58 protein-coding genes, 1 other RNA gene and 1 riboswitch (2 of these 60 only partly in view) are annotated in these 55525 nt (G+C 61.0%); of the genes, 19 read left to right on the top strand and 40 right to left on the bottom strand.

Going from position 1 to position 55525, the window contains the following annotated elements; all coding sequences use genetic code 11:
- From murC to rsmI, 13 genes are all read right to left on the bottom strand, one after another.
- Positions 1-121, bottom strand: partial view of a UDP-N-acetylmuramate--L-alanine ligase gene (murC, locus tag V3W39_RS17375; protein WP_003216219.1) — the beginning only. Its footprint begins 1325 nt before the window's first position; only the first 121 of its 1446 coding nucleotides appear in the window; its start codon is at positions 119-121; its stop codon lies off the left edge, out of view.
- Entirely contained in the window at positions 114-1184 is a 1071-nt protein-coding gene (gene murG, locus V3W39_RS17370; protein WP_003216217.1) for an undecaprenyldiphospho-muramoylpentapeptide beta-N-acetylglucosaminyltransferase, read from the bottom strand. Before murG ends, murC begins: the two co-directional genes overlap by 8 nt.
- Positions 1174-2397, bottom strand: coding sequence for a putative lipid II flippase FtsW (gene ftsW, locus V3W39_RS17365; RefSeq protein WP_371131954.1), 1224 nt, complete (start codon positions 2395-2397; stop codon positions 1174-1176). Before ftsW ends, murG begins: the two co-directional genes overlap by 11 nt.
- The gene (gene murD / locus V3W39_RS17360) at positions 2394-3740 is read right to left on the bottom strand and encodes a UDP-N-acetylmuramoyl-L-alanine--D-glutamate ligase (RefSeq protein ID WP_177043479.1); all 1347 of its coding nucleotides are present in this window, start codon (positions 3738-3740) and stop codon (positions 2394-2396) included. Before murD ends, ftsW begins: the two co-directional genes overlap by 4 nt.
- Positions 3741-3746: 6 nt before the next feature.
- On the bottom strand, positions 3747-4829 hold the full coding sequence (gene mraY / locus V3W39_RS17355) for a phospho-N-acetylmuramoyl-pentapeptide-transferase (RefSeq protein WP_008434230.1): 1083 nt from the start codon (positions 4827-4829) through the stop codon (positions 3747-3749).
- Complete coding sequence (locus V3W39_RS17350) at positions 4829-6199, bottom strand: UDP-N-acetylmuramoyl-tripeptide--D-alanyl-D-alanine ligase (RefSeq protein ID WP_330213000.1); 1371 nt, start codon at positions 6197-6199, stop codon at positions 4829-4831. The genes mraY and V3W39_RS17350 overlap by 1 nt, the downstream gene beginning before the upstream one ends.
- A complete protein-coding gene (locus V3W39_RS17345; protein ID WP_177043477.1) occupies positions 6192-7655 on the bottom strand; it encodes a UDP-N-acetylmuramoyl-L-alanyl-D-glutamate--2,6-diaminopimelate ligase in 1464 nt (487 codons plus the stop codon). The genes V3W39_RS17350 and V3W39_RS17345 overlap by 8 nt, the downstream gene beginning before the upstream one ends.
- On the bottom strand, positions 7655-9397 hold the full coding sequence (locus tag V3W39_RS17340; protein WP_177043520.1) for a peptidoglycan D,D-transpeptidase FtsI family protein: 1743 nt from the start codon (positions 9395-9397) through the stop codon (positions 7655-7657). Before V3W39_RS17340 ends, V3W39_RS17345 begins: the two co-directional genes overlap by 1 nt.
- Positions 9397-9690, bottom strand: coding sequence for a cell division protein FtsL (gene ftsL, locus V3W39_RS17335; RefSeq protein ID WP_016974244.1), 294 nt, complete (start codon positions 9688-9690; stop codon positions 9397-9399). The genes V3W39_RS17340 and ftsL overlap by 1 nt, the downstream gene beginning before the upstream one ends.
- Positions 9687-10634, bottom strand: a complete 948-nt coding sequence (gene rsmH / locus V3W39_RS17330; RefSeq protein WP_010170491.1) for a 16S rRNA (cytosine(1402)-N(4))-methyltransferase RsmH — start codon at positions 10632-10634, stop codon at positions 9687-9689. The genes ftsL and rsmH overlap by 4 nt, the downstream gene beginning before the upstream one ends.
- A complete protein-coding gene (mraZ, locus tag V3W39_RS17325) occupies positions 10631-11086 on the bottom strand; it encodes a division/cell wall cluster transcriptional repressor MraZ (RefSeq protein WP_122427928.1) in 456 nt (151 codons plus the stop codon). Before mraZ ends, rsmH begins: the two co-directional genes overlap by 4 nt.
- A gap of 355 nt (positions 11087-11441) precedes the next feature.
- Positions 11442-11795: RNase P RNA component class A (rnpB, locus tag V3W39_RS17320), an RNA gene on the bottom strand.
- A gap of 95 nt (positions 11796-11890) precedes the next feature.
- Positions 11891-12796 (bottom strand): 16S rRNA (cytidine(1402)-2'-O)-methyltransferase, encoded by a 906-nt coding sequence (gene rsmI, locus V3W39_RS17315; RefSeq protein ID WP_177043476.1) that lies wholly within the window; start codon positions 12794-12796, stop codon positions 11891-11893.
- A 176-nt stretch (positions 12797-12972) separates the two neighbouring features.
- Between rsmI and V3W39_RS17310 the strand changes: the two genes are divergently transcribed.
- From V3W39_RS17310 to V3W39_RS17295, 4 genes are all read left to right on the top strand, one after another.
- Positions 12973-14784, top strand: coding sequence for a penicillin-binding protein activator (locus V3W39_RS17310; RefSeq protein ID WP_177078206.1), 1812 nt, complete (start codon positions 12973-12975; stop codon positions 14782-14784).
- A complete protein-coding gene (locus V3W39_RS17305; RefSeq protein ID WP_259195828.1) occupies positions 14784-15155 on the top strand; it encodes a YraN family protein in 372 nt (123 codons plus the stop codon). The genes V3W39_RS17310 and V3W39_RS17305 overlap by 1 nt, the downstream gene beginning before the upstream one ends.
- 92 nt (positions 15156-15247) lie before the next feature.
- The gene (locus V3W39_RS17300; protein WP_003216190.1) at positions 15248-15841 is read left to right on the top strand and encodes a phosphoheptose isomerase; all 594 of its coding nucleotides are present in this window, start codon (positions 15248-15250) and stop codon (positions 15839-15841) included.
- Positions 15838-16419 carry a BON domain-containing protein gene (locus V3W39_RS17295; RefSeq protein WP_088423809.1) on the top strand — a complete coding sequence of 194 codons (582 nt, stop codon included), beginning with the start codon at positions 15838-15840 and terminating at the stop codon, positions 16417-16419. The genes V3W39_RS17300 and V3W39_RS17295 overlap by 4 nt, the downstream gene beginning before the upstream one ends.
- 69 nt (positions 16420-16488) lie before the next feature.
- On the opposite strand, the gene V3W39_RS17290 is transcribed toward V3W39_RS17295, so the two are convergent.
- Together V3W39_RS17290 and V3W39_RS17285 are read right to left on the bottom strand one after the other, a co-directional pair.
- Complete coding sequence (locus V3W39_RS17290; RefSeq protein WP_177043473.1) at positions 16489-17259, bottom strand: OmpA family protein; 771 nt, start codon at positions 17257-17259, stop codon at positions 16489-16491.
- A 218-nt stretch (positions 17260-17477) separates the two neighbouring features.
- A complete protein-coding gene (locus tag V3W39_RS17285; protein ID WP_177043472.1) occupies positions 17478-18122 on the bottom strand; it encodes an MBL fold metallo-hydrolase in 645 nt (214 codons plus the stop codon).
- 169 nt (positions 18123-18291) lie between these two features.
- Here V3W39_RS17285 and V3W39_RS17280 point away from each other — a divergent pair, with 169 nt between their 5' ends.
- From V3W39_RS17280 to V3W39_RS17260, 5 genes are read left to right on the top strand one after another with little or no spacing between them, the layout of a single operon-like run.
- Positions 18292-18888 (top strand): paraquat-inducible protein A, encoded by a 597-nt coding sequence (locus V3W39_RS17280; RefSeq protein WP_177043471.1) that lies wholly within the window; start codon positions 18292-18294, stop codon positions 18886-18888.
- A complete protein-coding gene (locus V3W39_RS17275; RefSeq protein ID WP_177043470.1) occupies positions 18885-19529 on the top strand; it encodes a paraquat-inducible protein A in 645 nt (214 codons plus the stop codon). The genes V3W39_RS17280 and V3W39_RS17275 overlap by 4 nt, the downstream gene beginning before the upstream one ends.
- Positions 19510-21165 carry a PqiB family protein gene (locus V3W39_RS17270; protein ID WP_177078202.1) on the top strand — a complete coding sequence of 552 codons (1656 nt, stop codon included), beginning with the start codon at positions 19510-19512 and terminating at the stop codon, positions 21163-21165. Before V3W39_RS17275 ends, V3W39_RS17270 begins: the two co-directional genes overlap by 20 nt.
- 17 nt (positions 21166-21182) lie before the next feature.
- The gene (locus V3W39_RS17265; protein WP_330212999.1) at positions 21183-21737 is read left to right on the top strand and encodes a PqiC family protein; all 555 of its coding nucleotides are present in this window, start codon (positions 21183-21185) and stop codon (positions 21735-21737) included.
- Positions 21738-21760: 23 nt separating this feature from the next.
- Complete coding sequence (locus V3W39_RS17260; protein ID WP_177043467.1) at positions 21761-22105, top strand: hypothetical protein; 345 nt, start codon at positions 21761-21763, stop codon at positions 22103-22105.
- Positions 22106-22114: 9 nt separating this feature from the next.
- Here V3W39_RS17260 and V3W39_RS17255 read toward each other — a convergent pair whose 3' ends face one another.
- The 5 genes from V3W39_RS17255 to V3W39_RS17235 form a co-directional block, all read right to left on the bottom strand.
- Complete coding sequence (locus V3W39_RS17255; protein WP_330212998.1) at positions 22115-24844, bottom strand: LuxR C-terminal-related transcriptional regulator; 2730 nt, start codon at positions 24842-24844, stop codon at positions 22115-22117.
- 282 nt (positions 24845-25126) lie between these two features.
- Positions 25127-26491 carry a DUF1329 domain-containing protein gene (locus V3W39_RS17250; protein WP_330212997.1) on the bottom strand — a complete coding sequence of 455 codons (1365 nt, stop codon included), beginning with the start codon at positions 26489-26491 and terminating at the stop codon, positions 25127-25129.
- Between the two features lie 43 nt (positions 26492-26534).
- Positions 26535-28418, bottom strand: a complete 1884-nt coding sequence (locus V3W39_RS17245) for a DUF1302 domain-containing protein (protein WP_177121595.1) — start codon at positions 28416-28418, stop codon at positions 26535-26537.
- A gap of 330 nt (positions 28419-28748) precedes the next feature.
- On the bottom strand, positions 28749-30431 hold the full coding sequence (locus tag V3W39_RS17240) for a fatty acid--CoA ligase (protein WP_177114490.1): 1683 nt from the start codon (positions 30429-30431) through the stop codon (positions 28749-28751).
- Positions 30432-30562: 131 nt separating this feature from the next.
- Positions 30563-31195 carry a LysE family translocator gene (locus V3W39_RS17235; protein WP_330212996.1) on the bottom strand — a complete coding sequence of 211 codons (633 nt, stop codon included), beginning with the start codon at positions 31193-31195 and terminating at the stop codon, positions 30563-30565.
- Positions 31196-31282: 87 nt separating this feature from the next.
- Between V3W39_RS17235 and V3W39_RS17230 the strand changes: the two genes are divergently transcribed.
- The 3 genes from V3W39_RS17230 (at position 31283) to V3W39_RS17220 (ending at position 34118) form a co-directional block, all read left to right on the top strand.
- Entirely contained in the window at positions 31283-32245 is a 963-nt protein-coding gene (locus V3W39_RS17230) for a 2-hydroxyacid dehydrogenase (RefSeq protein WP_442968407.1), read from the top strand.
- A 30-nt stretch (positions 32246-32275) separates the two neighbouring features.
- Entirely contained in the window at positions 32276-33274 is a 999-nt protein-coding gene (locus tag V3W39_RS17225; protein ID WP_010170534.1) for a class I SAM-dependent methyltransferase, read from the top strand.
- Positions 33275-33324: 50 nt separating this feature from the next.
- Positions 33325-33446, top strand: a riboswitch (yybP-ykoY riboswitch).
- An 87-nt stretch (positions 33447-33533) separates the two neighbouring features.
- Entirely contained in the window at positions 33534-34118 is a 585-nt protein-coding gene (locus tag V3W39_RS17220) for a TMEM165/GDT1 family protein (RefSeq protein ID WP_003216166.1), read from the top strand.
- A gap of 160 nt (positions 34119-34278) precedes the next feature.
- On the opposite strand, the gene V3W39_RS17215 is transcribed toward V3W39_RS17220, so the two are convergent.
- Entirely contained in the window at positions 34279-35097 is an 819-nt protein-coding gene (locus V3W39_RS17215; protein WP_177043461.1) for a M48 family metallopeptidase, read from the bottom strand.
- Between the two features lie 253 nt (positions 35098-35350).
- Between V3W39_RS17215 and V3W39_RS17210 the strand changes: the two genes are divergently transcribed.
- Positions 35351-37489, top strand: a complete 2139-nt coding sequence (locus V3W39_RS17210) for a methyl-accepting chemotaxis protein (protein WP_177043460.1) — start codon at positions 35351-35353, stop codon at positions 37487-37489.
- A 130-nt stretch (positions 37490-37619) separates the two neighbouring features.
- Here V3W39_RS17210 and V3W39_RS17205 read toward each other — a convergent pair whose 3' ends face one another.
- The 3 genes from V3W39_RS17205 to V3W39_RS17195 are packed head-to-tail and all read right to left on the bottom strand — an operon-like array spanning position 37620 to position 38727.
- Positions 37620-38240, bottom strand: coding sequence for an SOS response-associated peptidase (locus V3W39_RS17205; RefSeq protein ID WP_003216163.1), 621 nt, complete (start codon positions 38238-38240; stop codon positions 37620-37622).
- 36 nt (positions 38241-38276) lie between these two features.
- Positions 38277-38537 (bottom strand): putative signal transducing protein, encoded by a 261-nt coding sequence (locus V3W39_RS17200; RefSeq protein WP_010170538.1) that lies wholly within the window; start codon positions 38535-38537, stop codon positions 38277-38279.
- 10 nt (positions 38538-38547) lie between these two features.
- Positions 38548-38727, bottom strand: a complete 180-nt coding sequence (locus V3W39_RS17195; RefSeq protein ID WP_177043459.1) for a CPXCG motif-containing cysteine-rich protein — start codon at positions 38725-38727, stop codon at positions 38548-38550.
- A 144-nt stretch (positions 38728-38871) separates the two neighbouring features.
- On the opposite strand from V3W39_RS17195, the gene V3W39_RS17190 reads away from it, so the two are divergent.
- A complete protein-coding gene (locus V3W39_RS17190; RefSeq protein ID WP_177043458.1) occupies positions 38872-40035 on the top strand; it encodes a 1-acyl-sn-glycerol-3-phosphate acyltransferase in 1164 nt (387 codons plus the stop codon).
- A gap of 107 nt (positions 40036-40142) precedes the next feature.
- On the opposite strand, the gene V3W39_RS17185 is transcribed toward V3W39_RS17190, so the two are convergent.
- On the bottom strand, positions 40143-40400 hold the full coding sequence (locus tag V3W39_RS17185; protein WP_177043457.1) for a hypothetical protein: 258 nt from the start codon (positions 40398-40400) through the stop codon (positions 40143-40145).
- 181 nt (positions 40401-40581) lie between these two features.
- Here V3W39_RS17185 and V3W39_RS17180 point away from each other — a divergent pair, with 181 nt between their 5' ends.
- Entirely contained in the window at positions 40582-40791 is a 210-nt protein-coding gene (locus tag V3W39_RS17180) for a hypothetical protein (protein ID WP_177043456.1), read from the top strand.
- 57 nt (positions 40792-40848) lie between these two features.
- On the opposite strand, the gene V3W39_RS17175 is transcribed toward V3W39_RS17180, so the two are convergent.
- Complete coding sequence (locus V3W39_RS17175; protein WP_010170546.1) at positions 40849-41433, bottom strand: YajG family lipoprotein; 585 nt, start codon at positions 41431-41433, stop codon at positions 40849-40851.
- Between the two features lie 184 nt (positions 41434-41617).
- On the opposite strand from V3W39_RS17175, the gene V3W39_RS17170 reads away from it, so the two are divergent.
- A complete protein-coding gene (locus tag V3W39_RS17170; protein ID WP_177043455.1) occupies positions 41618-41851 on the top strand; it encodes a hypothetical protein in 234 nt (77 codons plus the stop codon).
- A gap of 8 nt (positions 41852-41859) precedes the next feature.
- Here the strand turns inward: V3W39_RS17170 and V3W39_RS17165 are convergent, their stop codons facing one another.
- Positions 41860-42180, bottom strand: a complete 321-nt coding sequence (locus V3W39_RS17165) for a hypothetical protein (protein WP_141629498.1) — start codon at positions 42178-42180, stop codon at positions 41860-41862.
- Between the two features lie 397 nt (positions 42181-42577).
- On the opposite strand from V3W39_RS17165, the gene mqo reads away from it, so the two are divergent.
- Positions 42578-44113, top strand: a complete 1536-nt coding sequence (mqo, locus tag V3W39_RS17160; RefSeq protein ID WP_177043454.1) for a malate dehydrogenase (quinone) — start codon at positions 42578-42580, stop codon at positions 44111-44113.
- 105 nt (positions 44114-44218) lie between these two features.
- On the opposite strand, the gene V3W39_RS17155 is transcribed toward mqo, so the two are convergent.
- The 3 genes from V3W39_RS17155 to V3W39_RS17145 all read right to left on the bottom strand — a co-directional run bounded on the left by V3W39_RS17155 (position 44219) and on the right by V3W39_RS17145 (position 45819).
- A complete protein-coding gene (locus V3W39_RS17155; protein ID WP_177113425.1) occupies positions 44219-44506 on the bottom strand; it encodes a PA4642 family protein in 288 nt (95 codons plus the stop codon).
- 208 nt (positions 44507-44714) lie between these two features.
- Positions 44715-45200, bottom strand: coding sequence for a hypothetical protein (locus V3W39_RS17150; RefSeq protein WP_177043452.1), 486 nt, complete (start codon positions 45198-45200; stop codon positions 44715-44717).
- Positions 45201-45261: 61 nt separating this feature from the next.
- On the bottom strand, positions 45262-45819 hold the full coding sequence (locus tag V3W39_RS17145) for a hypoxanthine-guanine phosphoribosyltransferase (RefSeq protein WP_003216150.1): 558 nt from the start codon (positions 45817-45819) through the stop codon (positions 45262-45264).
- A 165-nt stretch (positions 45820-45984) separates the two neighbouring features.
- On the opposite strand from V3W39_RS17145, the gene upp reads away from it, so the two are divergent.
- Both upp and V3W39_RS17135 read left to right on the top strand, forming a co-directional pair.
- The gene (upp, locus tag V3W39_RS17140) at positions 45985-46623 is read left to right on the top strand and encodes a uracil phosphoribosyltransferase (protein ID WP_003216149.1); all 639 of its coding nucleotides are present in this window, start codon (positions 45985-45987) and stop codon (positions 46621-46623) included.
- Positions 46624-46625: 2 nt separating this feature from the next.
- The gene (locus tag V3W39_RS17135) at positions 46626-47900 is read left to right on the top strand and encodes a uracil-xanthine permease family protein (protein ID WP_177043451.1); all 1275 of its coding nucleotides are present in this window, start codon (positions 46626-46628) and stop codon (positions 47898-47900) included.
- A 138-nt stretch (positions 47901-48038) separates the two neighbouring features.
- Here the strand turns inward: V3W39_RS17135 and hisC are convergent, their stop codons facing one another.
- The 10 genes from hisC to V3W39_RS17085 all read right to left on the bottom strand — a co-directional run.
- Positions 48039-49091 (bottom strand): histidinol-phosphate transaminase, encoded by a 1053-nt coding sequence (gene hisC, locus V3W39_RS17130; protein WP_177120552.1) that lies wholly within the window; start codon positions 49089-49091, stop codon positions 48039-48041.
- A 3-nt stretch (positions 49092-49094) separates the two neighbouring features.
- On the bottom strand, positions 49095-50423 hold the full coding sequence (gene hisD, locus V3W39_RS17125) for a histidinol dehydrogenase (protein WP_177077904.1): 1329 nt from the start codon (positions 50421-50423) through the stop codon (positions 49095-49097).
- 127 nt (positions 50424-50550) lie between these two features.
- Positions 50551-51186 carry an ATP phosphoribosyltransferase gene (gene hisG, locus V3W39_RS17120; protein WP_003188599.1) on the bottom strand — a complete coding sequence of 212 codons (636 nt, stop codon included), beginning with the start codon at positions 51184-51186 and terminating at the stop codon, positions 50551-50553.
- Between the two features lie 247 nt (positions 51187-51433).
- Entirely contained in the window at positions 51434-52699 is a 1266-nt protein-coding gene (gene murA / locus V3W39_RS17115; protein WP_177043448.1) for a UDP-N-acetylglucosamine 1-carboxyvinyltransferase, read from the bottom strand.
- Between the two features lie 23 nt (positions 52700-52722).
- A complete protein-coding gene (locus V3W39_RS17110; protein WP_010170570.1) occupies positions 52723-52962 on the bottom strand; it encodes a BolA family protein in 240 nt (79 codons plus the stop codon).
- A 114-nt stretch (positions 52963-53076) separates the two neighbouring features.
- Positions 53077-53382 (bottom strand): STAS domain-containing protein, encoded by a 306-nt coding sequence (locus V3W39_RS17105; protein ID WP_177043447.1) that lies wholly within the window; start codon positions 53380-53382, stop codon positions 53077-53079.
- A complete protein-coding gene (locus tag V3W39_RS17100; RefSeq protein ID WP_010170573.1) occupies positions 53379-54032 on the bottom strand; it encodes an MlaC/ttg2D family ABC transporter substrate-binding protein in 654 nt (217 codons plus the stop codon). The genes V3W39_RS17105 and V3W39_RS17100 overlap by 4 nt, the downstream gene beginning before the upstream one ends.
- A gap of 11 nt (positions 54033-54043) precedes the next feature.
- On the bottom strand, positions 54044-54511 hold the full coding sequence (mlaD, locus tag V3W39_RS17095) for an outer membrane lipid asymmetry maintenance protein MlaD (protein ID WP_010170575.1): 468 nt from the start codon (positions 54509-54511) through the stop codon (positions 54044-54046).
- Positions 54511-55308 carry a lipid asymmetry maintenance ABC transporter permease subunit MlaE gene (gene mlaE, locus V3W39_RS17090; protein WP_177043446.1) on the bottom strand — a complete coding sequence of 266 codons (798 nt, stop codon included), beginning with the start codon at positions 55306-55308 and terminating at the stop codon, positions 54511-54513. The genes mlaD and mlaE overlap by 1 nt, the downstream gene beginning before the upstream one ends.
- A protein-coding gene (locus V3W39_RS17085; RefSeq protein WP_003216128.1) for an ATP-binding cassette domain-containing protein crosses the window boundary here: on the bottom strand, positions 55308-55525 show its end. Its footprint extends 592 nt past the window's final position; 218 of the gene's 810 nt are visible here — the last part of the coding sequence; its start codon lies off the right edge, out of view; its stop codon occupies positions 55308-55310. The genes mlaE and V3W39_RS17085 overlap by 1 nt, the downstream gene beginning before the upstream one ends.

Below are 55525 nucleotides of genomic sequence, written 5' to 3'. Positions count from 1 at the left end.
AACCCAGGTTCAGCAACACTTCGGCGATCCCGCACATGCCCACGCCGCCGATGCCGACGAAGTGGATGCGACGGATGCGGCGCATTTCCGGTTGTGGCATGGCTTTCTGATTCTCAACCATGGGCCACCTCCAGGCAGATATCGACCACGGTGCGGGTTGCATCAGGTTTGGCCAGGCGGCTTGCGGTGCTCGCCATGCTGTTCAGTCGTTCCGGTTGCATCAAAACCTCGGTCAGGCGTGCGGCCAAATCGGCGGCGCCAGTCGTTCTTTGCGGCAGCAGGAAGGCAGCGCCCTCCCCGGCCAAATATTCGGCGTTGCGGGTCTGGTGATCGTCGATCGCATGGGGCAAAGGCACCAGCAAGGACGGCAGACCGGCGGCAGCCAGTTCACTGACGGTCAACGCGCCTGCGCGACAGACCACCAGGTCGGCCCAGCCATAGGCTTGGGCCATGTCTTTGATGAAGGGCTGCACATTCGCCTCCACGCCCGCATCGCGGTAGCGCGTGGCGGTCACTTCATCGTGGTTCTTGCCCGCCTGATGGAAGATCTCGGGGCGCAGCTCCACAGGGAGTTGCGACACCGCTTCAGGCAGCAATTTGTTCAAGGGTTCGGCCCCCAGGCTTCCGCCCAGGATCAACAGGTGCGCCTTGCGACCAGCCAATGGCTGGCGGGCGATGTCCATGAACAGTTCGGTACGCACCGGGTTGCCGGTAGTGCGCAGCTTGTCTGCGGCACCAAAGGTTTTCGGGAACGCCTCGCACACCCGGGCAGCCAGCGGCACCAGCAGGCGGTTGGCGGTGCCGGCCACGGCGTTCTGCTCGTGGACGATCACCGGCACGCCAGCGAGCCTGGCCGCAACGCCACCAGGACCGGTGACGTAGCCACCAAAGCCCAGTACGCACACCGGCTTCACTTCGCGGATGACCTTGCGCGCTTGCCACACCGCCTTGAGCAACACGAACGGCGCCTTGAGCAGGGACAACTTGCCCTTGCCACGCAGGCCGGTGACGTTGATCAAATGCAGGGGCAAGCCGGCATTCGGTACCAGATCGTTTTCGATGCCACGGGGCGTGCCGAGCCAATGCACGGTGTAGCCACGGTTCTGGAATTCGCGGGCACAGGCCAGCGCCGGGAACACATGGCCACCGGTGCCGCCCGCCATGATCAGCACGTTAGCGCCCATGGGTCGGCTCCTCGGCGAAGTCGCTTTCGCTGAACTCCATCTCTTCGCTGCCCAGGTGGGTTCGACTCTCCCACTCGATGCGCAGCAACAACCCGAGACAGGCGCAGCAAATCACCAACGAACTGCCGCCGTAACTGAGGAACGGCAAAGTCAGGCCCTTGGTCGGCAGCAGGCCGACGTTCACCCCGATGTTGATCAGGAACTGGCCGATCCACAGGAACGACAAGCCGTACGCCACGTAGGCGGCGAAATATTGCTTGGCCTTTTCGGCCCACAAGCCGATGTACATGCCGCGTACACACACGAACACGAACAGCGCGACGGTGCACAGCGAACCGACCACGCCCAGTTCTTCGGCGAGTACCGAGAACACGAAGTCGGTGTGGGCTTCCGGCAGGTAGAACTGCTTCTGCACACTGTTGCCCAGGCCCACACCCAGCCACTCACCGCGACCGAAGGCGATCAACGCCTGGGTCAGCTGGTAGCCGGAACCGAACTGATCGGACCACGGGTCGGTAAAGGTAATCAGACGCGCCATCCGATAGGGTTGCGCCTGCACCAGAATCGTCACGGCGGCCACTGCCAGCACCACCATCAAGGTGAAGCGAAACAGGCCCACGCCACCAAGGAACAGCATCGCCGCCGCCGCGCCCATCATCACGACGGTGGCGCCGAAGTCCGGTTCCATCAACAACAGACCGGCCATGGGCAGCAGCACGATGAACGGCTTGAAGAAGCCCATCCAGCTTTCGCGCACTTCTTTCTGACGCCGCACCAGGTAACCGGCGAGGTAGATCACCACGAACACCTTGGCGATTTCCGACGGCTGCACGTTGAACGCACCGAAGCCGATCCAGCGCATCGAACCGTTCACCTCGCGCCCGATGCCGGGCAGGATCACCATGATCAGCAGGCCGAACGCGCCCACCAGCATCAGCCAACCCAGGCGCTGCCAGGTGGCGATCGGGATCATCATGGTGACGATGCACGCACCGAGGCCGATCACCAGGTACACCAGGTGACGGATCATCATGTAAAGGGTGTTGCCCGACTGCACCGCGGCCACTTCAGAGGAAGCCGAGGTGATCATCACGAGGCCCAGGCCCAGCAGCGCGAGGCAACCGGCAAGCATCGGGAAATCCAGGTCGATACCGCGCCCGGTAATGATCGGCGACGGGTACGGCTTGATGATGTTCCGCAAATTGATACTCATGCCAAGGCCTCCACGGCGCGGGCGAACAGCTGGCCGCGCTCTTCGTAGTTCTTGAACATGTCGAAACTGGCGCAGGCAGGCGACAGCAGCACCACATCACCCGGTTGGGCCAGGGCCCGGCATTGGGCGATGGCATCGTCCAGGGACTGCGCACGCACCTGCGGTACGGCGTCGCCCAGGGCATCGGCGATCAAGCCCGAATCACGGCCCATCAACACCACGGCGCGGCAGTTGGCAGCGACTGGGCCTTTAAGGTCCTTGAAGTCGGCACCCTTGCCGTCGCCACCGGCGATCAGCACGACCTTGCCTTTGATATCGGCACCCAACCCCTCGATGGCAGCGAGCGCCGCACCGACGTTGGTGGCCTTGGAATCGTTGTAGTAGCCGACGCCATCCAGGTCGCGAACCCACTGGCAGCGATGCTCAAGCCCGGCAAAGGTGCGCAGGGCCGACAGCATGGCGTCGAACGGCAAGCCGACCGCATGGCCAAGCGCCAATGCAGCCAGGGCGTTGGCCTGGTTATGGGCGCCACGGATTTTCAGCTCGCGCACCGGCATCAGGTTCTGGAATTCGAAGGCCAGGTATTTCTCGCCGTTCTCTTCCCGAAGACCGAAAGCCTTGAAATCAGGTTTGTTCAGGCCGAAGGTCCAGCACGGCAAACCTTCGCCGATCAATGGACGGCTCAGGGCATCCTGACGGTTGACCACCACTTGCCGCGCACCACGGAAGATCCGGTGCTTGGCCAGGTGATACGCAGGCAGGCCGCTGTAGCGGTCCATGTGGTCTTCGCTGACGTTCAGCACGGTGGCCACTTCAGCGTTGAGCTGGTCAGTGGTTTCCAGCTGGAAGCTCGACAGTTCCATCACGTACAGCTCGACGTCGTCGCTGAGCAAGTCCAGCGCCGGCGTACCGAGGTTGCCGCCCACTGCCACGCGTTTGCCGGCCGCAGTCGCCATCTCGCCCACCAGGGTGGTGACGGTGCTTTTTGCGTTGGAACCGCTGATGGCCACGATCGGCGCCTTCGCGTTACGCGCGAACAGCTCGATATCGCCGGACAACTTCACGCCACGGGCCGCCGCCGCTTGCAGGGCCGGGGTCGCGAGCGCCAGGCCGGGGCTCACGTAGAGCTCATCGGCACGGCACAGAAACTCGACATCCAGCTCGCCACAACGCACTTCCACGTGCGGGTAGTCACGGCGCAGCGTGACCAGCTCCGGTGGATTTTCCCGCGTATCAGCCACGGCAAACGACGTGCCCCGGTTCGCCAGGAAGCGAACCAGGGACATGCCGCTCTTGCCGAGGCCGACAACGATGCGGAAGTGGTCTGAAGCGATCAGGGACACTCGTTTCTACCTCAGTTTCAGGGTGGCAAGGCCGAACAGAACCAGAATCACGGTGATAATCCAGAAACGGACAATCACCCGCGGCTCAGGCCAGCCCTTGAGTTCAAAGTGGTGGTGAATCGGCGCCATGCGAAACACGCGGCGCCCGGTCAATTTGAAGGAGGCAACCTGGATCACCACCGACAGGGTTTCCATCACGAACACACCGCCCATGATGAACAGGACGATTTCCTGACGGACGATCACCGCGATGGTGCCCAGGGCCGCGCCCAGCGCCAGCGCGCCGACGTCGCCCATGAAGACCTGTGCCGGGTAGGTGTTGAACCACAGGAAACCCAGGCCGGCACCGATCAGCGCGCCGCAGAACACAATCAGTTCGCCCGCGCCCGGTACATACGGGATCAGCAGGTATTCAGCGAATTTCACGTTACCCGACAGGTAGCAGAAGATGCCGAGCGCGCCGCCCACCATCACCGTCGGCATGATCGCCAGCCCGTCGAGGCCGTCGGTCAGGTTGACCGCGTTGCTGGAGCCGACGATCACGAAGTAGGTCAGCACCACGAAGCCGACGCCCAGTGGAATGCTGGCGTCCTTGAGCATCGGGATGATCAGAGTGGTTTCCACCGCGCTTGGCGCAGTCATGAACAGGAAGATCGCCGCGCCCAGCCCGAACACCGACTGCCAGAAATACTTCCAGCGGCTCGGCAGCCCCTTGGAGTTCTTCTCGATCACCTTGCGGTAGTCATCCACCCAGCCAATGGCACCGAAGAGCAGGGTCACCAGCAGCACGGTCCACACGTAGCGGTTATGCAGGTCAGCCCACAACAGCGTACTGATGCCGATGGACGACAGGATCAACGCGCCGCCCATGGTCGGGGTGCCGGATTTGGACAGGTGCGACTGCGGGCCGTCGTTGCGCACGGACTGGCCGATCTGCAGGTTTTGCAGGGTACGGATCATCCATGGCCCGAGGAACAGCGACAACGACAGCGCGGTCAGCACACCCAGAATCCCGCGCAGGGTCAGGTACTGAAAGACCGCGAAGCCTTTGTGGAACTGTTGCAGATACTCAGCCAGCAGCAGCAGCATTAATGTTTCTCCGTACTTGAGCCACACAAGGCCACGACGACGTTTTCCATCACCGCGCTGCGCGATCCCTTGATCAAAATAGTGGTGTGTTTGTCTTGTTCAGCCGCACCCAATGCCTGGATCAGCTCGGCTTGGCTGGCGAAATGCCTGGCGCCCGGCCCGAAGCTGTCTACGGCGTGGAGCATGTTCGGTCCAACGGCGTACAGGGCGTCGACCTTGCCGAGCGCATACGCGCCGACTTCGCGATGAGACTGTTCAGCCCACTCGCCCAGTTCGGCGATGTCTCCCAGCACCAGCACCTTGCGACCGTCAAAGGCGGTCAGCAGGTCGATGGCGGCACAGATCGAGGACTGGTTGGCGTTGTAGGTGTCATCAATCACGCGTATGCCGTTGCTGGCCAGTTGCGCGACGGTGCGGCCCTTGACCGGTTGCACCGCGCCGAGGCCGGTGGCGATGCCAAACAACGACACGCCCAGCACATGGGCAGCAGCAGCGGCGGCCAGGGCGTTCGCCACGTTATGGTTGCCCAGCAGGTTCAGCTGTACGTGCTCGTCACCTTGCGGGGTGTGCAGGGTGAAGGCCGGGCAGCCACGAGCGTCGGCTTTGATATTCGAGGCATGGAAATCGGCAGCGGCGTTATGCACCGCGAAGCTCAACACCTTGCGACCGGCGGCACGTACACGCCAGGTTTCGAAGGCTTTATCGTCGAGGTTCAGCACCGCAGTGCCGGATGCGTCGAGGCCTTCAAGGATTTCGCCCTTGGCTTCGACGATCTTTTCAGGGCCGCCGAACTCGCCAACGTGGGCGGTACCGGCGTTGCTGATCACCGCGACGTGAGGTTTGGTCATGGCCACGGTGTAAGCGATTTCGCCGATGCGCGAAGCACCCAGCTCGATCACCGCCGCCGTGTGTTCCGGGGCCAGTTCCAGCAGGGTCAGCGGAGCGCCGAAATCATTGTTCAGGTTGCCACGGGTCGCCAGGACCGGGCCGCGCGTGCGCAGGATGCCGGCGAGTAATTCCTTGACGGTGGTTTTGCCGCTGGAGCCGGTGATCGCCGCCACCGGCTTGGTGAAAGCGGCGCGGTTCAGGGCACCCAGTTGGCCGAGGGCCAGGCGGGTGTCGGCCACCAGCAATTGCGGCAGCGTCGAGTCAGCGACTTCGCGCTGCACCAAGGCACCGGCAGCGCCCTTGGCGGCGACGTCATTCAGATAGTCATGACCATCAAACGTAGGGCCGGCCAAGGCGACAAACAGTTGCCCGGGCTTGATTGTCCGGCTGTCGATACTCACGCCGTCAAAGCTGCAATCAGCCGACAACACACGGGCCGACAATGCCTGGGTCAGTTCGCTGAATTTCAGAGCCTTAAGCATGGGCCACCTCCCATGCGGTCAAGGCGTGATCGGCCTCGACCAGATCGGAGAAAGCGTGACGCTCGCCGTTGATTTCCTGGTAGTCCTCGTGACCTTTGCCGGCCAGTACCACCACGTCGTCAGCGCTGGCGCTGGCGATCAATTGGGCGATGGCTGCACCGCGACCGGCAACGAAAGTGGCCTTGGTCGCCTCTTTGAAGCCGACACGAATATCATCGAAAATCTGGCTTGGGTCTTCGCTGCGCGGGTTGTCGTCAGTGACGAGCACACCATCGGCCAGGCGCTCGACGATTTCAGCCATCAGCGGGCGCTTGCCGCGATCGCGGTCACCGCCACAGCCGAACAGGCACAGCAACTTGCCCTTGGCATGGGGACGCAGGGCCAGCAGGATTTTTTCAAGGGCGTCCGGCGTGTGGGCGTAATCGACCACCACCAGCGGCTGAGTACCGCCACCAAGGCGCTGCATGCGACCGGCCGGGCCTTCCAGCTTCGGCAGCACCCGCAGGATCTCGTCCAGGGCGTAATCCAGGCCGAGCAAGGCGCCGATGGCGGCCAAGACGTTGCTCAGGTTGAAACGTCCGAGCAAGGTGCTGCGCAAATGGTGCTCGCCCTGGGGCGTGACCAAGGTGGCGCGCACGCCTTCGTCATCAAAGGTGGCTTCACGGCAATACAGGTAGGCGCTGGCGTCTTCCAGGCTGTAGCTGATCAGGCGACCGTCACCTTTGGCGGCGGCCAGTTGGCGACCGAATTCGTCGTCCAGGTTGACGACGCGGCACTTCAGGTCATTCCAGGCAAACAGCCGGGCCTTGGTGGCGGCGTACGCCTCCATGGTGCCGTGGTAATCCAGGTGATCGCGGGACAGGTTGGTCATCACCGCCACGTCGAACGCCAGGGCAGTGACGCGGCCCTGGTCCAGACCGTGGGACGAGACTTCCATGGCAACTGCCTTGGCACCGGCCTTTTTCAGGTCGGCCAGGGTCGCTTGCACGGCAATCGGGTTGGGCGTGGTGTGCAGGCCGCTTTGCAGCGCGCCATAGAAACCAGTGCCCAGGGTGCCGACGATGCCGCAATGCTGGCCCAGCAGGTCAAGCGCCTGGGCGACCAGTTGGGTCACGCTGGTCTTGCCGTTGGTACCGGTCACGCCCACCAGGTTCAGGGTGCGGCTCGGGTCGCCATAAAAGCGCCCGGCGATGTCCGACAACTGCGCCGCCAGGCCCTTGACCGGAATCAAAGGCACGTCGGTGATCGGCAACACGGTGGCGCCTTCCACTTCATAAGCCACTGCCGCAGCGCCGCGCTTTAATGCATCGGCGATATGGTCACGGCCGTCGAACTTGCCACCCGGCACTGCCAGGAACAGGTCACCGGCACGCACGTTACGGCTGTCCAGGGTCAACTCGCGAATCAGCAGGTCGCGGCCAGCGTGGGCAAAAATCTTGTTCAGGCTAAGAGACATCAGCCGCGCCCTCCATTGGCTTTTGCAGCAGCGGCCGGCGGTCCGGCATTCGCTTGTTGGGTCGCCGGCAGGTTGTCCGGGGTGATGTTCATCAGGCGCAGCGTCCCGGACATCACTTTGCTGAACACCGGCGCCGATACCAGGCCACCGAAGTAGCCGGCCTTGCTCGGCTCATCGATCACCACGACGATGGCGTAACGCGGATCGCTCATCGGGCCGAAGCCTGCGAACAGCGAGCGATAGGAGTTTTCGGCGTAGCCCTTGGTACCCACGGCGGTTTTACGCGCAGTACCGGACTTGCCTGCCACGTGATACGCCGGCACCTGGGCACGGAATACGCCGCGCGGGGCTTCGATCACTTGTTGCAGCATGCCTTGCATGGTCTTGGCGACGTTTTCCGGGATCACCTGGGTCGCAGGCGGTGCCGCGTCCAGGTGGATCAGGCTCAGCGGCACCATGCGACCGTTGTTGGCCAGTACCGAGAAGGCGTGGGCCAGCTGGATCGCGGTGACCGACAGGCCATAACCGTAGGAAAGCGTGGCCGTCTCGGCCTTTTTCCAGTCGCGGTAGTTCGGCAGGTTGCCCACACGCTCGCCCGGGAAGTCGAGGCCGGTGGGTTGCCCCAGGCCGACTTTCTGTGCGAGGTGGTAGATGGCTTCGCCGCCGATATCGAAGGCGACCTTACTCATGCCCACGTTACTGGAGTTGATCAGGATACCTGTCAAATCCAGCACCGGACCTTCGGTGCGCGACACGTCACGAATGGTGTATTTGCCCAACTGCAGGGTGCCCGGGTAAACCTCGACCTTGTCGGCCGGCTTCCAGCGCCCGGTTTCCAGGGCGGCACTCATGGAGATGGCTTTCATGGTCGAACCCGGCTCGAACACGTCGATCATGGCGCGGTTGCGCATCATCGCCGGTTGCAGGTTGCGACGGTTGTTGGGGTTGTAGGTCGGCTGGTTGACCATGGCGAGAATCTCGCCGGTCTTCACGTCCATGATCACCAGGCTGCCGGCTTTCGCGCCGTTCTCGATGATGGCGTTACGCAGCTCACGGTTGGCCAGGTATTGCAGGCGCAGGTCAATCGACAACGCCAAGGGCTTACCGGCCTTGGCGTTTTTGGTGACCTGGACATCCTTGATCAGTCTGCCGCGCCGATCCTTGATGACCTGTCGTTTGCCGGGAACCCCGGCCAGCCATTCGTCGTAGGCAAGCTCGACGCCTTCGCGACCGTGATCATCAATGTCGGTGAAGCCCACCATATGGGCAGTGGTTTCGCCGGCCGGGTAGAAACGCCGAAATTCCTCGATGCCATAGACACCGGGGACTTTAAGGTCGAGCACTTGCTGGCCTTGTTCGGGGGTGAGCCCGCGAACCAGGTAGATGAATTCTTTATTGGCCTGAGCTTCAAGGCGTTCGCTCAGGGCTTTCGGGTCCTGGCCCAGGGCGGCAGCCAGTTGCGGCCACTTGTCCTTGGCGGTCTGCATTTCCTTGGCGTTGGCCCACAGCGTGGTCACCGGGGTACTGACGGCCAGGGGCTCGCCGTTACGGTCGGTGATCAGGCCGCGGTGCGCAGGGATCGGGATATGACGCAGGCTGCGGGCGTCGCCCTGGCCGATCAGGAAGTCACGGTCTACCACTTGCAGGTCGACAATCCGCCAGGCAATCGCGCCCACCATCACTGCCAGCAACCCCATCACTACACGGAAACGCCATGGGTAGAGTGCGCCCTCAAGTTTCATCATGGCGCCACCATGCGGACTTCTGCAGCGCCCGGGATGTGCATCTTCAGTTGTTCAGTGGCCAGCACTTCGATGCGGCTGTGGGCGGTCCAGGTGCTTTGCTCGAGGATCAAACGGCCCCACTCCGCCTGCGCCTTGTCGCGCACACTCAACTCCCCGTACAGGGTATTGAGCAGTTGGCGGTTGTAGTGGGCGCTGTAGGACACCGCAATTGCGGACACCAGCACGCCAATAAACAACAGCAACATAAAGAAGCTGCCGCCCGGGAGGGGCTTGGCGAAAAGCTTGCTCACCGCAACTTCTCCGCAACGCGCATGACAGCGCTACGGGCACGTGGGTTGGCCTTGAGTTCGGCTTCGGAAGCGAACTGCGCTTTGCCATGGATTTTGATTTTCGGCACAAAGGCTTCGTAACGTACCGGCAGGTTGCGCGGCAGGTTGTCGGATTCGCCCTTGACCAGACGACGCATGAACAATTTGACGATGCGGTCTTCCAGGGAGTGGAAGCTGATCACCACCAGGCGACCACCCACTTCCAGCGCATCCAGAGCGGCTTCGAGGCCGGCTTCCAGATCGCCCAATTCGTTGTTGACGTGAATACGCAGGCCCTGGAACGCGCGGGTCGCCGGGTTCTTGCCCTTTTCCCACGCAGGGTTGGCGACTTTCAGCACTTCGGCCAGGTCGGCGGTGCGTTCGAACGGCTGGATTTCCCGGCGCTCGACCACGGCACGCGCCATGCGGCCGGCGAAGCGCTCTTCGCCGTATTCCTTGAACACACGGGTGATTTCTTCGTGGGGTGCGGTGGCGATGAACTGCGCGGCGCTGATGCCACGGCTTGGGTCCATGCGCATATCCAGCGGGCCATCGTTCATGAAACTGAAGCCGCGCTCAGGGTCGTCCAGCTGGGGCGAAGACACGCCCAGATCCAGCAGAACCCCGGCCACCTTGCCTGCCATGCCCCGCTCGGCGACTTCTGCGCCGAGCTCGGCAAAGCTGCGCTGCACAACGACAAAGCGGCCGTCTTCGGCCGCTAGCGCTTGCCCGGTGGCAATCGCTTGAGGGTCTTTGTCGAACCCGAGGAGCTTTCCGTCCGAGCCAAGCTGGCTGAGGATCAGCCGACTGTGCCCGCCTCTGCCAAAGGTGCCATCCAGATAGCAGCCATCCGCGCGTACGGCGAGAGCCTCAACGGCTTCGTCAAGCAGTACGGTGATGTGGTTAAAGCCGCTATCAATAGTCACAGGATCAAATCACGCAGTTCATCAGGCATGGCGCCCGGTTGTTGAATAGCAGCCAGGTCAGCTGCAGAAACAGCATCCCAGGCATCTTCGTCCCACAATTGGAACTTGTTCAGTTGGCCTACCAGCATTGCGCGCTTGTCCAGCTTGGCGTAGTCGCGCAGACGCGGTGGAACCAGGAAACGACCACTGCCATCGAGTTCGAGGTCGACGGCATTACCAATCAGCAAACGTTGCAGGCGGCGGTTCTCTTCACGCAGGGAAGGCAGCGCACGCAACTTGGTTTCAATCAGCTCCCACTCATCGAGCGGGTAAACACATAAACAAGGGTCAACGGCATCGATGGTGATGATTAACTGTCCGGAACTTCGCGAAATCAGCTCGTCACGATACCGGCTCGGCATGGCGAGACGGCCTTTTGCATCGAGACTGATAGCGTTAGCTCCGCGAAACACAGATGCGTTTCTCCAAATTTTAGCGTTTTACGTTCAAAAAACCCACTTTGTGCCACTTTCCGCCACTTGCGCACACTATAGGAATGCGCCCACCACACCGTCAAGGCGCGGATTCAAGGAAAAGCCTTACAGAACGGAGATTTAGGAGAGTAAAGGGAGGAGAAACGAGAGTTCGACGGCGATTTTGACTCGACAACGCCAAATAGCTCAAAGAGCTAGGGCTTAAAGTTAAAGTAATTTATTAAGAGTAAGATTTTTTCGGTATTACGAAGACGCATCTGCTAATGATTCAGCAGGGAGGGATTCTCGCGTTACTACCAGGTTCCTGCCCGAGATTCGGACAGAAGGAAAAAAGGTGGAGAGTCGATCTGTAAGCCGGGTTCTGTCTTGAACAGTCATTCGTCTACGATGGCCATCACTGGACATCTTTAGCAACCTACCCGGTCCCAGCGCGGGCCACGCCTTGGGACCCTATTTGGTCTTGCTCCAAGTGGGGTTTACCTAGCCACGAACTGTTGCCAGTCGTGCGGTGCGCTCTTACCGCACCTTTTCACCCTTACCGGTACCGAAGTACTTAGGCGGTTATTTTCTGTGGCACTTTCCGTAGGCTCACGCCTCCCAGGCATTACCTGGCACTTCGCCCTATGGAGCCCGGACTTTCCTCCCCCCTCTAATTTTCATAGAAGGCAGCGACTGTCCAATCGACTCTCCGCCGCGCAGGTTAACGGCACGGCGGCCTTAGAACAAGTATTAAAAGACACTAATGCCATCATGTTCAGACGGAGTGCAGGCTGAAAGCCGGAACTATTCGCTCTTTTGTTTATCCAGCGCGACTTGATACAACACGTTCTTGCGCACACCGGTAATTTCCGCAGCCAGGGCCGCCGCACGCTTCAATGGCATCTCCTTAAGCAGCAGATCCAGAATGCGCATCGCCTCACTGCCCACGGCGTCTTCACTTTCCGGCGCCGACCAGCCCGCCACCAGCACCACGCATTCGCCACGTTGCTGATTGCTGTCGCCTTCGACGAACGCACGCAGCTCTTCCAGCGGCAGGCCCTTGAGGGTCTCGAAGGTCTTGGTTATTTCCCGCGCCAGCAGCGCCAGGCGATCGCCACCGAACACCAGCTCCATGTCTTGCAGGCACTCAAGGATGCGGTGCGGGGCTTCGTAGAAAATCAGCGTGCGCGGCTCTTCCTTTACCAGTTCCAGGCGCGCCCGGCGCCCGACTGCCTTGGCCGGCAGGAAGCCTTCAAAGATAAAACGGTCCGATGGCAAGCCAGCCGCCGACAATGCCGCAATCAGCGCGCACGCTCCCGGAACAGGCACTACATTGATACCAGCAGCCCGCGCCTGGCGAACCAGGTGATAACCGGGATCGGAAATCAGCGGTGTACCCGCATCCGAGATCAAGGCCACATCATCGCCCGCCAACAACCGGGTGATGAAACGACTGCCTTCTTCACGCTCGTTATGCTCATGGCACGCGGCCAGGGGTGTTGGAATGCCAAAATGCTGCATCAACCGCTGGGAGTGCCGGGTGTCTTCGGCGGCGATCAATTTTACGTCGCGCAACACTTTCAGCGCCCGCGCACTGATGTCGTCCAGGTTGCCAATGGGCGTCGCCACGACAAAAAGCGAGCCTGCAGTGGAATTCAAAGGACCTGGAGCAGTCAAAGCGCACACCTCGATGATTGGCAAAAGCCACATTGTAGCGCGTAGACGCCTTGAAAATATGCCCTCCGGGCGGGCTCCATTTCAGCCATCTGTAGGCTGTTGCAACATTTACACGACCTAAATAGACGGTTTCACGCCAGTAACATCGCGCCCCGGCCAGTGCTTGGGTACAATTCCACGCTAATTTGATCGGTATCAGGAACACTTACATGATCGCTTGCCTGCGGCTGTTCTCTGCCCTCTGCCTCGCTGCCCTGTTGGCGGCTTGCGCCAGCTCGCCCTCGTCCAGCCTTGGCGACCTCCCCCGGACCCCGGATGCCAGCATCGAGCAACTGCTCGAACAGGCGACTTCGGCCAAGACTCCGGAAAAAGCCGCGCTGTTGCGCTTGAGCGCGGCAGACCTGGCGTACCACCAAAACAACCCGGCACGCTCGGCGCAAATTCTTGCCCAAGTGCCGCTGGACGTCCTGAAACCGGCGGCGCAGGTATTTGCCAGCACCTTGTCGGCTGAACTGGCGATGGCTCGCAACCAGCCCAAGGCCGCGTTGACGGCGTTGAACCACCCGAGCCTGCAAAGCCTTAAGGAACTGCCGCCTGAACAGCAGATCCGTACCGGCACTGTGCATGCCCGCGCCTATGAGGCCGACGGCCAGACCCTGGCCGCCGCCCGCGAGCGTGTCGCCATGGCACCGCTGCTCTCCGGTGACGCCTACAACAGCAACCACGAAGCTATCTGGGCATTGATTGCCGCCCTGCCTGCCGAACAGTTGCAAGCCACCGGCAACCCGACGCTGGACGGCTGGATCAGCCTGGCCCAGGCGGTCAAGAGTGCCGGCACCCTTGAGCAACAACAGGCAGCCATCGACACCTGGCGCGCCCAGAACCCTGGCCACCCGGCGGCCTCGCAACTGCCGCAGCCGCTGACCAAGCTCAAGCAACTGGCCAGCCAGCCGCTGAACAAGATCGCCCTGCTGCTGCCGCAGGAAGGCCCGTTGGCCGGCGTTGCCAAAGCGCTGCGTGAAGGCTTCATGGCCGCGCACTACCAGGCTGAACAAGCCGGGCAGAAGCCGCCGGTGATCGAGTTCTATGACAGCTCGCGCCTGACCTCCATCGACGACTTCTACGCCAAGGCCCAGGCCGCCGGCGTGCAACTGGTGGTCGGCCCGCTGGAAAAACCGCTGGTCAAGCAACTCAGCGCCCGCCCGCAATTGCCTATCACCACCCTGGCCCTGAACTACAGCGAAGCCGACCAGAACCCGGCGCAACTGTTCCAGTTCGGCCTGGCCGCTGAAGACGAGGCCCGCGAGGTATCCCGTCGCGCCCGCGCCGACGGCCTGCACCGCGCCGCTGCCATGGTGCCGAGAGGCGAATGGGGCGAGCGCGTCTACAAAGCCTTCCGTCAGGATTGGGAAGCCAATGGCGGCACCGTGGTAGGCGTTGAATACGTCGACCAGCCGGTAGCCCTGGCCCAGCAGATTGCCGACCTGTTCCAGCTGCGCAAAAGCGAAGGCCGCGCCAAGAGTCTGCAAAGCACGGTAGGTACGGATGTTTCCGCACAGCCGTCGCGCCGCCAGGACATCGAGTTCATCTTCCTGGCCGTAACCCCGCAACTGGCCCAGCAGATCAAGCCGACCTTGAACTTCCAGTACGCCGGTGATGTGCCGGTGTATGCGACGTCCCACGTATTCAGCGCCAGCGGCGACAAGAACCAGTACCTGGACATGACCAACGTCATGTTCTGCGAAACCCCTTGGCTGCTGAATACCACCGACCCGCTGCGCAACCAGGTCGCCGCCCAATGGCCACAAGCCAACGGCAGCCTGGGCCGCCTGTACGCGATGGGCGTTGACGCCTACCGCCTGGCACCACGCCTGGGGCAACTCAAGGCGCTGCCGGACACTCGCGTTGACGGTCTTTCCGGCAGCCTCGGCATCGGTGCCAGCCAGCGCGTTGATCGCCAGATGCCATGGGCGAAGTTCGTGGGCGGTGATATCCAGCGCCTGCCTGACACCCCGCGCTGATGCCCGAGCGGTCAAGCGCACAAAGCGGCAGGGACGCCGAACTTCAAGCTCTCGAATACCTGCAACAACAGGGTCTGCGCCTCCTGGCGCAGAACTGGTTGTGCAAGCGCGGCGAGCTTGATCTGGTCATGCTTGACGGCGATACAGTAGTATTTGTCGAAGTCCGCTACAGAAAACACGCACAATGGGGTGGCGCACTCGCCAGTATCGACAGGCGCAAGCGCCAGAAGCTGATACTCGCCGCGCAGTTTTTCCTGCTCAAGGAGCGTCGCTGGGCCGATCACCCCTGCCGTTTCGATGTGGTTGCCATAGAAAGCACTCCCCGGGGAACAGCCGATCTGAACTGGCTGCAAGATGCCTTTGACAGCTGATTCGCCGGACATCTACACCGCACACTTTTGCTCTTTGCTTTGCGGGCTGCACATTCCTGTGCCAAACAGCCGCGCTACTTAAGGTCACACAGATGGACATGCAATCCCGAATTCGCCAGCTTTTCCAGGCCAGCATCGATACCAAGCAACAGGCGATGGACGTACTTGCACCGCACATCGAGCAAGCCAGTCAGGTCATGGTCAACGCCTTGCTCAACGAAGGCAAAATGCTTTCGTGCGGCAACGGCGGTTCGGCCGGCGATGCCCAGCATTTCTCCTCCGAGCTGCTCAACCGCTTCGAGCGTGAGCGCCCGAGCCTGCCGGCCATCGCCCTGACCACCGACACCTCGACGATCACCTCGATCGCCAACGACTACAGCTACAACGAAATCTTCTCCAAACAGATTCGCGCCCTTGGCCAGCCGGGCGACGTACTGCTGGCGATCTCCACCAGCGGTAACTCGGCGAACATTATTCAAGCGATCCAGGCCGCACATGATCGTGAAATGATTGTCGTAGCATTGACCGGACGCGATGGCGGCGGCATGGCCTCGCTGCTGTTGCCCGAAGACGTGGAAATTCGCGTCCCGGCCAATGTCACCGCACGTATTCAGGAAGTCCACCTGCTGGCGATCCACTGCCTGTGCGATCTGATCGACAGCCAACTGTTCGGGAGTGAAGAATGACCGTTAAACGCCTTAGCCTATTGGCAATCACGCTGTGCCTAGGCATCAGCGGCTGCAGCTCGGTAATCGAAGCGAGCCGCGACACGCCTATCCAGGACGATAAAGGCACCCGCACTTTCGGCAGCAAAATCGACGACTCGCTGATCGAAACCAAGGTTTCCGTCAACGTTTCCAAGGCCGCTCCGGACTTGGGCAACGGCGCTTCGCGCATCGTGGTCGTAAGCTTCAACGGTGTGGTACTGCTCACCGGTCAAACCCCGCGCGCCGACCTGAAGGCCCAGGCTGAACAAGCCGCCGCTACCGTTCAACGGGTCAAGAAGGTTCACAACGAACTGCAGGTGATGGACCCGATCACGCTGCTGGCAATCAGCAACGATGCCCTGCTGACCACCAAGATCAAGACGCAGATGCTGACCGACAACGCGATCCCGGGCTCACGGATCAAGATCGTCACCGATAACGGCATCGTCTACATGATGGGCCTGCTGACCCAGGCAGAAGCCACCCGCGCCGCCAACCTGGTACAAGGCGTGTCGGGCGTACAGAAGATCGTGAAGCTGTTCGAATACATCGACTGATGTAAGCAAACAGCCACAAAAAAGGGCGCCGTGCATTGACTGCACGGCGCCCTTTTTATTGGCTGGCGATTACTGGTACTGCTGGTACGGGTTGCCCTGGAACTGGTTGTTCTGCTGCGGCGCCTGTTGCTGCTGGGCGCCTGGCTGACCGTATTGCTGGCCAGGGATCGGGCCAAGGTTGACCTCTACACGACGGTTCTGGGCACGGCCATTGACGTCGGCGTTGCTGGCGATCGGGTTATCCGGGCCGGCACCGCGAGCACTCAGGTTGGTCGGGCTCACACCTTGGGACGTCAGGTAATTGGCCACGCTTTGCGCACGACGCTGGGACAGGTCCATGTTGAGCTGACGGGTACCGGTGCTGTCGGTATAGCCAACGATCTGGATGGTGTTCTGGTTGAACTGCTTGAGGGAGTTCGCCAGGTTGTTCAGCGGCGTGTAGAAGCTGCTGGAGATCGCGTCCGAGTTGGTGGCGAAGGTGATGTTACCCGGCATGATCAGCTTGATCTGATCACCCTGGCGCTGCACCTCAACCCCGGTATTGGCCATGCTTTCGCGCAGTTTCTTTTCCTGCTGGTCAGCGTAGTAGCCATAACCTGCGCCGCCCAGGCCCGCAACGGCAGCGCCGATCAGCGCACCCTTGCCGCGGTTGTTGTGGTCGATGGCAGCACCCGCCAACGCACCGGCCAGGGCACCCAGGCCACCGTACTTGGCGGTGTTGCTCACACCCGAAGAGCCACCACCCTGTGCCTGGCTGCCGTCATAAGGATTAGGTGAAGCGCAGCCCGACAACAGGGCTACGGCAGTAGCGACAACAAGCAGACGACGAGAAGTGAACATGAAGGAAGCTCCTACTTTTGCATTCTGTGATGCAGAGGACATTGGCAATGGACCTGTGCCGAGCTTGGAACACGACAAACGGTAAAAATTCCATGCCCGGCCAACGCTGTGCACAGTGAAACCCTAGCAGAGACTTCCTGAACGGTAATTGTCATTTTATCTATAAGGTTCGTCTGATAGTCGCCACTTGGTATCCGAAAAAATACCCGGTTTTTGCTTCACGCCCTCACGAACGGATTCTCACGCATTTCATCTCCCAGGCGCGTGTCCGGACCGTGCCCGGCCACCACTACCGCCGCCTCATCCAGGGTGTAGAGCCGTTGCTTGATCGAGCGCACGATGGTCGCCTGGTCACCGCCCCACAAATCCGTACGCCCCACGCCACGCCGAAACAGGGTGTCACCGGCAATCAGCAGCTTGGCATCGGCGAACCAGAAACTCATCGAGCCGGGAGTGTGTCCAGGTGTGTGCAACGCCACGCCACAGCCACAGGCCAGCTCTTCTTCATCCTCCAACCAGCGATCCGGCGACGGCACGGGTGTGTACGGCACACGAAACATCTGGCACTGCATTTCCAGGTTGTCCCACAGAAACTGGTCTTCCTTGTGCAAGTGCAAGGTGGCGCCGGTCTTTTCCTTCAACTGCCCGGAGGCCAGGAAATGATCGAGATGGGCATGGGTGTGAATGATGCTGACCACTTTCAGGCCCAGCGCCTCGAGCCGCGCCAGGATCAACTCATGGTTGCCACCCGGGTCGACGACGATGGCTTTTTTGGTGACCGGGTCACCGATAATCGTGCAATTGCACTGCAACGGGCCGACCGGGAAGGTTTCGCGGATCAGCGCGGGGGACTGAATATTCATGGGCATTCCTGCAAATTCAAAGGCACACTCTTTTGTACTGCATCCTGGCGCACAGTATGTTCGACGATGCGCCCGATCCGAAAGCGCACGAGTATCAAACCCGCCAACTGCTAAGCTACTCTGGCGCCCGTCATACAACGCGCAACCTAGAGCGCTTGGAGTGGGACTCATGGCGACCCTCAGCCCATTGATCATCTGCGAACACTGCGATTGCGTGTATGAAAAAGTCACGCTCGCCAAACATCAGAAGACCCTCTGCACCCGCTGCGCAGGCGTGCTCCAGCGCTACAACGGGCTGTCGGTGGAACAACGCCTGGCCCTGACCCTGACCGCCGCCGTGCTGTGGGTTTTTGCCAACTTCTACCCGGTGATGAGCATCAGCCTGCAAGGCCTGAAAAGCAGCGCGACCTTATGGGATTCAGTGGTGGCGCTGGCCCAGGGCCCGATTACCTTCATCGCGCTGGTGGCCGCGATTTCCATCATCATCGCGCCGGTATTCCAACTGCTGCTGTTGATCTGGGTGTTGAGCTTCGCGATGAAAGGCCAGCGCTCGCCAGCGTTCAAGCTGTGCATGCGCTGGCTGGAAGCCCTGCGCCCCTGGAGCATGCTGGAAGTCTGCCTGCTCGGCGCCATGGTGGCGGTGTTCAAACTCGCGGGCATGCTGGATGTATTGCCCGGCACCGGACTGTTTGCCCTGGCCGCCCTCAGCCTGTTGCTGATCCGCATTGCCGGGCGTGATATTCGCGACCTGTGGGACATTCTATGAGCCGTCCACCAACCGCCAGCGAGCTGAACCTGTGCCTGTGCCACAGCTGCGGCCAGGCCTGCGACGTCAGCGAGAGCCCTGACGAATGCGAGCGTTGCGGCGCGCCGCTGCATCGGCGCAAGACCCATTCGCTGACCCGCACCTGGGCCTACATGCTCACGGCGCTGGCGTTTTACGTGCCCGCCAATTTGCTGCCCGTGATGAACACCACCATGCTCGGCTCGGGCGCCGACAGCACCATCATGAGTGGCGTGCTGGAGTTCTGGCAGCACGGCGCATGGGACATCGCCCTGATCATTTTCATCGCCAGCATCGCGGTGCCGGGTATCAAGTTCGTGGCGCTGACGCTGCTGCTGGTCAGCGTACAACGCAATAACCAGTGGGCACGCAAGGAGCGCTCGAAGCTGTTTCGTTTCGTCGAGGTCATCGGCTACTGGTCGATGCTGGATGTGATCGTAGTGGCGCTGGTAGCCGCCCTGGTGCGGTTCCAGGCCCTGGGCACCATCGAGCCGCGCCTGGGGATTTTATTCTTTGGCTTGGTGGTCGTATTTACCATGCTGTCGGCAATGAGTTTCGATCCGCGCCTGATCTGGGAAAACCCACACAACGAGGAGATGCCGGATGGCGTCGCAAACCACTGACAAACCGGGGCCTGCGGGCCAACCCGCGATCAAGACACGGCGCTTCAGCGTGTCGCTGGTGTGGATCGTGCCGATTGTCGCGGTGCTGGTGGGCATTTCGCTGGTGGTGCACAGCATCCTTCAGCAAGGGCCGAGCATTACCATTACCTTCAAGACCGGCAGCGGCCTGACCGCCAACAAGACCGACGTCAAATACCGCAACGTGGTGATCGGCCAGGTGACTGACGTGGAGTTGAGCGACGACCAGAAAAGCGTCAACGCCACCATCAAACTGTCCAAACAGGCCGAAAGCTTCACCCGTGAAGATTCGCAGTTCTGGGTGGTTCGCCCGCGTATCGGCGCAGGGGGCGTTTCCGGCATCGACACGCTGCTCTCCGGGGATTACATCGGTGCCGACATCGGCCAGTCCGATACCCGCGCCACCCAGTTCACCGGCCTGGAAAACCCGCCGCCCATTACCTATGGCGAGCCTGGCAAACGCTTCACACTGCATACCCAGGACTTGGGCTCACTGGATATCGGCTCCCCCGTCTATTACCGCAAGATCCCGGTTGGCCAGGTAGTGGCCTATGCCCTGGACGCCGACGGCAAAGGCGTGAACATCGACGTGTTCGTACACGCGCCGAATGACGCCTACGTCACCGAGAACACTCGTTTCTGGAACGCCAGCGGGATCGACGTGAGTGTAGGCGCCAACGGGTTTGCACTGAAAACCGAATCCTTGTCCTCGATGCTGGTGGGCGGCATCGCCTTCATCGCCCCGCCCTACAGCCCCAACGACAAGCCGGCCGACGAAGAACACTCCTACGAACTGTTCGCCGACCAGCAAACCGCGCTGGCCCCGCCCAATGGCAAGGCGCAATACCTGAACCTGCGTTTCGATCAGGCCTTGCGCGGGCTCACGGTGGGCGCGCCGGTGGAGTTCCTGGGAATCGAGTTCGGCAAGGTGGTATCGATCAACCTGGATTTCGACGAGAAAAAACGCAGCTTCCCGGTCAACGTCGGCATCGTGATCTACCCACAGCGCCTCGGCGAAGCCAACACCAAAATGCTCACCGTCTTGAAGCATGACCCCAACGACGAAGCCGGCGGCGTGCGCCTGATGGGCAGCTTCATCGAGCACGGCCTGCGCGCCCAGGCCCGCAGCGGCAACCTGCTCACCGGCCAGCTTTACATCGCCCTGGACTTCTTCCCGAAGGCCGACAAAGTCGTGTTCGACCCGAACCAGCGCCCCGTGAGTATTCCGACCATTCCCGGCAACCTGGAGCAACTGCAGGAAAAACTCGAAGGCATCGTCAACAAGATCAACCAACTGCCCATCGAGCGAATTGCCGGCAACCTGGACGGCAGCCTGGTGGAACTGCGTAAAGGCCTGGGCCAGTTCAACGCGAAGACACTGCCGAGCGTGCAGAACACCCTGGCCGATGTGAGTAAAACCTTGCAGTCCGCCAGTTCGACCCTGGCCGAGGATTCCCCGCAACGGGAACAGTTGACCCAGACCCTGGATGAACTGAGCCGCATGTCGCGCTCCCTGCGAGAGCTCTCGGATTACCTGGCACGCCATCCCGAATCGCTGATTCGCGGTCGCCCCGACAACGCTGCGCCATCGGACCTGCAAGGGCCGCCGCGCAAATGACCACAGGAGCAACCACCATGGCTTTCCCGCTGAAGATCACGCTGATCACCGGGTTGCTGCTGCTTGCGGCGTGCCGCAGCGAGCCGATTCAATTTCACACCCTGACCCCGGTGCAGCGCAGCGCGGCGTCACTGGCCGCAGGGGGTGAGATTCGCATTGAAAGCATCACCGTGCCGCCCCAGGTCGACCGACCGCAGATTGTCATCCGCCAGGGCGACAGCGGCGTGGCCATCCTTGAGACGCAATGGTGGGCCGCCAGCCTGGTGGATGAGTTGCGCAGCGCGCTGGTGGATCAACTTGCCAGTCACCGGAAAAACCTCGCGTTGCGCATTGAAGTGCAGCGCTTTGACTCGATCCCCGGGCAGTACGCCCTGCTCGACGTCAAATGGCGACTTCGCCAGACGGGCACTGATGAGCGCACGCCGCTGACGTGCCGTACGGTGGTGCAGTCGCCCTCGGGGCCGACCATTGATGACTTGGTGATTGCACAACAAAACAACGTCAAACGGTTTGCCGCACTGCTCAGCCAGGTCGCCGACACGTCATCGAGTGAATGCCCTGCAGCGCAGTAAACATTGATCCAAGGGATTGAGACATGCGCACATTCTGGAAGTGGTATTTGCAGTTGCTGGAAAATGATTTCAGCACCCAGGTCTTCGATAACGTGAAGAACCTGCTGGTGTGTGCGTTGCTGTTTGCCGCAGGTACCAACGCACTGGCCGGGAAACATGAGCTGTTCCTCGGCTTCCTGGCGTCCAGTGTGGCCGGATGGGGCTTGATCGTGGTTTCAAGCGCGCTGATGGTGCTGAATGTCAGCGACGGAATCCGCAGGCTCGCCAAGCTTCGTTATCACTTGGTCCTGCAACTGCTGCTTATCCTGGTGTATGTGATGGTGGCGGAACGGGTGGTGGAAATCGTCTGGGGTTTTCGATCCCATTGATCGAGGCGCCTAACCCAACAATCCCATTTCCTGGGCCCGTGCCACTGCCTGGGTGCGCCGTTCCACTCCCAGCTTGCTGTTGATATGGCTGGCGTGGGTTTTCACGGTGTGCAGGGAGATGAACAGCTGATTGCTGATTTCCTGGTTCGAGCAGCCTTGGGCAATCAGGTGCAGCACCGCCAGCTCGCGGGTGCTCAGGGTCTCAAGGGTGTGGGGGTTTTCAATCACCGCCACTTGCGGCAAGAGTGCCAGCAGGCTCTGGTTCAGCAGGCCATGGGGATCGCGCGAAAGCTGCTCCCGCGTCCAGTCCGGATAGCGCTCCAGCAGGCGCTGGAAAGGTTGCATCGCGCCACCCGCCGCGGCTTCAAGCGCCCGAACGAACACCGCACGGGCCAGCGTTTCCTGGCCTCCGTCCAGCAATAGCAATGCCTGCTGGGTCAACGCCATGAGGCTGATCATCTGCCGGCCGCTGTTATGGGCCTGGCGAGCCAGCTCGTCGAGCCGTTGCAGCGAGGCCGCCGGTTGATGACGGATGGCTTCAAGCGCCGCCTGCTGCAGCTCGATATGTTGCGGCAGGTGCGGGTGAAACTCCGGCGCGGCAGCAGCGTGTTCGCCGTTATAGGTTTGCCCCAGGCGCGTCAGCCAGGCGTCGGCCAAGTCGGTGCGGCCCTGGGCCAGCCACAGCTCGCATTTGACCAGGGTGATCATCGCCAGGTAGAAGATCGGCGGCACGTCCCAGATGTGCATCAAGCGCTCAGCCTCGGCCAGCTCGGCAAAGGCCATGGGGAAATCGCCACGGCGGCCTTCGAAGCTGGCGATCACGCAATGGCCGATCAGTACGCTGATATCCCGGCAGGCCCGCGCCTCGGTCAACCCGGCGCGCAGGCGAGCCAGCCCGGCCTCGGGCTGACAGCGCATCAGCAGCAGGTAACCTTCATACAACGCCAGGCGGGCACGCACGGCGTACAGCCTTTGCGGCGCCAGGCCTTGCAAGCGTTGCAGGCCCTGGCGCACTTCATCCAGGGAACGCAGGATCTCGCCGCGGGCCTGCAGCACCCGTGCGCGGTCGTAATGGGCCAATGCCTCGAACAACGGATTGCCGACCCGCTGCGCCAGTTCCAGGGATTCGCGATTCAGGCCACGGGCGCGCCACAGGTCGGCATCGACGATGGCCAGGTTGGACAGGGTCGACAGGCACATCAACCGCTGGCCATAACGCTTGTGGGGCAGGCTTTCCAGGGCTTCGCTGCAATACAGTTGGGTCAGCTCGCGATCGCCACGGCCCCGGGCGATGATCCCGCTGAGGGCCAGCCACTGGGCCAGCATCGACTTTTGCGCGGTGGCCGAAGGCGCCGGCAAGAATCGGCTGAGGTGGCTGGCCAGTTCCTGCGCAGCGTCCAGTTGGCAAGCAAGCCCCAAGGCCCAGCTGTAGAGCACGATCAGGCGTGGCGTGCTCATCAACAGGCTGTCGGGCAAGTCCATTTTCCAGCGCAGCAGCATGCCGACGTTTTGCTCCGCCAGCAGTTGTTCTTCGGAAAGGTTCTGTACCAGGTTTGCCGCCACATCCAGGTGGCCCGCACGCAGCGCCTGCTCCACCGCCTCGTCGATCAAGCCCTGAGCATTGAACCAGCGACAGGCCCGCAGGTGCAGGCTGGCCGCCGGCAATACGGCATTGCTCGCACGACGGGTGCGCAGCAGGTCGGAAAACAGATGGTGATAACGGTACCAATGGCCCTGCTCATCCAGCGGCACCAGGAATACCTGGTGGGCTTGCAGGTAGCGCAGGATTTCCGTGCTGTCGTGGGCTTCGCGCACGGCGTCGCACAGTTCGCTGCAAAAGCGCTCCTGGGAGGCGGTGTCGTAGAGAAACGCCTGGACTTCAGGGGGCAGGCAGTCGATGACCTCTTCCAAAAGGTAATCGCGGATCAGCCCTTCCCCGCCGTGCAAACCCTGGGGCAACGTGCCTTCGCTGCCGGCCTCGGAAGCCGCCAGCAGCCAGAAACGCAGGCCGGCCACCCAGCCTTCACTGCGCCGGATCAGGTTATCCAGGGCTTCGCCACGCAATGAACTGCTGTGGCGGTCCAGCAGGGCCAGGGATTCGGCATGGGTCAGGCGCAAATCCTGCTCGTGCAGTTCCAGCAAATGCCGGGACAAGCGCAGGCGCGCCAGGTGCCAGTCCGGGCGCTGGCGGCTGGTGACCAGCACCAGCAGGCCGTCGGGCAGATGATTGAGGAAAAATTGCAGGCAGCGATCGAGTACCGGGCCTTGCGCCAGATGATAGTCGTCCAGCACCAGCAACAGCGGAGACTGGGTGGACAGGTGCACCGTCAGTTCATCCAGCAGGCCGTCGAGCCACTCTTCAAACGCAAAGGGTTGATGCCGCTGGCGCATTTTCAGCAAGCCCAGGGACTGGGCGCCCAACTGCGGAAAGTATTGCTGCAAGCCGTCGAGCAGGCGCTCAAGGAAACGTCCCGGATCGTTATCGCGGGGGCTGAGCCCCAACCACAGGCTTTGCCAGTGGGCCGGCAGGCTCTGGCAGAACTCCACCGCCAGCGAACTCTTGCCGAACCCGGCCGGCGCGCTGACCAGCAACAGACGCCCGGCCAACCCTTCACTCAGCCGTTCGCACAGGCGCGGTCGCAACACATAGCCGTCAGGCAGTGGGGGTCGATAGAAGCGACCTTCCAGGGTCGGAATTACCGCGCTGGCAGGCCCTTGAATTCGGGACAGATCAGTCATCGCCGGGCTCTTGTAGAAGGCTGTTGTCGGCATTGCAGATGTCCGCAGACTAGCGGTAAAAGCGGCAGCTTTGTAGATCTTTGCAACAAATGTCTGAAAAAGACTACAACAAAAAATATCCGGCGGACCTGGCTCAAATATTCCAAACGCCCCAAATAAAAGGTGGGAGCCGGGCTTGCCCGCGATGGCGGTGTGTCAGTCGATACATCCGTTGACTGACACACCGCCATCGCGGGCAAGCCCGGCTCCCACATTCGAGGATGCGGCCTCGTTTACAGCACGTTAGCGAACACCATCTTGGCGCAGGGCCGCCGGGGTGAAGTCGCTGGTGGTGGCGGTGAAGCCGAAGTCATAGGCCTGTTTCTCTTCGTTCTTCATGCCCAGTGCCAGGTAGCGGCCGGACTGCAGGTCGTAGAGGGTTTCGAGGGCGTACCACGGCACTTGCTTGTCGTAGTAGTTCTCGGCATGGGCTTCAGCCACGCGCCACAGTTGGCCACGACCGTCGTAGTGGTCGATGACCGCGGCCTGCCAGGTGTCTTCGTCGATGAAGAAGTCACGCTTGGCGTAGATGTGGCGCTGGCCTTCCTTCAGGGTTGCAACCACATGCCACACACGACGCAGCTCGTAGCGAGCCAGGTCCTGGTTGATGTGGCCGGCCTTGATGATGTCGACATACTTGAGCTTCGGATCGTCGAGCTTGTAGCTGTTTTCGGCGATGTACAGTTCCTTCTTGCCTTCCAGTTTCCAGTCGTAGCGGTCCGGTGCACCGTTGAACATGTCGAGGTTGTCGGAGGTACGCAGGCCGTCGGCGGCGGTACCCGGGCCGTCATACGACACTTGCGGCGCCCGGCGCACACGGCGCTGGCCGGCGTTGTAGACCCACGCCGAACGCGGTTCTTTCACCTGGTCTAGAGTCTCGTGCACCAGCAGTACACCACCGGCCAGACGTGCCGGCGCGGTCACTTGCTGTTTGAAGTAGAACAGGATGTTGCCCGGGTTTTTCGGGTCGTAGTCCTTCATCTTGTCGCGGAACACGAACTGGTCGCGAAAGTACACCAGGCTGAACGAGCCGTTGGTCTGCGGCGTGGCCTGGGTCACCAGGCGGGTCACGCTGCCGCCGCGATAGCGGGTGATGTGGTTCCAGATGACTTCCACGCCGCTTTTCGGAATCGGGAACGGTACGGCGGTTTCGAAGTTTTCCAGGCCGTTGCCGCCGGACACCAGGTTGGTGCTGGTGGCGTTTTTCTTGATGGCAGCGAACACATCAGCCGGTACCGTGGCACCGCGATGGGTCGGGTAGACCGGCATCTTGAAGGTGTCCGGGTAGCGCTTGAACATCGCGTACTGCCCCGGCGCCAGCTTGTCCTTGTACTGCTCGACGTTCTGCGCAGTGATGATGAATTGCGGTTGTTCGCTGGCGTACGGGTTGGCCAGGAAGCCACGGGCATCCACGGCTCCGGCGTTGGTTGGCAATGGCGACCATTTAGGGATGGTGCCGGCCGCGTTGCCGGCCATTTCAGCGCCCATCGGCGTCAGGGTCGTGCCCAGCTTGGCGGCTTCATCCGCCGAGACTGCCGCCATGACGCTGCTCGCCATGATCGACAGCCCCAGCACACCCACCTGCAACAGATTTTTAGTTATTTTCATGTTCTGGTTCTTCCTTAAAACATACTGCTTAAAGAGAGTGTGCTTAGAAGTTCACGCCAACGCTTAAGGCGACAAAGTCGCGGTCGTCCACGGTGCTGAAGTCACCACCGAAGAAGTTGGTGTAGTTCAGACTCGCGGTGTAGGTGTTCTGGTATTCAGCATCCAGTCCGAGGCTGACCGCCTTGCGGCCTTCCTCGAAGTTGCCGCCAGGGCCAGGTGAGTAACCTTTGACGTCATGGGACCAGGCGACGTTGGGCTTGAGGTTTACACCGGCAAAGACGTCCGGGTATTCCCAGATCGCCCGGCCGCGGTAGCCCCAGGAAGTCGCCGTGGTGAAGCCATCATTGTTGCAGTTGGTATTCAGGCCATTGGCGTTAGGCAGGCCAGCGCCCTGGGCAGTGGAGTTGTTGAGCGCAGGGCACGCGCCGTTAGGCAGAGTACCTGGGCCGAACACCGGGTCCCGTCCGTAGCGAACTTTGGACTTACTCTCCAGCCCCCCCACATAGGTCATGCCGACTTCGCCCACCAGCGTCAGACGGCTGGCGCCCATGACCTGGTCGAAGAAGTGGGTGAACGTGGTTTGCAGTTGGGTGATTTCCTTGCGGCGGTAGCCATCCAGGTCCTGCCCCGGAACCCCTTTCAACAGCGAGGCGTTGCCCAGCAGCGGCCCGCCCAAAGGCACCACGCCGGCATACAGGATGTCGGTAGAGTTCAACTGCACCGGCGCATTCGGCCGATAGCTCAATTCACCGCTCCACGCCGTACCGGTAGGCAAGGTGGTGGAGAAACTCAAACCGTAGAGACGAATGTCTTCAGGGTAATCAATAAAGTAGTTGGAGTTCCCCGCCACAACCAACGGCGCAAGCGCACCAAAAGGTCCTAGCCCACCCGCCCTGATGCCGTCATAAACCGACTGCGGAGCACCATGTGCACTGAATATCGGTGCACGGCTGTGATAGTTCATGAAATACGCGCCGAACTCGGTATCAAGCGGCTCAAAGTTGTAGTGCAGGGCCACACCAAACTGGCCGCTATCCCGTGCATTGTCGTTCGGTCCACGGCGTACCAGTACACCCTCGTTGTTTACATCTACCCCGTTTCTTGCGAGCAGCGGCAACGTGAGCCCTGGAACCGGAATCGTCGAGCGCTTGTTCAGCACCCGCAAGTTGTCGTTACAGCCGGTGGTAACAATGTCTGGCTGCGAGAAAAATGTGCCGCAGTTGTCCGTAACGGTCTTGTCCCAACCAATCTGATAAAAGCCTTCGGCCGACAGGTTGTCGGTCAAGGTCTGAGACAGGTAGAACATGTTGACCGGAATCAGGCCTTCCTTGATCTCGGCCCCCGGGCGACGGAACGCGGCCACGTCGATCGGGTTGATGGCGTTGATACCGCCACCAATGAAGGTGCTCTCGCCCCAGCTCACGACCTGCTTGCCCAACCGCACGGAACCCGGCTCATCGCCAATCGCGTAGTTGTGGTAGACGAAGGCGTCGAGAATCTGCCCGCCGGAAGAGCGGGCGCCTGTCGGGCGGTTGTTGTCGCTGATGTTCTTGAAGTCGAGGTCGTCGTCTTTGAGCTTGAAGTCATACCAGTACTTGCCCCGGACAAACACGCCGGTGTCGCCGTATTTCAACTCGAGGTCATGGATACCCTTGAAGATCTTCGAGAAGGAATCGCCCTTGTCAAAGTTCAGGTGACCGTCATCCGAGGTTTGCGACAACCCCCTGCCGCCGTTGTTGACGCCAATCAGGTCTTTGTTGCGACCCGCCGTCGACCAACTGGCCCCGACCGACAGGGACGAGTCAAAGCTGCCTTCGATTTCACCGATGTTGAAACTGACGCCGAATGCGGGCCCGGCGAGCGTAGAGGCGAGGCTGACGGCCAAAGGCAGTTTCGCCCGGCGCCAGAACTGGTGTGCTGAGATCATCGACGCTACTCCATGTGCATTATTGTTATGGCAGTGAGTCGTTTCTAAGGGCTTGTAACGGCCGGAATACAACGATTCCAATGCCGGGTGAACACATGAACCCGCCAGGCTCACAGCACCGCACCTTGAAAAACTCTGGGATGGACTATAGCCAGCAGGGGGTACCGCTTGATCCCTCTAAAGTGTGATTTGCATCACCAACCCGTCTGCCACAGTCCTTTCGCCATGCTGGCGAAGGCCAACGCGAGAAGGATGGCTGAAAATTGGCAAATCACAAGTGAAGGCTTGAACTAGAGCGCTGCCGTGCCCGAGAGGGCACGGCAAGCGGCGTCAGAGGGTCGAGAGGAAGGTGCTGTTGTTGGCCTGCCATTCAATGATGTCAACACGGATACGTTTTTTGTCGAGCTTGCCGACACTGGTCTTGGGAATTTCCGTAACAACGGCGATCTGGCTTGGAATCGCCCACTTGCTCAAGTGGCCCAGTTCCACGAACGGCTTGAGATGCTCCTTCAGCTCCTTGGCCCCTATCACATGGCCATCACGCACCACCAGCAACGCAAACGGGCGCTCGCCCCACTGCGGATCGGCAATCCCCACCACCGCTACTTCGCGTACCGCCGGGTGGCGGCTGACCAGGTCTTCCAGCGCCAGGGAGGATATCCACTCGCCGCCGGTCTTGATCACGTCCTTGATGCGGTCGCGGATATCGATCACGCCAAAGGCGTCGAGGGTGGCCACGTCACCGGTGTGCATCCAGCCGCCCGCCCACAGCTCCGCGCCCTTTTCGGGCTCGTTGAAATAGCCTTCGCTGAGCCACGGGGCGCGCAGTACCAACTCGCCCTGGGACTCACCGTCGGCCGGCAGGAAGTTGCCGTCGCCGTCGATGATCGCCGCCTCCACCAACGGCCCGGGCACGCCGGCCTTGATGCGGTAGGTGGTGCGTTCGTCTTCGGTGCCGGCCATCAACTCTTCATTGAGGTGCGCGCAAGATACCAACGGCCCGGTCTCGGACATGCCGTACGCGGCCGTCAGCTGAATCCCGCGGGCCTTGGACGCTTCATACAGCGAACGATTGAGGGCGCTGCCGCCGATGACGATTTTCCAGCCTTTGAAATCCACGCCCTGGCCGGCCTTGGCGTTAAGCACCATCTGCAGGATGGTGGGCACGCAATGGGAGAACGTGACCTTCTCCTTGCGCCACAGCTCCACCAGGTATTCGGGGTCGTAGCGACCGGGATAGACCTGCTTCAGGCCAAGCATGGTAGCCACATACGGCAGGCCCCAAGCGTGCACATGGAACATCGGGGTGATCGGCATGTAGACGTCGTTGGTGCCCAGCAGGCGCACGCTGTCGACGCTGCCCATGATGGTCGCCACACCCATGGTGTGCAGCACCAGTTGACGATGGGTGAAATACACGCCTTTGGGATTGCCCGTAGTGCCAGTGGTGTAGAAGGTGGTGGCGACGGAGTTTTCGTCGAAATCCTGGAAGTCATACCGCGGGCTTGCCGCCGCCAGTAACGTTTCGTACTCACCCACAAGGTTGGGCAGCTCGGCGGTTTTTTCCGCGCCGTCGGTCAGCAGCAGGGTTTTCTCGACGGTAGTCAGGTGGCCGGCGATGGCCTGGTAGAGGCCCACAAACTCACTGTTGACCAGCACAAAGCGGTCCTCGGCGTGGTTCATGGTGTAGAGAATCTGTTCCGGCGACAGGCGCACGTTGATGGTGTGGATCACCGCGCCGATCATCGGGATGGCGAACATGCATTCCAGGTAACGATGGCTGTCCCAGTCCATCACGGCCACGGTATCACCGGCCTTGACCCCGGCTTCGGTCAGCACATTGGCCAGGCGGGCGACGCGCTCGATCAGGGTCGGATAGGTATAACGCAACTGGTCGCGGTAGACGATTTCCCGGGTCTTCTCGTAGCGTGTCCCGGACATCAACAGGCGTTTGATCAACAGCGGGTATTGGTAGGCGCCTTCGGCGGGCGGGATAACACGAGTCTGCAACATACGAATCCCTTATCTGACTGCACGGTCTTGGCTGAAACATCTGCACTGTAGAGCGCTTATGTTTCAGCCAAATCAGCCAAAGGAATGATTTGCAGAGCCCAATGAATGCTAGCTTTACGCCAGCATCCGGCTTATTTCATGCTGGTAAACGCCAGCTTCACACCGATGGCAATCAGCACCGCGCCCATCGTCCGATCAAACCAATGCCCCATCCGCGCAAAACCGGCGCGTACGCGTTGCTGGCTGAACAGCATGGCCACCAGGCAGAACCAGATCGCGGTAGCCACGGCCAGGTACACGCCGTAACCGGCCTGGACCGCCAGCGGCGTCTGGGGATTGATCACCACGGTAAACAGCGACAGGAAGAACAACGTGGCCTTGGGGTTCAAGCCGTTGGTGACAAACCCCGACGTGAACGCCCCGCGTGCGGTGCGCTCGCCCACTTCAAGGTGCAGGTCTTCTTCACTGGCAGGCTTGGCCGGCTGGGCGCGCAGGGCCTTGAAGCCGATGTACAGCAGGTAGGCCGCCGCCGCCCACTTCAGCGCGTTGAACAGCACGATGGACTGGGACACGATCAGGCCGATGCCCAGCAGCGAATACCCCACGTGCAGGAAAATCGCCGAGCCGACGCCCAGTGCCGTCCAGGTGCCGGCACGTCGGCCATGGGTCACGCTTTCACGCACCACCACGGCGAAATCCGGGCCAGGGCTGGCCACCGCCAACAGGTGAATCAGTGCCACGGTCAAGAACTCGGTGAGGTACATGCACACTCCAGGAAGTAACTGATTATTTCATCTGATAGGCTCGGCAGATTACGCCTTCGAACCTCGTCGCAAAAGGTACAGTTGATAATGAACAATCGTCGCGCCGTCTTCCTTGATCACCCTTCCCTGGACCTCGGGGACCTGGACCTCAGCGGGTTGCGGGCCATCTTCAGCGAACTGAGCCTGCATCAGCAGACCACCCCGCAGAACGTTGTAGAACGTCTGCAAGGCGCACAGGTAGCCATCAGCAACAAGATCGCGCTGAATGCCGAGACCCTGGCGGCCTGCCCCGAACTGAAGCTGATCCTGGTGACCGCCACCGGCACCAACAACGTCGACCTCGCCGCCGCGCGCGCCCACGGCGTTACCGTGAGCAATTGCCAGGGTTACGGCACGCCGTCGGTGGCGCAGCACACGATCATGCTGCTGCTCAACCTGGCGACACGCTTGAACGACTATCAGCGAGATGTGCAGGCAGGGCTCTGGCAACAAGCCAAGCAGTTCTGCCTGCTGGACTACCCGATCGTCGAGCTGGAAGGCAAGACGCTCGGCCTGCTGGGCCATGGTGAATTGGGCGGTGCCGTTGCGCGCCTGGCTGAAGCGTTTGGCATGCGGGTGATCCTCGGCGCGATCCCGGGACGCCCTGCCCGTGCCGATCGCGTGCCGCTGGACGAGTTGCTGGCACAGGTCGACGCGCTGACCTTGCACTGCCCGCTCAACGAACACACCCGCGATTTTATCGGTGCCCGCGAACTGGCGCTGCTCAAGCCCGGCGCGTTTATCGTCAACACCGCCCGCGGTGGCTTGATCAACGAACAGGCACTGGCTGATGCCTTGCGCAGCGGTCATCTGGGCGGCGCGGCGACCGACGTATTGAGCGTGGAACCGCCGGTGAACGGCAACCCGCTGCTGGCCGGCGACATTCCGCGCCTGATCGTCACACCCCACAATGCCTGGGGCAGCCGCGAGGCCCGGCAGCGGATCGTCGGCCAATTGATCGAAAACGCCGAGGGTTTTTTCAGCGGCGCCCCGCTGCGCGTCGTCAGTTGATAAACTGCGCCCCTTTTCAAGGAGCAGACCATGGATCCGCGCAGTGAAGTACTGCTTCGTCAGGCCGAACTTTTTCAAGGCGACGTGCTGCTGGTGGGCTTGCCCGCCGACGACCTGCTGGGCCGCCTGCCCAATGCCCATGGCTGGAGCTGGCACGCCGGCGACCAGGCCGCACTGGACGCACGTTTTGCCGAGCGCAGCCAGTTCGGCGTGAACGTGCCCGAGCGTTCGTTCGAGACGGCGGTGGTGTTCCTGCCCAAGTCCAAGGACCTCACCGACTACCTGCTCAATGCCGTGGCGGCGCGCTTGCCCGGCAAAGAGCTGTACCTGGTGGGGGAAAAGAAAGGTGGCATCGAAAGCGCGGCCAAGCAACTGAACCCGTTCGGCAAACCGCGCAAGCTCGACAATGCGCGGCACTGCCAGTTGTGGCTGGTGACCGTGGCCAACGCCCCCGAGCCGGTAGCGCTGGAAAGCCTGGCACAGGTGTTCGAGGTGCCGCTGGCCGAAGGGCCGCTAAAAGTCGTGAGCCTGCCGGGCGTGTTCAGTCACGGGCGCCTGGATCGCGGCACCGCACTGCTGCTGGAACATCTGGATAAATTGCCGAGCGGTCACTTGCTGGATTTCGGCTGTGGGGCAGGCGTGCTCGGCGCGGCGGTCAAACGTCGTTATCCGCATAACACGGTCACGATGCTCGACGTGGATGCCTTTGCCGCCGCCAGCAGTCGCCTGACATTGGCCGCCAATGGTCTGGAAGCCGAGGTGTTGACCGGAGATGGCATCGACGCTGCGCCGATGAATCTGAATACGATTCTGAGCAACCCGCCGTTCCATGTCGGGGTGCACACCGATTATTTCGCCACGGAAAACTTGCTGCGAAAAGCAGCCAAACATCTGGCAAAAGGCGGCGAACTACGCCTGGTTGCGAATAGCTTCCTGAAGTATCAACCGCTGATCGAAGAGCATCTGGGCGTGTGCGCAATCAAGGCAGAAGGCCAGGGTTTTCGCATTTACCGTGCTAAGCGCGGCTGAAATCTTTTTCCAAAAGAAGGCTTGCCGAATGGATTTTGCCTAGGCAGAATCCGCTCCGTCCTAGGGGAGTAGTCTCCCACGAGCGCCACGCTCGTCCGGCATACGTCAACATACTTGGTCAACAGGCCATGGCGTATGCGACCCAGGAGTCCGCACAGACGGACCGGGGTTTGACAAGACCTATGACACGAACACCTTACCCGGGGCGGGAAGGCTGTACGTGTCATAGCCGTGTCGACCCGCCCCTGGAACTTACCTGATGCTGGATTCTCTGCTCGTCCCTACCGCAATCGTTGCCTTGGCCGAAATTGGCGACAAGACGCAACTGCTCGCACTCATTCTCGCTGCACGCTTTCGCAAACCCTGGCCGATCATCGCCGGCATCGTTGCCGCGACCCTGGCCAACCATGCGGCGGCCGGTGCCGTGGGGGCCTGGTTCGGGAGTTTCTTCTCGGATGCGGTGCTGCACTGGATCCTCGCGGCGAGCTTCTGCGCCACGGCACTCTGGACCCTGGTACCCGACAAACTCGACGATGACGAAGCCAGTACTTCCCGCAAGTTCGGGCCGTTCCTGACCACGCTGATTGCGTTCTTCCTCGCGGAAATCGGCGACAAGACCCAGATCGCTACCGTGATGCTCGCGGCGCAATACCCGGAACTGTGGCTGGTGATTATCGGTACTACCTTAGGGATGTTGATTGCCAACGTACCGGTGGTGCTGGCGGGGAATTTTGCGGCGGACAAACTGCCGCTGACGCTGATTCGTCGCTTGGCGGCTACGGCGTTTTTCATCCTGGCAATCGTTGCGGTGTACAAGGCCATGCAGAGCAGTGGCTGGATCTAGACACGACCCCATGTGAGGGCTGGGCTTTTGTGGGAGCTGGCTTGCCTGCGATAGCATCACCTCGGTGCAACTGACACACCGAGGTGCCTGCATCGCGGGCAAGCCCGGCTCCCACACAAGCCGGGCTCCCACATTCAGATTTGCATTTCAGCCTTATAAATCAGGACTTTTTGGCCTGCTGATACAACGGCATCACCTTCGGAATCGCCGCCTGCAATGAGGCGATCCGGCTGTCGGAAGCCGGGTGAGTGCTCATGAACTCAGGTGGCGAGCCTTCCGAGGCCTTGGCCATTTTGTTCCACAGGGTAATCGCCGCGTTCGGGTTGTAACCCGCGCGTGCCGACAACTCCAGGCCGATCAGGTCCGCTTCGTTTTCATTGCTGCGGCTGTTGGGCAAGGTCATGCCGTAGTTGGCCACGGTATCGGCCAACGCCATGCTGTCCTGACCCAGGCCGAACAAGGCGCCGGCCCCCTGCTTCGCCATCTCGATACCGTAGGCCTTGGACATGGCTTCGCGACCATGTTCACGCAAGGCGTGGGCAATTTCATGGCCCATCACGGCGGCGAGTTCATCGTCGGTCAGCTTGAGATTATCGATCAGCGCGCTGTACACGAAGATTTTGCCGCCAGGCCCGCAGTTGGCGTTCATCTCGTCACTTTTGATCAGGTTCACTTCCCACTTCCATTGCGCCGCATCCGGCCGGAAAGTAGGCGCCTGGGCGATCAAGCGGTTGGCAATCGCCTGCACGCGCTTGGCGTTGGCGCTGGTCTTGTCCACCAGGCCTTTGCCGCTGGCTTCACCCAAGGTCTGCTGGTAGGACTGCGCATACATCTGGTCGACTTCCTGGCTCGACAACATGCTGAACATGTACTGCTTGCGCTCAACCCCCACGGCGCCGCCGCTGGTGGTGTTGACCGACTGGCAACCGGCGAGCAATACCGCCGCGCCCAATGCACATACCGCTACTGTCTTTTTCATCAACCTGCTCCCTGAAAACATGGCGCGTATCGTAGTCGGCCAATTGTATCGACGCCAGATACAACAGACGTGTAGCCGCCTATTTTCAGATACATCCCACACTGCCGCAAAAAATTCATAAACCGCCGGCGACCTTTCCATTTGCGACATTCGCCGATCCGGCGCAGTCATTTTGAGGGTATGACCCTAATGCCTCCCCCGCTCGCGGCCGATATAAAAAAGCAGCCAACCTCCCCCTGCGCCCGGAGCCGTCATGAAGTTCAAGTCGATTCAATTTTCTGTCGCGGCACTGGCCGGGGCCATTGTGCTGAGCGTGGTCGCGGTGTTGGTGCTGTACGCCTTGTTCGCGGGAGCGCGCACCCAGGAGATGGTGCAGGAACGCACCCAGGGGCAATTCGAACAGATCATCGAACAACGCCTGACCGCGCTGGCGCAAACCCAGGCGACGCTGATCCAGCGTGAACTGGAAGCGCCGCTGGTAACGGCCAAGGGCCTGGCCACCGCCAACGCCCTGATGGGCATGAAAGACGCCAATGGCAACCCGCAACTGGCGGTCTCCCGGGAACAACTGATCAACCTGATCCACGAAACAGTGGTGCGCAACCCTAAGATTCTCGGTGCCTATATCGGCTGGGAAGCCAACGCCATCGACCACAACGACGCCGCCTATGTGAACAGCCCGGTAGTCGGCGTCGAAACCAACGGCCGCTTCCTGCCCTGGTGGTTCCGCAATGCCGACGGCAGCCTGGGCCTGGATAAACTCGCCGACGTGGCCGACCAGACCATCCTGTCCACCGGCGTGCGCGCCAGTGAGTACTACCTGTGCTCCAAGGAAAGCAAAAAACCCTGCGCCATCGACCCGGCTCCCTACAAAGTGGGCAACGCGATGGTCATGCTCGCCTCGTTTATCGAACCGATCATGATCGACGGCACCTTCCAGGGCATCGTCGGTGCCGACCTGTCGGTGAACTTCATCCAGGAAATGCTCACCAAGGCTGATCAGAATTTGTACAACGGCGCCGGCGAACTGGCGCTGATTTCCAGCAACGGTCGCCTGGTGGCCTACACCCAGGACGCCAGCAAGCTGGGGGAAAAAGCCAGCGACCTGCTCGACAGCAACGAACTCGCCAATCTCAGCCAGCTGAAGGTCGGCGAAGTGCGCTACGACGTGGACAAGGAACACGGGCATATCGAGCTGTTCCTGCCGTTCAACATCGGCCAGACCGACGCCCGCTGGACCCTGATGCTGCAACTGCCCCTGAGCGCAGTCATGGCCGACTTGCAGGCCATGCAACACGACCTCGACGCCCAGCGCAAAACCGATATTTTCGGCATGGCCGTGGCCGGGCTGCTGATTGCCGGCATCGGCTTGCTGGTGATCTGGCTGGTGGGCCACGGCATCGCCCGGCCGCTCAAGCAAATGGTGGCGATGCTCAATGACATCGCCCAGGGCGAAGGCGACCTGACCCGGCGCCTGACCAGTGATCGCGCCGACGAACTGGGGGCGATTGCCAGTGGCTTCAATACATTCCTGGCCAAGTTGCAGGGGATGATCACCCAGGTGGTGAGTTCGGTGCAGAAGGTCAGCGACTCGTCGGAACACACCGCCGACATCGCGATTCGCACCAACCAGGGCGTGCACAAGCAAATGGTCGAGATCGACCAGGTGGCCACCGCCGTGCACGAGATGACGGCCACCGCCCAGGATGTGGCGCGCAATGCCACCCAGGCCGCCCAAGCCGCCAGCCACGCCGACCAGGCGGCGAGCCAGGGCATGCAGATCGTGCGCGACACCTCCACCTCCATCGGCGCCCTCGCCCAGGAAATCGGCAAGGCGGTCGGTGTGGTGCAGGCGCTGGCCAAGGACAGCGAGAACATCAACGCCATCCTCACGGCGATTCGCGGGATTGCCGAGCAGACCAACCTGCTGGCGCTCAACGCAGCCATCGAAGCGGCGCGGGCCGGTGAGCAGGGGCGTGGATTCGCGGTGGTGGCGGATGAGGTGCGCAACCTGGCGCAGAAGACTCAGAAGGCCACTGAAGAAATCCAGACCATGATCCAGCAACTGCAGCAAGGCACGCGCGACGTGGTGCGGGTGATGGAAGACAGCCAGAACCGTACCGATGAAAGCGTGCAACACGCAGCCAAGGCGGCCCAGGCGCTGGAGACCATTACCCAGGCGGTGTCGGTGATCAACGACATGAACACCCAGATCGCCAGCGCCGCCGAGGAGCAGAGCGCGGTGGCCGAGGACATCAACCGTAACGTGATCAATATCGGGCAAGTGGCCAACGAAGTGGCGGGCGGTGCGGATGAATCGAGCGCGGCCAGTGCGGACTTGACCAAGCTGGCGGAGCAGCAGCGGCGGTTGATCAATCAGTTCAAGGTCTGAGGTTATTGGGTGAAGTTCAGGGCCTCATCGCAGGCAAGCCAGCTCCCACAATTTGAATGTATTCACAGATCAAAGGTGGGAGCTGGCTTGCCTGCGATAGGGCCCTAAACCCCAGCACAAACCTGCAGGCTTAACCCGGCGTCAGACACTCCGGCCCATTGAGCTTCGGATCGTTGACCATATTGGCCAGCACCCGCTCGCGCAACGCGGTGGGCTCACTGGCCAGCAACGCCTGCAAGGTGTGCAGCGGTGTCTCGGGGTTCAACCAGGCGGCCTGCCCCGCCGCATCCAGAATCAACGGCCGACGCTGACTCTGCGCGGCCTGGGTCACCACTGCGGTACTCAGCCACACCTGCTCCTGCACCGGGTACGCTTCCCAGATCGCCGCAAAGAACAGCGTGCTGCCCTCCCCCGGCGTCAACCAGTAAGGGCGCTTGCGTTGAGTGCCGCGCCATTCGTAGAACCCGTTGGCCGGCAACAGGCAGCGACGCTGGCGAAAGGCCTCGCGAAACATCGGTTGCTCCGCCAGGGTTTCGGCCCGGGCGTGGGCCGGGGTGCGGGAAAGATCAGTCAACCAGGGCGGCGTCAGGCCCCAGCGCGCCCGCGCGAGGGTGTGCTGGCCGTCGCTCAGGCGCTGGATCAGCACCGAATCATTGGGGGAAATATTCCACTGGGCCTGCTGGTCGGCCGGAAAGCCCGGCAAGGCAGCAAACGCGGGGTTCCAGCGAAACAGGGCATAACGTCCACACATGGGGCAACACGACTCTTGGAGAAACTGGCCGACAGCCTAACAGACCAACACGTCGGGGAAGCTGTCGGGTTCATCCCCGGGCACCGGTTGCGCACCGTTGTAGGCGGTGATCAACTCACGGGCGTAGGCGGCCTGGTCGTTCTCCACCGCCAGGGCCAGCAGGCCGTAGATCGGCAGTTCGCCAGTGCCGCCGAGCAAATCGCGCCCCACCAGGTGCGCAGTGATGCCCTCGCTTTCGAGCATGCCTTGCAGCAGCTCACCTTCCATCAGGTTTTCCGGCTCGTAGATTCGCTGCATGGGCGTACCTTTATTCGTTCTCGCTGCGCACTTCGAGCATCCATTCATCGCCGTGAATCTGCAGGATGAAGGTAATGGGCCGGCAGCATACCGGGCAGTCTTCAATGTATTGCTGATCGCCTCCGGACAGATCCAGTAACGCCGTGACTATCTCTCCACAATAAGGACATTCGTACGACTCCTCTTCCATCGCGGTCTCCCAGGTGACTTGTGCGTATAATCGCCGGTCTATTTACAGGGCTATTTTTCGTCCCGGCCAATTGCCCGGACCACGCCCTGATATTTATTGTTCCAAACCTTTACTTACCCTAGCCGTTTCTAACAAGAGAGCATGATGGGCGAATTCGATACCATCCGACCTTACAACGACAGCGAAGTCCCGGCAGTGCTGGCCCGACTGTTCAGTGACAAGGCCTTTCTGGACATCCTGACCCACTTTCGCTTCCCGCGCTTTGCCGGCGCCTTTGGCTGGCTGCTCAAGCCGATGATCGCTCATAAACTGCGCCGTGAGTTCGCCGGCGTCACCACCGTGGCCACGCTGCAGGACAAAGTCGAGTTTTACGTCGACCACACCATCGAGCGCGCGACCGACGGCGTGACCTATACCGGCGTGGAGCAATTCAAGTCCGGCAGCGCCTACCTGTTCCTGGCCAACCACCGTGACATCGTAATGGACCCGGCCTTCGTCAACTATGCCGTGTACCACGCCGGCCTGCCGACGCCACGCATCGCCATCGGCGACAACCTGCTGCAAAAGCCGTTTGTCAGCGACCTGATGCGCCTGAACAAGAGTTTTATCGTGCACCGCTCGATTACCGGGCGCAGAGAGAAGATGGCCGCTTATCAGTTGCTGTCGGCCTACATCAACCATTCGATTCGCAACGACTGCCAGTCGATCTGGATCGCCCAGGCCGAAGGCCGTGCCAAGGATGGGGATGACCGCACTGAGTCGGCGATCCTCAAGATGTTCCACATGAGCCGCAAGGACGAGCCGTTCGCCGAGGTCATCCAGTCACTGAACCTGACGCCGGTGTCCATCAGCTACGAATACGACCCGTGCGACGCCGCCAAGGCCCGCGAGCTGTACATCCGCGCTACCACCGGCACCTACAGCAAGGCGCCGGGGGAAGATGACGTGAGCATTGCCTTGGGCATCACCGGCTACAAGGGCCGGGTGCACGTCAACTTCGCGCCGCCGATCACCGAGGCGTTCGAAGACACCAAACTGCTGGCGATCGAGATGGACCGGCAGATCCTGGGCGGTTATCGGTTGTTCCCGGTGCATTACCTGGCGTACGCCCAATGGAGCGATGCCGACCCGCAATTGCAGGTGCCGACCGCCGCCGAGGTATTCCCGGCGGATGAGCTGGCCAAGGCAAAAGCGGAATGGGAACGGCGCTTGAATGCGTGCCCGGCCGAGCATCGGCCGTATCTGGTGCTGCAATACGCAACGCCGGTGAGGAATCAGTACCGGGTTAAAGCGGGGATCGCCCTGTAATGTGGGAGCGGGCTTGCCCGCGATGACGGAGTGTCAGCCCCCGAATCTATCGGCTGACTCACTGCCATCGCGGGCCAGCCCGCTCCCACATCTGTTTTAGGGTGCTCTTACAATCGGGTACTGATCCACGACACCAGCAACGCCAGCCCAAGACAGACAAACCCCAGCCGGTAAAACAGGCGATGGGTACGCTGCGTCAGCACATCCAGCAACAGCATCGGTTGATCAATGGCGCGCAGTTCGCTTTGCGCGGCAAGTCTTTCCATCGCGCGCTGTTCACGCAGGCGCGTGACAAACAGCAGCCAGGCCGCCGGGCACGCCAGCAGCAGGGCAAGGGAATTGAGCAGTAGTGCGGTCAGCGACATCGCAAACCTCGACGTATCAGTGTCTTGGTATCAGTTCAGATACAAACCTGAATGATATGCGCCGCCTGCGCCTGATTGCTCCTTCCCCATTGACGGATAATGTATCCAGTAATTTACAACGTCACCTGAACGTCACCTTAACAAGCCACTCTGTTGCCCTTCGAAAGCCCGGGAGCTTGTCATGTTGCACGCGCAAAACCAGGATCGGCTGTATCTGATCGCCCAAAGCGATGAGCAAGAGGCGCTGGTAGGCGGCCTCGCGTTCAATGTGCAGGACCGCCACTGGCTGGTGTATTGCGCCCTCGGCGGGCATCAGCATGCCGACCTGCCGGAGCTGGACTTGCTCACCGGTGTGAGTGTGCTGGACTTTTATGTCGAAACGGCTGCATGAAAACTGCAGGCGTAAAAAAACCGGGCTCAGTGATGAGCCCGGTTTTTTTATGAGCGGTTATTGCGAGCTGAGCAGCGAACCGATGCTCGGGTCCTTGAACAGGCGCGTCAGGGCATCGCTCAACACATCGCTCACCAGCTTGGTGTTGGTTTCCTGGTTCGGCGCCATGCCGAAGCGCTGGTCCAGGGATGCGCCGTAGCGGCCGCTGTAGCGACGGGTGCCGGCGGTCACGTCGGACTTGAAGGTCGCGCCGATGGTGGCTTCAGTCACGTACAGGCCTTCCTTGGGCGACTGATACTTCAGCTCGGCCAGGGTAATGGTCAGTTGTGGAGCACCCGGCGAGTTGGCCGGGGTGAAGCCCAGCAGGCGCACGGCCGCTTCGGCCTGGGCTTGCAGCTTGGGCAGCACGTCGGCACCGGTCACCGTGATGGCGCTGGTTTCCGGGTACAGGCCGCCACGGGTGCCGAGGGTCGGCGACGGACGCCCGTCAACCACACGCACCGACACCGGCTGGCCATGGCCCACTGGCGCCAACTGAGTGGTGATTTTTGGTTGCGGGCTGAGTTGTTGCGGGCTGTGGGCGCAGCCAACCAGGGTCAAACTGGTCACAGTGATCAAACCGAACAACAGGCGTTGCAACATACTCATTTCTCCAGGACTAGATGCAAACAGGGCGCCAGTATAACGGCGAGCGCTCGCCACTCACCAGAATTCCTGAACGACGGCTGAACTGTCGGCGAAATTACAATTTTCACACAGAACCGTCACCTCAATGTCATGCCAGACTGACAACCTTTGCAGCATGTAACGAACCGGGTACAAAACCATGCGCCTTCTCAAATCATTGTTCTTTTCCCACACCAGTCATCGCCATTTTGCCCTGCTCGATGCCCAAGGTTGCTGCCAGGCGTTCAAGCAGTGCAGCCTGCCGCCCGTCGGCGAAGGCTGGGTCGAAGTCGAAGAGCCCCGCCTGAGCTGGATGCACCGCCCGCTGCCCGCCAGCGCCCGCGTCAGCCCAGCGGTTTCGCAGGCGCAGCCACGGCACGCGTTGGCCTCCTGACCAGACTGCTAATAAAAGTCATTAAACACGTCCATTTGCGCGCATTTCTTCGCTACAATCTCCCCCCGATTATAAGGACGTCTCCTGATCGGGCCTCGCAGCATCGCTAATGCGCTTGTATTAGCTCCCCGCACCGCCCACAGAGAGCCGCCCACACAGATCGAGTGAAGCTGGCGAGCTTGCTGTTTTCTCTGCAAACCATCGTCTTTACCCGAATCTGCCAGAGCTGCCATGCGCTCGGCCACTTGAGTTGTTTGCCCGTTTTGCCGCTTGCCGGCAGTGATCTCGGGCCAGGTGCCAGGCTGGGGCAGCCCTTTTTTGAGGTTCACGTCTTCAAAAGAGCGTGAAAAAAACGGGTTTTCACAACTTCACAAGAGTGTGGCGAGCAAATGAATAGTTTTGCGTTTGTACAAGCACCATCAGCGTCTGGAACAGCCCCACCACACAGGACCGAGCACTCCTCAAAAAACGGAGCTTGAAGCCTGTCCGCTACGGATTTGGTTGCACGATCGGACGAGCTTGACCATAAGTCGAATTGCCACAGGTGTCCTTAAATGCGTTCATACGCACATCAGGCCCGGCCGGCAGCGTCCGCTTGCGATAAATTGCGAAGAATCGGACATGGCGATCCTGGCCATGGGTAACCTGGGGCATCACGTGAACCGCCCCGTCACTCCTGGCAGCCATGCCGTCAATTTGGTGCTGCAGATTTTGGAGACGCGTTAAATGGCGCATAACGAAGCAGTCGACGTAGTACTGGTAGGTGCGGGCATCATGAGTGCCACCCTCGCCGTACTGCTCAAAGAGCTCGACCCCGGCCTCAAGCTGGAAGTCGTTGAGCTGATGGATTCGGGTGCCGCGGAAAGTTCCAACCCGTGGAACAACGCCGGTACCGGCCACGCCGGGCTGTGTGAGCTGAACTACACACCCGAGGCCGCCGACGGCTCCATCGACATCAAGAAAGCCGTGCACATCAACACCCAATTCGAGGTGTCGAAGCAGTTCTGGGCGTACTTGACCAAGAAAGGCACCTTTGGCTCGTCCAAATCCTTTATCAGCCCCGTGCCGCACCTGAGCTTCGTGCAGGGCGAGAAAGGCGTGTCGTTCCTCAAGAAACGCTTTGAAACCCTCAGCCAGCACCACGCGTTCTCGGACATGCACTACACCGAAGACCGCAGCGAGATGGCCGAGTGGATGCCGCTGATGATGCCTGGCCGCCCGCTGGACGAAAAAATCGCCGCCACCCGCGTGATGAACGGCACCGACGTCAACTTCGGCGCCCTGACCAACCAGTTACTCTCGCACCTGACCAGCGCACCGGATGCCCAGGTCAAGTACAGCAAGCGCGTCACCGGCCTCAAGCGCAACGGCGCCGGCTGGACCGTGAGCATCAAGGACGTCAACAGCGGCAACTCCCGTGATGTGGACGCCAAGTTCGTGTTCCTCGGCGCCGGTGGCGCGGCCCTGCCGCTGCTGCAAGCGTCGGGCATCGAAGAAAGCAAGGGCTTCGGCGGCTTCCCGGTCAGCGGCCAGTGGCTGCGTTGCGACAACCCGGAAGTGGTCAAGCACCACCAGGCCAAGGTCTACAGCCAGGCCGCCGTGGGTTCGCCACCGATGTCGGTGCCGCACCTCGACACCCGCGTAGTGGATGGCAAGAAGTCCCTGCTGTTCGGGCCATACGCCGGCTTCACCACCAAGTTCCTCAAGCACGGCTCGTTCCTTGACCTGCCCCTGTCGATTCGTGCCGGCAACATCGGCCCGATGCTGGCCGTGGCCCGGGACAACATGGACCTGACCAAGTACCTGGTCAGCGAAGTGCGCCAGTCCATGGAACAGCGCCTGGAATCCCTGCGCCGCTTCTACCCTGAAGCGAAAGCCGAAGACTGGCGCCTGGAAGTGGCCGGCCAACGGGTGCAGATCATCAAGAAAGACCCGAAGAAAGGCGGCGTGCTGCAATTCGGTACCGAACTGGTTGCGGCCAAGGACGGTTCGTTGGCCGCCCTGCTGGGCGCGTCCCCGGGCGCTTCGGTGACGGTGTCGATCATGCTGGAACTGATCGAACGCTGCTTCCCGGCGAAAGCGGCCGGTGAGTGGGCTGCCAAGCTGCACGAGATCTTCCCGGCGCGGGAAAAGGTCCTGGAGACCGATGCCGAGCTGTATCGCAAGATCAACACGCAGAACAACATCAGCCTGGAACTGGTTGATGTAGGAGCGAGCTTGCTCGCGAAAGACGTTAACGATGACACAGCTCGCCTGGTTTAACGCGGTGTTCTCAGGTTCTTCGCGAGCAAGCTCGCTCCTACAGTAACAAGCAAAAACGCCCCGCTCTCATGATGAGAACGGGGCGTTTTTTTTCGTCCGCAACAATCAGCCGCGGGCTTGTTCGATCAGCTCGATGTACTCGGCGGCGTTGCGCTGGTCCTTGATCACTTCAACGAAGGTCAGGCCATGCTCGTCCTTGCCATCGAGGTCCAGGCCGGCCTCCTTGAAAAAGCCCAGGAAGCGTTCGAAGTCGTCGATGCGCAGGCCACGGTAGGCCTTGATCAGTTTGTGCAGGGACGGCGAAGTGGCGTCTACCGGCTCGAAATTCAGGAACAGCTTGATTTGCTCGTCGCCGATTTCATCACCAATCAGCTGTTTCTTATCTTTACGCATTACCGACTCCAGCCTGCAGACATATACACGGGAAAAGCAGTTTACCTGTGGCACAGCGGCTTCGAAAGGTACGCGAACCAATGTGGGAGCTGGCTTGCCTGCGATAGCGATGCATCAGTAACAGATGGGCCAACTGACCCACCGCTATCGCAGGCAAGCCAGCTCCCACATTGGCTGTATTTACACGGCCGAATCCGCGTCGGCTGGATTATTTGGCGCGCACCGCCCCGGTGTGCAAATCAGCCCAGATATGGCCATTGGCGTAAGTGAGGAATTGCACGTAGACCGTGTCATTGCGCAACAGGTCGACAATCACCCGGTACTGGGTCACCGGGTAAGACAACGTGAGGGTTTTGCTTTTATCGTCGAACACCGGCTTCTTCAGGCTTTTGCTTTCGGCATCGAAATTGAGGATCACCTGGGCGATGGTCGCGCCTTTGTTCAGGGACTTGCCCTTGAGGCGGATCATCAACGGCGAGGTCACCGGGATCGGCTGCTGGGTGGATTGGCGCTGGTTGCCCACCACCACCGAATAGTCGGTGACTTGCAGCAATTGCTGTTGGTCCGCAGCTTCGGCTCGCAGATTAAGGTCGTCGGGAGGCAGGAACTGGCCGTGCAACGGCGCAGGAGCGGCCGCCAGGGGCAAACTGAGGGTCAGCGCCAGGGCGGCGCAGGTGCGAATCAACAGGCTCATGAACAGCTCCAGACGCAGGGGCCAAGCACGATAGCATGACAGCCCTGCGCCTGAATCCCGCTTACATTCCTTTAACGGCGTAGATACCGTTAGCGTTGCGCCAGTAGCCTTTATAGTCCATGCCGTAACCGAAGATGTAACGGTCGATGCACGGCAGGCCCACGTAATCGGCTTTCAGGTCCGGACGGGCCTTGCGGTCGTGGTCCTTGTCGATCAGCACGGCGGTGTGCACTTTGCGTGCGCCGGCGTGTTTGCAGAAGTCGATGATGGCGCCCAGGGTGTGACCCTCATCGAGGATGTCGTCGATGATCAATACATCGCGGTCGATGAACGAGACTTCCGGCTTGGCTTTCCAGAACAGGTCGCCGCCGCTGGTTTCATTGCGATAGCGGGTGGCGTGCAGGTAGGACGCTTCCAGCGGGAATTGCAGATGGGTGAGCAGTTTACCGGCGAAAATCAGGCCACCGTTCATCACGCAAAAGACCACCGGGTTGGTGTCGGCCATTTCACGGGAGATGTGCGCGCCGACCTTGGCGATGGCCTCTTCGACTTGCGCTTCGGTGTACAGGCAGTCAGCCTCGCGCATGATTTGACGGATATGCTCGAGATCAGCGGACATGGCGCTCTCCAAGGGGGTGCTGTGGCAAGAAAAGCGGGCAAAGGTACGCATGTGAGGCGCAACGTTCAAGCCTTAATGGACTAACGTACTAGATGTCTATAGGACAACACCCTCGGATAGATTAATCTAGGCCGGTTTTTTTGCCCGCCGCCGGAGCCTTTCCCCATGCCCATCCGTGAGATCCGCCATCCGCTGATCCGACATAAACTCGGCCTTATGCGCCGCGCCGACATTAGCACGAAGAACTTCCGCGAGCTTGCTCAGGAAGTCGGAGCGCTGCTCACCTACGAGGCGACCAAAGACCTGCCCCTGGAAAACTACGAGATCGCCGGTTGGTGTGGTCCCGTCCAGGTCGAGAAAATCGCCGGCAAGAAGATTACCGTGGTGCCGATCCTGCGCGCCGGTATCGGCATGCTTGAAGGCGTGCTCAGCCTGATCCCGGGCGCCAAGGTCAGCGCCGTGGGCGTGGCCCGCAACGAAGAGACGCTGCAGGCCCACACCTACCTGGAAAAACTGGTCCCGGAAATCGACGAACGCCTGGCGATGATCATCGACCCGATGCTCGCCACCGGCAGTTCCATGGTTGCCACCATCGACCTGCTGAAAAAGGCCGGCTGCAAGGACATCCGCGCCATGGTGCTGGTGGCCGCTCCCGAAGGCATCGCCGCCGTCGAGAAAGCCCACCCGGACGTGCTGATCTACACCGCGTCCATCGATGAACGCCTGAACGAACACGGCTACATCATCCCGGGCCTGGGCGATGCCGGCGACAAGATCTTCGGTACCAAGCAGAAGGACGCGTGACCATGCAGGATGAGTTCAACGACCCGCTTTGGCGCCAGATCCTGTCTGGCGCACAGATGCTCTTCGTGGCATTTGGCGCGCTGGTGTTGATGCCGCTGATCACCGGTCTCGATCCAAACGTCGCCCTGTTTACCGCAGGCTTGGGCACCTTGTTGTTCCAAGTGGTCACCGGGCGCCAAGTGCCGGTGTTCCTGGCGTCGAGCTTTGCCTTTATCACCCCGATCATTCTCGCCAAGGGCCAATTCGGCCTCGCAGCGACGATGGGCGGAGTGATGGCAGCGGGTTTCGTTTACACCTTCCTCGGCCTGGCAGTGAAGATCAAGGGCACCGGCTTCATCGACCGCCTGCTGCCGCCGGTGGTAATCGGGCCGGTGATTATTTCCATCGGCCTGGCCATGGCGCCGATTGCCGCCAACATGGCGATGGGCAAGGCGGGCGACGGTAGCGAGTTGATCCACTACCAGACGGCCATGCTGATCTCGATGCCGGCGCTGCTCACCACGTTGATCGTGGCAGTGTTCGGCAAGGGTATTTTCCGCCTGGTGCCGATCATCTCGGGCGTACTGGTGGGTTTCGCCATGTCGTTCTACTTCGGTGTAGTCGACACCGCGAAGATCGCCGCCGCACCGTGGTTCGCCCTGCCCCACTTCACCGCGCCGGAGTTCAACTGGCAGGCGATCCTGTTTATCGTCCCGGTGGCCCTGGCCCCGGCGATCGAACACATCGGTGGCGTGATTGCGGTGGGCAGCGTGACCGGTCGCGATTACCTGAAGAAGCCTGGCCTGCACCGCACGCTGCTGGGTGATGGGATCGCCACCACTGCAGCCGGCCTGTTCGGCGGTCCGCCCAACACGACCTACGCGGAAGTGACGGGCGCGGTGATGCTGACCAAGAACTACAACCCGAAGATCATGACCTGGGCGGCAGTGTTTGCCATCAGCCTGGCGTTCATCGGCAAGTTCGGTGCGCTGCTGCAAAGCATTCCAATCCCGGTGATGGGCGGGATCCTGTGCCTGCTGTTCGGCTCGATTGCCGCGGTGGGGATGAACACGCTGATCCGTCACAAGATCGACCTCGGCGAAGCGCGCAATCTGGTGATTGTGTCGGTGACCCTGGTGTTCGGGATTGGCGGTGTGCTGGTGGGAACCGGCACCGGCCCGGATGACTTTGGCCTGAAGGGCATCGCCCTGTGTGCGGTGGTAGCGATTGCGTTGAATCTGCTGCTGCCGGGCAATGACGGCTGGAAGAACAAGAAACCGGATGAGCCGTTGCTGTAAGGCTTCAGCTTTTGGGTGTTGCTGGTGGCCTCATCGCGGGCAAGCCCGGCTCCCACATTGGAATGCATTATCAGAAAGAATGCAGTCCCCTGTGGGAGCCGGGCTTGCCCGCGATGGCGCCGGTTCAGTCAATAAAGATTACAGCTCACCCAACGCATCAATCAGCGCCTGGTTCTGCTCTGGCGTACCAATGCTGATCCGCAGGAACTGGGCAATCCGCTCCTGCTTGAAGTGCCGCACGATCACCCCTTGCTCCCGCACCTTGGCTGCCAGCCCGGCGGCGTCGTGCCGTGGGTGACGGGCAAAGATGAAGTTGGCCGCGGACGGCAACACTTCAAACCCCTTGGCCTCCAGTTGCGCCACCAGCGTTTCACGGCTGTCGATCACCCACTGGCAGGTCTTCTGGAAGTGCTCACGGTCTTCAAACGCAGCCGCCGCGCCGACAATCGCCAGGCGGTCGATCGGGTAGGAGTTGAAGCTGTTCTTGACTCGCTCCAGCGCCTCGATCAGGTCCGGATGGCCCACGGCCAGGCCTACCCGCAAACCGGCCAGGGAGCGCGATTTGGAGAGGGTCTGGGTCACCAGCAGGTTCGGGTATCGGTCCACCAGGCTGATGGCGGTTTCGCCGCCGAAGTCGATATAGGCTTCATCGACCACCACCACCGAATCCGGGCTGGCCTTGAGGATCTGCTCCACCGCATCCAGCGCCATCACACAGCCAGTCGGCGCGTTCGGGTTGGGGAAGATGATCCCGCCGTTGGGCCTGGCGTAGTCCGACACGCGGATCTGGAACTGTTCGTCCAGCGGCACCGCATCGAACGCAATGCGGTACAGGCCGCAGTACACCGGGTAGAAGCTGTAGCTGATGTCCGGGAACAGCAGCGGCAGGTCGTGCTGGAACAAGCCGTGGAAGATGTGCGCCAGGACTTCGTCGGAACCGTTGCCGAGGAACACCTTGCCCGCGTCGATCCCGTAATACTTCGCCACCGCCTGCTTGAGCAGGTCGCTGTTGGGGTCCGGGTACAAACGCAGGTTGTCGTTCAGCTCGGCCTGCATGGCGGCCAGCGCCTTGGGCGACGGGCCGTAGGGGTTTTCATTGGTGTTGAGCTTCACCAGCTTGGTCAGCTTCGGTTGCTCACCGGGCACGTAAGGAACGAGATCCTTGACGAGCGGGCTCCAGAATTTGCTCATGTTTCAGTTCCCCTGCTGCTTGTCGTCAACGATACGGTATTCGGCACTGCGGGCGTGGGCGGTCAGCGACTCGCCACGGGCCAGCACGGAAGCGGTCTTGCCCAACTCCGACGCGCCCTGGGGCGAGCAGAAGATGATCGACGAACGCTTCTGGAAGTCATACACACCCAGCGGCGAGGAGAACCGCGCGGTGCCCGAGGTCGGCAACACGTGGTTGGGGCCTGCGCAGTAGTCACCCAGGGCTTCGCTGGTGTGGCGACCCATGAAGATCGCGCCGGCGTGGCGAATCAGCGGCAGCCAGGCTTGTGGGTCGGCGACGGACAACTCCAGGTGTTCCGGGGCGATGCGGTTGGCCACTTCGATGGCTTGTTCCATGTCACGGACCTGGATCAGGGCGCCACGGCCATTGATCGACTTCTCGATGATCTCGGCGCGCTCCATGGTCGGCAGCAACTTGGCGATGCTCGCGGCCACCTTGTCCAGGAACTCGGCGTCCGGGCTGACCAGGATCGCCTGGGCGTCCTCGTCGTGCTCGGCCTGGGAGAACAGGTCCATGGCGATCCAGTCCGGGTCGGTCTGGCCGTCACACACCACGAGTATTTCCGAAGGGCCGGCGATCATGTCGATGCCAACCTGGCCAAACACGTGGCGCTTGGCCGTGGCCACGTAGATGTTGCCCGGGCCCACCACCTTGTCGACCTTCGGCACGCTTTCGGTACCGTAGGCCAGGGCCGCAACCGCCTGGGCGCCGCCGATGGTGAACACGCGATCAACCCCGGCAATGCAGGCCGCGGCCAGCACCAGTTCGTTGATTTCGCCACGCGGGGTGGGCACCACCATGACCACTTCGGTCACGCCGGCCACCTTGGCCGGAATCGCGTTCATCAGGACCGAAGACGGGTACGACGCCTTGCCGCCGGGCACGTACAGGCCGGCGCGGTCCAGCGGCGTGACCTTCTGGCCCAGCACGGTGCCGTCGGCCTCGGTATAGCTCCAGGAGTCCTGTTTCTGTTTTTCGTGGTAGCTGCGCACCCGCGCAGCCGCCACTTCCAGGGCTTCGCGCTGCGGGGCAGTGATGCGCGTCAGGGCCAGTTCCAGGCGTTCGCGAGGCAGGATCAGGTCGGCCATGGAGGCGACGTCCAGGCCATCGAACTGCCGGGTGAAATCCACCAGCGCCGCGTCACCGCGCTCGCGCACGGCCTTGATGATGTCGAGCACCCGCTGGTTGACCGAATCGTCGGACACGCTTTCCCAGCTCAGCAGATGATCCAGATGATGGGCGAAATCCGGGTCGGCAGCGTTGAGTCGGGCAATTGCAGTGGACGTGGTCATAGCGAGGGCCTCAATAGAATTGGCAAAAACTCAGGCGCCCTAAACTAGCAGTCGTTTCCGCTTGGGCACCTGAGAATTCTGGCTATGAGGCGGATAGACGGGCGCGGCTCAGGGCCGCGCGGGTGAGTCAACCGCGGTGTCGAGACTCCACTGCCTTGCGCAGGGTGTCGATCAACGCCTGGATACGGGCGTGCTGCATTTTCATCGAAGCTTTGTTGACGATCAGCCGGGAGCTGATGTCGGCGATAAAGTCCTGGGGTTCCAGGCCGTTGGCGCGCAGGGTGTTGCCGGTGTCGACCACGTCGATGATCTTGTCGGCCAGGCCGATCAGCGGTGCCAGCTCCATCGAGCCGTAGAGCTTGATGATGTCGACCTGGCGGCCTTGCTCGGCGTAGTAACGCTTGGCAACGTTGACGAACTTGGTCGCCACCCGCAGGCGGCCCTTGGGCTCGACATCACCGACACGGCCGGCGGTCATCAGCTTGCACAGGGCAATACGCAGGTCCAGCGGCTCGTACAGGCCCTGGCCGCCGTATTCCATCAACACGTCTTTACCCGCCACGCCAAGGTCGGCCGCGCCATGTTCAACGTAGGTTGGCACGTCGGTGGCACGCACGATCAGCAGGCGAACGTCGTCCTGGGTCGTGGGGATGATCAGCTTGCGGCTCTTGTCCGGATTCTCGGTCGGCACGATGCCCGCTTCAGCCAGAAGCGGCAAAGTGTCGTCAAGGATGCGGCCCTTGGACAGTGCGATGGTCAACATGGGAAACGTCAGTCCTTCATCAGGCTATTGCTGTCCGGTCGCAATCGGCGCCAGACACAGATCGAGGCCATTACAGCCTCGATTTGAAACAAATCAGCTAACAGCATACATCGTCCTGTGGCGAGGGAGCTTGCTCCCGCTGGGGCGCGAAGCGGCCCTGCTCTTTGTTTAAAAAGACTGGGACTGCTGCGCAGTCCAGCGGGAGCAAGCTCCCTCGCCACAATGACCGTATTTGCAGCTCCTGGAACTAGCCCGGTACGCGGCGGATTTTCGCGCCGAGCATCTGCAGCTTCTCTTCGATGCACTCGTAACCACGGTCGATGTGGTAGATGCGGTCGATCAGGGTGTCGCCCTCTGCGCACAGCGCCGAGATCACCAGGCTGGCCGAGGCACGCAGGTCGGTGGCCATCACTGGCGCGCCCTTGAGCTTTTCGATGCCGGTGACGATGGCAGTGTTGCCTTCGACCTGGATCTTGGCGCCCATGCGGTGCAGTTCGTACACGTGCATGAAGCGGTTTTCGAAGATGGTCTCGATCACGGCACCGGTGCCTTCGGCAATCGCGTTCAGGGAAATGAACTGCGCCTGCATGTCGGTCGGGAACGCCGGGTACGGAGCGGTACGCACGTTGACGGCTTTTGGCCGCTTGCCGTGCATGTTCAGCTCGATCCAGTCTTCACCGGTGGTGATTTCAGCGCCGGCTTCCTTGAGTTTTTCCAGGACGGATTCAAGGATGGTCGGATCGGTGTCCTTGACCTTGACGCGGCCACCGGTGACGGCTGCAGCCACCAGGTAGGTACCGGTCTCGATGCGGTCCGGCATTACTTTGTAGGTGGCCGAGTGCAGGCGCTTAACACCTTCAATGGTGATGGTGTCGGTGCCGGCGCCGGTGATGTTGGCACCCATGGCGATCAGGAAGTTTGCCAGATCGACTACTTCCGGCTCGCGCGCGGCGTTCTGCAGCACGCTGCGGCCGTTGGCCAGGGCAGCAGCCATCATGATGTTCTCGGTACCGGTCACGCTGACGGTATCAAAGAAGAAGTTCGCGCCACGCAGGCCGCCTTCAGGCGCCTTGGCCTTGATGTAGCCGCCTTCGACGTCGATGGTTGCGCCCATGGCTTCGAGGCCACGGATGTGCAGGTCCACCGGACGCGAACCGATGGCGCAACCGCCAGGCAGTGCGACTTCGGCTTCGCCGAAACGGGCAACCATCGGGCCCAGTACCAGGATCGAGGCACGCATGGTTTTCACCAGTTCGTACGGAGCGATCAGGGTCTTGATGGTGCGCGGGTCGATTTCGACGCTGAGTTTCTCGTCGATCACCGGCTCAATGCCCATGCGACCGAACAGTTCGATCATGGTGGTGATGTCGTGCAGGTGCGGCAGGTTGGCCACGGTAACCGGGCCATCGCACAGCAAGGTCGCTGCAAGGATCGGCAGGGCGGAGTTCTTCGCCCCGGAAATACGGATCTCGCCATCAAGACGAGCACCGCCGGTAATAATCAATTTATCCATAAGAATCTCGACGCCTTGGGGGCTCAGGTGCGCTCGGCCCAGGCCGCGCGGCTGAAAAATTTCATAGTGACCGCATGGATGCTGCCATCGGTGATCCACGGGTTCAAATGGGCATAGATCTGCTGTTGACGCTTGACCGGGCTCAACGCCGCCAGTTCATCGCTAATCACGTTCAGCTGGAAATTGCAGCCTTCGCCCTCAACTTCAACATTAGTTTGGGGCAGCTTTCCTTCAAGGAAGCTTTTAACTTCTAGGGCCTGCATGATCAACCTCTATGGGCGCCCAGTGCGCGCGGGTCGCACATCATACAAAAAAGCCCCGCGCCTGCGAACCCCGCATAGCAGGACTCTGACGGGGGGCTTCTTTAATAATGTGTATTAAGGATGCGCCAACAGCTCGGTCAGACCGGAAACCTCAGCGATTTCACGCATGTCTTCGGGCAATGCACGGATGCTTACCGGCTTTTTGACGGCCTGTGCATCACGCATGAAACACAGCAGCAACGACAAGCCTACACTGCTGGACTTCACCACCGCCGAGCAATCCAGCACCAGCGCAGCAGAGGTGCTGGCATTGATCAGCCCCTGGCCCTGCTTGCGCAGGGCTGGCCCGGTGCTGTAATCCAGCACGCCGCTGATCAGCAATTCGCCGGCCTCGCCGAGGCGGATAGCCGACTCGGTCATTGGGCAGGCTTCCCGGCAGCTTTATCGGTTTCTTCCTTGGCCTTGGCGACTTCACCGGCCCAACCATTGATGGTTTTGTCCAGGTCGTTGCCATTGCGCTGCATGGCGTCGGCGAACTGGTCACGGAAAAGCTTGCCGATGTTGATACCGTTGATGATCACGTTACGCAGCTTCCACTCGCCGTTGACCTTCTCCAGCGTGTACTGCACCGGATACACCGCGCCATTGTTGCCCTTGACGCTCATGTTGACGCTGGTGCGATCCCCGGACTCATCCCCGGCCGGAGCGACGGTAATCCCCTGGTTGTTATACTCGAGCAGGGCATTGCCGTAGAACTGGAACAGGCCCTTCTTGAAGTTTTCCTGGAACGTCTGCATCTGCGCAGGGGTAGCCTTGCGCGAGTACTTGACGGTCATGATGCTGCGGGAAATGCCTTCGGCATCGACAACAGGGCCCACAATGGTATTGAGCGCGTTGTAGAACTGACTTGGATCCTGCTTGTACTTTTCCTTGTTGGCCGACAAGTCAGCCAACATCTTGTTGGTAGTGTCCTGCACCAGGTCATGTGCGGAACCGCCGGCAGCGGCGTTAGCCATCAACGGCAGTGCCGCGAGCAGTACCAACAGGCCACGTCGCAAAGTAGAGATCATGAACACATTCCTCATTTGGCGTCTTTATTGACGGTATTGAGCAGGAATTTACCGATCAAGTCCTCCAGCACCAACGACGACTGTGTGTCATGAATGGTCGAACCATCCTTGAGCAGGGCTGTTTCCCCGCCCACGCTGATACCGATGTACTTCTCGCCCAGCAGGCCAGCGGTGAGAATAGACGCAGTGGAGTCAGTCGGCAGATTATCCACCTTCTTGTCCACCTGCATGGTCACACGGCCGGTGAAGCTGTCGCGGTCCAGATCGATCGCTGTGACCTTGCCGATGGTTACACCGGCCATGGTCACTTTAGCTCTGACAGTCAAACCGGCGATATTGTCGAAGTAGGCGTAAAGTTTATAAGTATCGGCGGTGGGGCTGGCCGATAGGCCGCTGACTCGCAGGGCGAGCAACAGTAAAGCCAGGATGCCAGCCAGCAAGAAAAGGCCGACACCGATTTCCACAGTGCGGTTTTGCATCAGAAATCTCCAAACATCAAGGCGGTCAAAATGAAGTCAAGGCCCAGTACCGCCAGCGAGGCGTACACAACGGTCTTGGTGGTGGCGCGACTGATCCCTTCTGAGGTGGGCTCACAGTCATAGCCTTGGAATACGGCGATCCAGGTCACTACAAACGCGAAAACGATGCTCTTGATGATGCCATTGAGCACGTCACCGCTGAAGGTCACGCTGTTCTGCATGTTGCCCCAGTAAGAGCCGTCGTAGACCCCCAGCCAGTCAACCGCCACCCACGAGCCACCCCAGATCCCCACCACGCTGAAAACCATCGCCAGCAGTGGGAGAGAGATGAAGCCGGCCCACAGGCGCGGGGCAACAATGTACTTGAGTGGATCGACACCGATCATTTCCAGGCTGGACAGCTGCTCGGTGGCCTTCATGTTGCCGATCTCGGCGGTCAGCGCAGAACCGGCACGCCCGGCAAACAGCAACGCCGTCACCACCGGGCCCAACTCACGCAACAGGGTCAGGGCAACCATCTGCCCCACCGCCTGCTCGGAGCCGTAGCTGGACAGGATATTGAAACCCTGCAGCGCCAGCACCATGCCGATGAACACCCCGGAAACCACGATGATCACCAGGGACATCACGCCCACGGAGTGCAGTTGCTTGATCAACAGGCCAAAGCTGCCGCCAATGCCGCCACGGCCGAGTAATGCGTGGAACAGGAAAATCGTCGAACGGCCCAGCACGCCGATGATGTCAATGCCGGAGCGGCCGAAAAGGCGAACCTTCTCGATTAGAGATGTCTTGCGCATCAACGCTTCCCCAGAAGATCTGAGCGGTAGTCCGCTGCCGGAAAGTGAAAAGGCACCGGGCCATCGGGATCGCCGGTCATGAATTGGCGAATGCGCGGGTTATCTGCGTTCATCAGCTCTTCAGGCGTGCCCTGCCCCAGCACCTGGCCATCGCCCACTACGTATAGATAGTCGGCAATGCTCGCGGTCTCGGCCAAGTCGTGGGAGACCACGATAC

It is taken from the genome of Pseudomonas sp. Z18(2022) (assembly GCF_036346535.1).
Taxonomy (GTDB): Bacteria; Pseudomonadota; Gammaproteobacteria; order Pseudomonadales; family Pseudomonadaceae; genus Aquipseudomonas; species Aquipseudomonas yamanorum_A.
Note: the sequence above shows the minus strand (reverse complement) of the source record. Positions and strands in the feature narration are given on the sequence as shown.

Coding starts and splice junctions, on each gene's coding strand:
- murG (WP_003216217.1), bottom strand. CDS start 1,184: ATGGGCGCTAACGTGCTGATCATGGCGGGCGGCACCGGTGGCCATGTG.
- ftsW (WP_371131954.1), bottom strand. CDS start 2,397: ATGAGTATCAATTTGCGGAACATCATCAAGCCGTACCCGTCGCCGATC.
- mraY (WP_008434230.1), bottom strand. CDS start 4,829: ATGCTGCTGCTGCTGGCTGAGTATCTGCAACAGTTCCACAAAGGCTTC.
- V3W39_RS17350 (WP_330213000.1), bottom strand. CDS start 6,199: ATGCTTAAGGCTCTGAAATTCAGCGAACTGACCCAGGCATTGTCGGCC.
- V3W39_RS17345 (WP_177043477.1), bottom strand. CDS start 7,655: ATGTCTCTTAGCCTGAACAAGATTTTTGCCCACGCTGGCCGCGACCTG.
- V3W39_RS17340 (WP_177043520.1), bottom strand. CDS start 9,397: ATGAAACTTGAGGGCGCACTCTACCCATGGCGTTTCCGTGTAGTGATG.
- rsmI (WP_177043476.1), bottom strand. CDS start 12,796: ATGTGGCTTTTGCCAATCATCGAGGTGTGCGCTTTGACTGCTCCAGGT.
- V3W39_RS17310 (WP_177078206.1), top strand. CDS start 12,973: ATGATCGCTTGCCTGCGGCTGTTCTCTGCCCTCTGCCTCGCTGCCCTG.
- V3W39_RS17305 (WP_259195828.1), top strand. CDS start 14,784: ATGCCCGAGCGGTCAAGCGCACAAAGCGGCAGGGACGCCGAACTTCAA.
- V3W39_RS17300 (WP_003216190.1), top strand. CDS start 15,248: ATGGACATGCAATCCCGAATTCGCCAGCTTTTCCAGGCCAGCATCGAT.
- V3W39_RS17295 (WP_088423809.1), top strand. CDS start 15,838: ATGACCGTTAAACGCCTTAGCCTATTGGCAATCACGCTGTGCCTAGGC.
- V3W39_RS17290 (WP_177043473.1), bottom strand. CDS start 17,259: ATGTTCACTTCTCGTCGTCTGCTTGTTGTCGCTACTGCCGTAGCCCTG.
- V3W39_RS17285 (WP_177043472.1), bottom strand. CDS start 18,122: ATGAATATTCAGTCCCCCGCGCTGATCCGCGAAACCTTCCCGGTCGGC.
- V3W39_RS17280 (WP_177043471.1), top strand. CDS start 18,292: ATGGCGACCCTCAGCCCATTGATCATCTGCGAACACTGCGATTGCGTG.
- V3W39_RS17275 (WP_177043470.1), top strand. CDS start 18,885: ATGAGCCGTCCACCAACCGCCAGCGAGCTGAACCTGTGCCTGTGCCAC.
- V3W39_RS17270 (WP_177078202.1), top strand. CDS start 19,510: ATGGCGTCGCAAACCACTGACAAACCGGGGCCTGCGGGCCAACCCGCG.
- V3W39_RS17265 (WP_330212999.1), top strand. CDS start 21,183: ATGGCTTTCCCGCTGAAGATCACGCTGATCACCGGGTTGCTGCTGCTT.
- V3W39_RS17260 (WP_177043467.1), top strand. CDS start 21,761: ATGCGCACATTCTGGAAGTGGTATTTGCAGTTGCTGGAAAATGATTTC.
- V3W39_RS17255 (WP_330212998.1), bottom strand. CDS start 24,844: ATGACTGATCTGTCCCGAATTCAAGGGCCTGCCAGCGCGGTAATTCCG.
- V3W39_RS17250 (WP_330212997.1), bottom strand. CDS start 26,491: ATGAAAATAACTAAAAATCTGTTGCAGGTGGGTGTGCTGGGGCTGTCG.
- V3W39_RS17245 (WP_177121595.1), bottom strand. CDS start 28,418: ATGATCTCAGCACACCAGTTCTGGCGCCGGGCGAAACTGCCTTTGGCC.
- V3W39_RS17240 (WP_177114490.1), bottom strand. CDS start 30,431: ATGTTGCAGACTCGTGTTATCCCGCCCGCCGAAGGCGCCTACCAATAC.
- V3W39_RS17235 (WP_330212996.1), bottom strand. CDS start 31,195: ATGTACCTCACCGAGTTCTTGACCGTGGCACTGATTCACCTGTTGGCG.
- V3W39_RS17230 (WP_442968407.1), top strand. CDS start 31,283: ATGAACAATCGTCGCGCCGTCTTCCTTGATCACCCTTCCCTGGACCTC.
- V3W39_RS17225 (WP_010170534.1), top strand. CDS start 32,276: ATGGATCCGCGCAGTGAAGTACTGCTTCGTCAGGCCGAACTTTTTCAA.
- V3W39_RS17220 (WP_003216166.1), top strand. CDS start 33,534: ATGCTGGATTCTCTGCTCGTCCCTACCGCAATCGTTGCCTTGGCCGAA.
- V3W39_RS17215 (WP_177043461.1), bottom strand. CDS start 35,097: ATGAAAAAGACAGTAGCGGTATGTGCATTGGGCGCGGCGGTATTGCTC.
- V3W39_RS17210 (WP_177043460.1), top strand. CDS start 35,351: ATGAAGTTCAAGTCGATTCAATTTTCTGTCGCGGCACTGGCCGGGGCC.
- V3W39_RS17205 (WP_003216163.1), bottom strand. CDS start 38,240: ATGTGTGGACGTTATGCCCTGTTTCGCTGGAACCCCGCGTTTGCTGCC.
- V3W39_RS17200 (WP_010170538.1), bottom strand. CDS start 38,537: ATGCAGCGAATCTACGAGCCGGAAAACCTGATGGAAGGTGAGCTGCTG.
- V3W39_RS17195 (WP_177043459.1), bottom strand. CDS start 38,727: ATGGAAGAGGAGTCGTACGAATGTCCTTATTGTGGAGAGATAGTCACG.
- V3W39_RS17190 (WP_177043458.1), top strand. CDS start 38,872: ATGGGCGAATTCGATACCATCCGACCTTACAACGACAGCGAAGTCCCG.
- V3W39_RS17185 (WP_177043457.1), bottom strand. CDS start 40,400: ATGTCGCTGACCGCACTACTGCTCAATTCCCTTGCCCTGCTGCTGGCG.
- V3W39_RS17180 (WP_177043456.1), top strand. CDS start 40,582: ATGTTGCACGCGCAAAACCAGGATCGGCTGTATCTGATCGCCCAAAGC.
- V3W39_RS17175 (WP_010170546.1), bottom strand. CDS start 41,433: ATGTTGCAACGCCTGTTGTTCGGTTTGATCACTGTGACCAGTTTGACC.
- V3W39_RS17170 (WP_177043455.1), top strand. CDS start 41,618: ATGCGCCTTCTCAAATCATTGTTCTTTTCCCACACCAGTCATCGCCAT.
- mqo (WP_177043454.1), top strand. CDS start 42,578: ATGGCGCATAACGAAGCAGTCGACGTAGTACTGGTAGGTGCGGGCATC.
- V3W39_RS17155 (WP_177113425.1), bottom strand. CDS start 44,506: ATGCGTAAAGATAAGAAACAGCTGATTGGTGATGAAATCGGCGACGAG.
- V3W39_RS17150 (WP_177043452.1), bottom strand. CDS start 45,200: ATGAGCCTGTTGATTCGCACCTGCGCCGCCCTGGCGCTGACCCTCAGT.
- V3W39_RS17145 (WP_003216150.1), bottom strand. CDS start 45,819: ATGTCCGCTGATCTCGAGCATATCCGTCAAATCATGCGCGAGGCTGAC.
- upp (WP_003216149.1), top strand. CDS start 45,985: ATGCCCATCCGTGAGATCCGCCATCCGCTGATCCGACATAAACTCGGC.
- V3W39_RS17135 (WP_177043451.1), top strand. CDS start 46,626: ATGCAGGATGAGTTCAACGACCCGCTTTGGCGCCAGATCCTGTCTGGC.
- hisC (WP_177120552.1), bottom strand. CDS start 49,091: ATGAGCAAATTCTGGAGCCCGCTCGTCAAGGATCTCGTTCCTTACGTG.
- hisD (WP_177077904.1), bottom strand. CDS start 50,423: ATGACCACGTCCACTGCAATTGCCCGACTCAACGCTGCCGACCCGGAT.
- hisG (WP_003188599.1), bottom strand. CDS start 51,186: ATGTTGACCATCGCACTGTCCAAGGGCCGCATCCTTGACGACACTTTG.
- murA (WP_177043448.1), bottom strand. CDS start 52,699: ATGGATAAATTGATTATTACCGGCGGTGCTCGTCTTGATGGCGAGATC.
- V3W39_RS17110 (WP_010170570.1), bottom strand. CDS start 52,962: ATGCAGGCCCTAGAAGTTAAAAGCTTCCTTGAAGGAAAGCTGCCCCAA.
- V3W39_RS17105 (WP_177043447.1), bottom strand. CDS start 53,382: ATGACCGAGTCGGCTATCCGCCTCGGCGAGGCCGGCGAATTGCTGATC.
- V3W39_RS17100 (WP_010170573.1), bottom strand. CDS start 54,032: ATGATCTCTACTTTGCGACGTGGCCTGTTGGTACTGCTCGCGGCACTG.
- mlaD (WP_010170575.1), bottom strand. CDS start 54,511: ATGCAAAACCGCACTGTGGAAATCGGTGTCGGCCTTTTCTTGCTGGCT.
- mlaE (WP_177043446.1), bottom strand. CDS start 55,308: ATGCGCAAGACATCTCTAATCGAGAAGGTTCGCCTTTTCGGCCGCTCC.